Source organism: Agrobacterium sp. CCNWLW155, from assembly GCF_036888815.1.
Lineage (GTDB): Bacteria > Pseudomonadota > Alphaproteobacteria > Rhizobiales > Rhizobiaceae > Agrobacterium > Agrobacterium radiobacter.
The window spans coordinates 1624421-1681482 of record NZ_JBAKFW010000001.1 but is presented as its reverse complement, the minus strand read 5'-3'; the positions used below and the strand labels follow the sequence as shown (position 1 = coordinate 1681482).

The 57062-nt window shown below is 59.8% G+C and carries 53 protein-coding genes (2 of these 53 running past the window's edge); 29 read left to right on the top strand and 24 right to left on the bottom strand.

Annotated features, from left to right (window positions below):
• Together V6S97_RS08460 and V6S97_RS08455 are read left to right on the top strand one after the other, a co-directional pair.
• On the top strand, nucleotides 1-678 hold the 3' portion of the coding sequence (locus V6S97_RS08460; RefSeq protein ID WP_334426532.1) for a sensor histidine kinase. It extends 720 nt beyond the left edge of the window; 678 of the gene's 1398 nt are visible here — the last part of the coding sequence; its start codon lies off the left edge, out of view; the stop codon is at nucleotides 676-678.
• Nucleotides 679-967: 289 nt separating this feature from the next.
• Nucleotides 968-1597 carry an outer membrane protein gene (locus V6S97_RS08455; RefSeq protein WP_112356164.1) on the top strand — a complete coding sequence of 210 codons (630 nt, stop codon included), beginning with the start codon at nucleotides 968-970 and terminating at the stop codon, nucleotides 1595-1597.
• 124 nt (nucleotides 1598-1721) lie between these two features.
• Here the strand turns inward: V6S97_RS08455 and V6S97_RS08450 are convergent, their stop codons facing one another.
• A complete protein-coding gene (locus V6S97_RS08450) occupies nucleotides 1722-2111 on the bottom strand; it encodes a hypothetical protein (protein WP_111820733.1) in 390 nt (129 codons plus the stop codon).
• Between the two features lie 138 nt (nucleotides 2112-2249).
• Entirely contained in the window at nucleotides 2250-2681 is a 432-nt protein-coding gene (locus tag V6S97_RS08445) for a MarR family winged helix-turn-helix transcriptional regulator (RefSeq protein WP_003503954.1), read from the bottom strand.
• 205 nt (nucleotides 2682-2886) lie between these two features.
• Between V6S97_RS08445 and graD the strand changes: the two genes are divergently transcribed.
• The 7 genes from graD to V6S97_RS08410 all read left to right on the top strand — a co-directional run bounded on the left by graD (nucleotide 2887) and on the right by V6S97_RS08410 (nucleotide 9566).
• Nucleotides 2887-3426, top strand: coding sequence for an FADH(2)-dependent resorcinol hydroxylase reductase component (gene graD / locus V6S97_RS08440; protein WP_334426531.1), 540 nt, complete (start codon nucleotides 2887-2889; stop codon nucleotides 3424-3426).
• A 79-nt stretch (nucleotides 3427-3505) separates the two neighbouring features.
• A complete protein-coding gene (graA, locus tag V6S97_RS08435; protein WP_112278500.1) occupies nucleotides 3506-4735 on the top strand; it encodes an FADH(2)-dependent resorcinol hydroxylase oxygenase component in 1230 nt (409 codons plus the stop codon).
• A gap of 46 nt (nucleotides 4736-4781) precedes the next feature.
• A complete protein-coding gene (gene tsdA / locus V6S97_RS08430) occupies nucleotides 4782-5765 on the top strand; it encodes a gamma-resorcylate decarboxylase (RefSeq protein ID WP_020810403.1) in 984 nt (327 codons plus the stop codon).
• A gap of 3 nt (nucleotides 5766-5768) precedes the next feature.
• Nucleotides 5769-6824: a maleylacetate reductase gene (gene graC, locus V6S97_RS08425; RefSeq protein WP_334426527.1), complete on the top strand. Its 1056-nt coding sequence runs from the start codon at nucleotides 5769-5771 to the stop codon at nucleotides 6822-6824.
• Between the two features lie 12 nt (nucleotides 6825-6836).
• Nucleotides 6837-7724 carry a hydroxyquinol 1,2-dioxygenase gene (graB, locus tag V6S97_RS08420; RefSeq protein ID WP_003503963.1) on the top strand — a complete coding sequence of 296 codons (888 nt, stop codon included), beginning with the start codon at nucleotides 6837-6839 and terminating at the stop codon, nucleotides 7722-7724.
• A complete protein-coding gene (locus V6S97_RS08415) occupies nucleotides 7721-8059 on the top strand; it encodes a YciI family protein (protein WP_035212644.1) in 339 nt (112 codons plus the stop codon). The genes graB and V6S97_RS08415 overlap by 4 nt, the downstream gene beginning before the upstream one ends.
• Nucleotides 8060-8279: 220 nt before the next feature.
• Nucleotides 8280-9566: an MFS transporter gene (locus V6S97_RS08410; RefSeq protein WP_003503967.1), complete on the top strand. Its 1287-nt coding sequence runs from the start codon at nucleotides 8280-8282 to the stop codon at nucleotides 9564-9566.
• Between the two features lie 106 nt (nucleotides 9567-9672).
• On the opposite strand, the gene V6S97_RS08405 is transcribed toward V6S97_RS08410, so the two are convergent.
• From V6S97_RS08405 to mprF, 3 genes are all read right to left on the bottom strand, one after another.
• Nucleotides 9673-11001 (bottom strand): telomere resolvase, encoded by a 1329-nt coding sequence (locus tag V6S97_RS08405; protein WP_003503970.1) that lies wholly within the window; start codon nucleotides 10999-11001, stop codon nucleotides 9673-9675.
• Between the two features lie 297 nt (nucleotides 11002-11298).
• Nucleotides 11299-12669, bottom strand: coding sequence for a virulence factor (locus tag V6S97_RS08400; protein WP_334426524.1), 1371 nt, complete (start codon nucleotides 12667-12669; stop codon nucleotides 11299-11301).
• A complete protein-coding gene (gene mprF, locus V6S97_RS08395) occupies nucleotides 12666-15266 on the bottom strand; it encodes a bifunctional lysylphosphatidylglycerol flippase/synthetase MprF (protein WP_111794758.1) in 2601 nt (866 codons plus the stop codon). Before mprF ends, V6S97_RS08400 begins: the two co-directional genes overlap by 4 nt.
• A 275-nt stretch (nucleotides 15267-15541) precedes the next feature.
• Here mprF and V6S97_RS08390 point away from each other — a divergent pair, with 275 nt between their 5' ends.
• Nucleotides 15542-15835: a hypothetical protein gene (locus V6S97_RS08390; protein WP_003503976.1), complete on the top strand. Its 294-nt coding sequence runs from the start codon at nucleotides 15542-15544 to the stop codon at nucleotides 15833-15835.
• Nucleotides 15836-15893: 58 nt separating this feature from the next.
• Here V6S97_RS08390 and V6S97_RS08385 read toward each other — a convergent pair whose 3' ends face one another.
• Nucleotides 15894-16934: a dipeptidase gene (locus tag V6S97_RS08385; protein WP_111794769.1), complete on the bottom strand. Its 1041-nt coding sequence runs from the start codon at nucleotides 16932-16934 to the stop codon at nucleotides 15894-15896.
• A gap of 236 nt (nucleotides 16935-17170) precedes the next feature.
• Between V6S97_RS08385 and V6S97_RS08380 the strand changes: the two genes are divergently transcribed.
• The 7 genes from V6S97_RS08380 to V6S97_RS08350 all read left to right on the top strand — a co-directional run bounded on the left by V6S97_RS08380 (nucleotide 17171) and on the right by V6S97_RS08350 (nucleotide 24960).
• Complete coding sequence (locus V6S97_RS08380) at nucleotides 17171-18766, top strand: ABC transporter substrate-binding protein (RefSeq protein ID WP_003503980.1); 1596 nt, start codon at nucleotides 17171-17173, stop codon at nucleotides 18764-18766.
• Between the two features lie 2 nt (nucleotides 18767-18768).
• Nucleotides 18769-19782 (top strand): ABC transporter permease, encoded by a 1014-nt coding sequence (locus tag V6S97_RS08375; RefSeq protein WP_003503982.1) that lies wholly within the window; start codon nucleotides 18769-18771, stop codon nucleotides 19780-19782.
• Nucleotides 19779-20681, top strand: a complete 903-nt coding sequence (gene nikC, locus V6S97_RS08370) for a nickel transporter permease (RefSeq protein WP_020011704.1) — start codon at nucleotides 19779-19781, stop codon at nucleotides 20679-20681. Before V6S97_RS08375 ends, nikC begins: the two co-directional genes overlap by 4 nt.
• 3 nt (nucleotides 20682-20684) lie before the next feature.
• Nucleotides 20685-21515: an ABC transporter ATP-binding protein gene (locus tag V6S97_RS08365; protein WP_003503986.1), complete on the top strand. Its 831-nt coding sequence runs from the start codon at nucleotides 20685-20687 to the stop codon at nucleotides 21513-21515.
• Nucleotides 21512-22252, top strand: coding sequence for an ABC transporter ATP-binding protein (locus V6S97_RS08360; RefSeq protein ID WP_003503988.1), 741 nt, complete (start codon nucleotides 21512-21514; stop codon nucleotides 22250-22252). The genes V6S97_RS08365 and V6S97_RS08360 overlap by 4 nt, the downstream gene beginning before the upstream one ends.
• A 171-nt stretch (nucleotides 22253-22423) precedes the next feature.
• Nucleotides 22424-23935: a serine hydrolase domain-containing protein gene (locus V6S97_RS08355; RefSeq protein ID WP_003503990.1), complete on the top strand. Its 1512-nt coding sequence runs from the start codon at nucleotides 22424-22426 to the stop codon at nucleotides 23933-23935.
• Between the two features lie 128 nt (nucleotides 23936-24063).
• Nucleotides 24064-24960: a LysR substrate-binding domain-containing protein gene (locus V6S97_RS08350; RefSeq protein ID WP_003503993.1), complete on the top strand. Its 897-nt coding sequence runs from the start codon at nucleotides 24064-24066 to the stop codon at nucleotides 24958-24960.
• A gap of 64 nt (nucleotides 24961-25024) precedes the next feature.
• Here the strand turns inward: V6S97_RS08350 and V6S97_RS08345 are convergent, their stop codons facing one another.
• The 9 genes from V6S97_RS08345 to V6S97_RS08305 all read right to left on the bottom strand — a co-directional run bounded on the left by V6S97_RS08345 (nucleotide 25025) and on the right by V6S97_RS08305 (nucleotide 34014).
• Nucleotides 25025-25891: a D-amino-acid transaminase gene (locus V6S97_RS08345; RefSeq protein WP_003503995.1), complete on the bottom strand. Its 867-nt coding sequence runs from the start codon at nucleotides 25889-25891 to the stop codon at nucleotides 25025-25027.
• Between the two features lie 20 nt (nucleotides 25892-25911).
• The gene (locus tag V6S97_RS08340) at nucleotides 25912-26970 is read right to left on the bottom strand and encodes a P1 family peptidase (protein ID WP_111792384.1); all 1059 of its coding nucleotides are present in this window, start codon (nucleotides 26968-26970) and stop codon (nucleotides 25912-25914) included.
• A gap of 143 nt (nucleotides 26971-27113) precedes the next feature.
• Nucleotides 27114-28076, bottom strand: coding sequence for a sugar kinase (locus V6S97_RS08335; protein ID WP_334426520.1), 963 nt, complete (start codon nucleotides 28074-28076; stop codon nucleotides 27114-27116).
• A 75-nt stretch (nucleotides 28077-28151) separates the two neighbouring features.
• On the bottom strand, nucleotides 28152-29210 hold the full coding sequence (locus tag V6S97_RS08330) for an ABC transporter ATP-binding protein (protein ID WP_099085873.1): 1059 nt from the start codon (nucleotides 29208-29210) through the stop codon (nucleotides 28152-28154).
• A 32-nt stretch (nucleotides 29211-29242) separates the two neighbouring features.
• Nucleotides 29243-30079 carry a carbohydrate ABC transporter permease gene (locus V6S97_RS08325; protein WP_003504003.1) on the bottom strand — a complete coding sequence of 279 codons (837 nt, stop codon included), beginning with the start codon at nucleotides 30077-30079 and terminating at the stop codon, nucleotides 29243-29245.
• Nucleotides 30079-31017, bottom strand: coding sequence for a carbohydrate ABC transporter permease (locus V6S97_RS08320; protein ID WP_334426518.1), 939 nt, complete (start codon nucleotides 31015-31017; stop codon nucleotides 30079-30081). Before V6S97_RS08320 ends, V6S97_RS08325 begins: the two co-directional genes overlap by 1 nt.
• Nucleotides 31017-32348 (bottom strand): ABC transporter substrate-binding protein, encoded by a 1332-nt coding sequence (locus tag V6S97_RS08315; protein WP_020810418.1) that lies wholly within the window; start codon nucleotides 32346-32348, stop codon nucleotides 31017-31019. Before V6S97_RS08315 ends, V6S97_RS08320 begins: the two co-directional genes overlap by 1 nt.
• Before the next feature lie 103 nt (nucleotides 32349-32451).
• The gene (locus V6S97_RS08310; RefSeq protein ID WP_020810419.1) at nucleotides 32452-33108 is read right to left on the bottom strand and encodes a GntR family transcriptional regulator; all 657 of its coding nucleotides are present in this window, start codon (nucleotides 33106-33108) and stop codon (nucleotides 32452-32454) included.
• Between the two features lie 21 nt (nucleotides 33109-33129).
• Nucleotides 33130-34014: a dihydrodipicolinate synthase family protein gene (locus V6S97_RS08305; protein ID WP_334426516.1), complete on the bottom strand. Its 885-nt coding sequence runs from the start codon at nucleotides 34012-34014 to the stop codon at nucleotides 33130-33132.
• Between the two features lie 282 nt (nucleotides 34015-34296).
• On the opposite strand from V6S97_RS08305, the gene V6S97_RS08300 reads away from it, so the two are divergent.
• The 7 genes from V6S97_RS08300 to rutF all read left to right on the top strand — a co-directional run bounded on the left by V6S97_RS08300 (nucleotide 34297) and on the right by rutF (nucleotide 39522).
• The gene (locus tag V6S97_RS08300; protein WP_112954415.1) at nucleotides 34297-34908 is read left to right on the top strand and encodes a biliverdin-producing heme oxygenase; all 612 of its coding nucleotides are present in this window, start codon (nucleotides 34297-34299) and stop codon (nucleotides 34906-34908) included.
• A 407-nt stretch (nucleotides 34909-35315) separates the two neighbouring features.
• Nucleotides 35316-36407, top strand: coding sequence for a pyrimidine utilization protein A (gene rutA, locus V6S97_RS08295; RefSeq protein ID WP_107675969.1), 1092 nt, complete (start codon nucleotides 35316-35318; stop codon nucleotides 36405-36407).
• Nucleotides 36404-37144: a pyrimidine utilization protein B gene (gene rutB, locus V6S97_RS08290; RefSeq protein WP_004443492.1), complete on the top strand. Its 741-nt coding sequence runs from the start codon at nucleotides 36404-36406 to the stop codon at nucleotides 37142-37144. The genes rutA and rutB overlap by 4 nt, the downstream gene beginning before the upstream one ends.
• A gap of 26 nt (nucleotides 37145-37170) precedes the next feature.
• Nucleotides 37171-37557 carry a pyrimidine utilization protein C gene (rutC, locus tag V6S97_RS08285; RefSeq protein WP_020810423.1) on the top strand — a complete coding sequence of 129 codons (387 nt, stop codon included), beginning with the start codon at nucleotides 37171-37173 and terminating at the stop codon, nucleotides 37555-37557.
• 15 nt (nucleotides 37558-37572) lie between these two features.
• Entirely contained in the window at nucleotides 37573-38376 is an 804-nt protein-coding gene (gene rutD, locus V6S97_RS08280; RefSeq protein WP_334426514.1) for a pyrimidine utilization protein D, read from the top strand.
• Nucleotides 38377-38380: 4 nt separating this feature from the next.
• A complete protein-coding gene (locus tag V6S97_RS08275; protein ID WP_112295844.1) occupies nucleotides 38381-38971 on the top strand; it encodes a malonic semialdehyde reductase in 591 nt (196 codons plus the stop codon).
• A 26-nt stretch (nucleotides 38972-38997) separates the two neighbouring features.
• Complete coding sequence (gene rutF, locus V6S97_RS08270; protein ID WP_087744934.1) at nucleotides 38998-39522, top strand: NADH-dependent FMN reductase RutF; 525 nt, start codon at nucleotides 38998-39000, stop codon at nucleotides 39520-39522.
• 179 nt (nucleotides 39523-39701) lie between these two features.
• Here rutF and V6S97_RS08265 read toward each other — a convergent pair whose 3' ends face one another.
• The 3 genes from V6S97_RS08265 to V6S97_RS08255 all read right to left on the bottom strand — a co-directional run bounded on the left by V6S97_RS08265 (nucleotide 39702) and on the right by V6S97_RS08255 (nucleotide 44806).
• The gene (locus tag V6S97_RS08265) at nucleotides 39702-41135 is read right to left on the bottom strand and encodes an NAD(P)(+) transhydrogenase (Re/Si-specific) subunit beta (protein ID WP_112356149.1); all 1434 of its coding nucleotides are present in this window, start codon (nucleotides 41133-41135) and stop codon (nucleotides 39702-39704) included.
• 19 nt (nucleotides 41136-41154) lie between these two features.
• A complete protein-coding gene (locus tag V6S97_RS08260) occupies nucleotides 41155-42726 on the bottom strand; it encodes a Re/Si-specific NAD(P)(+) transhydrogenase subunit alpha (protein WP_087744930.1) in 1572 nt (523 codons plus the stop codon).
• 196 nt (nucleotides 42727-42922) lie between these two features.
• The gene (locus tag V6S97_RS08255) at nucleotides 42923-44806 is read right to left on the bottom strand and encodes an MFS transporter (RefSeq protein WP_020811747.1); all 1884 of its coding nucleotides are present in this window, start codon (nucleotides 44804-44806) and stop codon (nucleotides 42923-42925) included.
• Between the two features lie 167 nt (nucleotides 44807-44973).
• Here V6S97_RS08255 and V6S97_RS08250 point away from each other — a divergent pair, with 167 nt between their 5' ends.
• The 3 genes from V6S97_RS08250 to V6S97_RS08240 all read left to right on the top strand — a co-directional run bounded on the left by V6S97_RS08250 (nucleotide 44974) and on the right by V6S97_RS08240 (nucleotide 47386).
• Nucleotides 44974-45204, top strand: coding sequence for a hypothetical protein (locus V6S97_RS08250; RefSeq protein ID WP_003504036.1), 231 nt, complete (start codon nucleotides 44974-44976; stop codon nucleotides 45202-45204).
• Between the two features lie 110 nt (nucleotides 45205-45314).
• Nucleotides 45315-46349 carry an aspartate-semialdehyde dehydrogenase gene (locus V6S97_RS08245; protein ID WP_003504038.1) on the top strand — a complete coding sequence of 345 codons (1035 nt, stop codon included), beginning with the start codon at nucleotides 45315-45317 and terminating at the stop codon, nucleotides 46347-46349.
• A 221-nt stretch (nucleotides 46350-46570) separates the two neighbouring features.
• Nucleotides 46571-47386 carry a lytic murein transglycosylase gene (locus tag V6S97_RS08240; protein ID WP_334426510.1) on the top strand — a complete coding sequence of 272 codons (816 nt, stop codon included), beginning with the start codon at nucleotides 46571-46573 and terminating at the stop codon, nucleotides 47384-47386.
• A gap of 196 nt (nucleotides 47387-47582) precedes the next feature.
• On the opposite strand, the gene V6S97_RS08235 is transcribed toward V6S97_RS08240, so the two are convergent.
• Complete coding sequence (locus V6S97_RS08235; RefSeq protein WP_003504043.1) at nucleotides 47583-48224, bottom strand: carbonic anhydrase; 642 nt, start codon at nucleotides 48222-48224, stop codon at nucleotides 47583-47585.
• Nucleotides 48225-48398: 174 nt separating this feature from the next.
• Nucleotides 48399-49274: a pyridoxal kinase PdxY gene (pdxY, locus tag V6S97_RS08230; RefSeq protein WP_334426509.1), complete on the bottom strand. Its 876-nt coding sequence runs from the start codon at nucleotides 49272-49274 to the stop codon at nucleotides 48399-48401.
• 224 nt (nucleotides 49275-49498) lie between these two features.
• Here pdxY and V6S97_RS08225 point away from each other — a divergent pair, with 224 nt between their 5' ends.
• Complete coding sequence (locus V6S97_RS08225; protein ID WP_003504048.1) at nucleotides 49499-50959, top strand: phospholipase D-like domain-containing protein; 1461 nt, start codon at nucleotides 49499-49501, stop codon at nucleotides 50957-50959.
• Between the two features lie 49 nt (nucleotides 50960-51008).
• Nucleotides 51009-51854 (top strand): endonuclease/exonuclease/phosphatase family protein, encoded by an 846-nt coding sequence (locus tag V6S97_RS08220; RefSeq protein WP_111835092.1) that lies wholly within the window; start codon nucleotides 51009-51011, stop codon nucleotides 51852-51854.
• Nucleotides 51855-51904: 50 nt separating this feature from the next.
• Here V6S97_RS08220 and V6S97_RS08215 read toward each other — a convergent pair whose 3' ends face one another.
• The 4 genes from V6S97_RS08215 to V6S97_RS08200 form a co-directional block, all read right to left on the bottom strand.
• Nucleotides 51905-52108, bottom strand: a complete 204-nt coding sequence (locus V6S97_RS08215) for a hypothetical protein (protein ID WP_162692635.1) — start codon at nucleotides 52106-52108, stop codon at nucleotides 51905-51907.
• A gap of 292 nt (nucleotides 52109-52400) precedes the next feature.
• Entirely contained in the window at nucleotides 52401-55595 is a 3195-nt protein-coding gene (locus V6S97_RS08210; RefSeq protein WP_003504054.1) for an efflux RND transporter permease subunit, read from the bottom strand.
• A 137-nt stretch (nucleotides 55596-55732) separates the two neighbouring features.
• Nucleotides 55733-56923: an efflux RND transporter periplasmic adaptor subunit gene (locus V6S97_RS08205; protein ID WP_334426508.1), complete on the bottom strand. Its 1191-nt coding sequence runs from the start codon at nucleotides 56921-56923 to the stop codon at nucleotides 55733-55735.
• A gap of 55 nt (nucleotides 56924-56978) precedes the next feature.
• A protein-coding gene (locus V6S97_RS08200; RefSeq protein ID WP_020011674.1) for an alpha/beta hydrolase fold domain-containing protein crosses the window boundary here: on the bottom strand, nucleotides 56979-57062 show its 3' end. It continues 726 nt past the right edge of the window; only the last 84 of its 810 coding nucleotides appear in the window; its start codon lies beyond the right edge, outside the window; its stop codon occupies nucleotides 56979-56981.

The window sequence follows — 57062 nt, the reverse complement described above, 5'->3', positions numbered from 1 at the left end:
CTGTCGAGGCTTGATGACGGGTATAATCGCCGTAACCGCTTTCTCGCCGATGCGGCGCATGAGCTCAGGACGCCGATCGCAATCGTACGCACCAGAGCCGACCTCTTGCCCGATGACGCGCTGAGCCATCAGATCAGGGCTGATATCGATCGCCTCACCCGCGTTGCGCATCAGTTGCTGGAGATGCAGGCTGTGGGTGCGGTGGAACTGCCGGCGGAGCCGCGGGATCTCAATAGGCTTGTCGAACGCATCGCAACAGACCTTGCCCCGATTGCAATGGATGCCGGATATGAATTCGATTTCGAGCCAAGCGCGGATGCGGCCATCTTTACGGTGCAGGCGTCGATTATCGAGATGGCCGTCGTCAACCTCCTGCGCAATGCAATCGATCATGCGGGCGGCAGAGGCGCAATCACGATCCGGGTCGACCCGGCAGGTGCGATTGAGGTCCGTGATGAAGGGCCGGGCATCCCGGTTTCCGAACGCGAGCAGGTATTCGAGCCGTTTCATCGGATCAACACCAACTCGCCCGGAGCCGGCCTTGGGTTAAATCTGGTCCAGAAGGCAGCGGAGCTTCATTGCGGTCGTGTCTTGTTCCTCGATCTCGATCCCGGTTTTTGTGTTCGGCTCGAAATTCGCTCGATCTCCTCAAAAGGCATTGCGGCTGGCACCGTTTAGCTGATGAGATTCTCGAGTGCCCGAACGAGCTCCGATGACGAAATTACTTGCGATTTGGTTAAGGAAATTCCTCTAACTTGTTTAAATAAATAAATTATTTTGAATAAAATGCGCTCCATGCAATGCAAGCGCAATTCTCGCGGGGAAAATCCCCTTATCTGCTGACCGCATCCGCACGTCATGTCGGCCGGCGCAGCAGACAAACGGGAGCCGGATTTCCGGTTCTTCAACGCGAACTGAAACTTGGCTGCGCCGGAAGACGGCGCATCGGTTTCGTCTGGAGTCATTCATGTCGATCATCAAGAAATCGCTTGTCGCCGCGGCCGTCGCTGTTGCGGTTGCAGGCAATGCCTATTCCGCCGATCTTACGAACTATAATACGCAGCAGTCCTTCGATTATGGCAGTCAGCCGGCCTTCTCCTGGGGCGGGGCCTATGTCGGTGTGCATGGTGGCGTCGCTTCCCCGAAATTCAACCCATTGGCCAGCGGCCGCGGCCTGACGGGCGGTGTTCAGGCCGGTTATAACTTCCAGTTCGGCTCGGGCGTGGTCGGCGCGGAACTCGAAGGTTCCTATCTCGGAAATGAGGCGCGTGTGCCCAACGGCCGGTTGCGGGAGCGTTTCCGCGGCGCGGCCAAGATGAAGGCCGGTGTGGCGCTCGACCAGACGCTGATTTACGGCACTGCCGGCTTGACCACGACGAAGTTCAAGGACGGCAATGGCGTGACGGGTCCCGATGGCTGGAAACAGGGCTATCTGGTCGGGGCAGGCGTTGAACAGAGCTTCGGCGGCGGCCTGTCGGCAAAGTTTGAATATAATTATGTGAGCACAGGAAATGTGGCCACGACGACTTCAAGCGGCAGGTCGAAGACCGATGTCAGCGATCATGTCATCAAGGCCGGCCTGAACTATCGTTTCTGATCGGCCCGCCCCATGACAGGCCCAGGGAGAATTTTCAAAAGAAACCCGCCGCTTTCAGCGTGAAGGCGGCGGTAGAATAGCATGGACCGCAAAACATGCGGCGCCGGATGAAATCCGGAAATGATCATTCGCATTCAAGCGAAGGCTGCCGGAAGCTTGTTACGTACCACTCGTTGCCGGAACCGCGCGTATAGAACGTATAATAGCAATCGATGCGTTCGACATAACCTGGCGTTTCCGACACTTCATATCGCTCGCCGCGCCGGGTTGTCCGCACCTCGCCACTCGAAGACCCGGCAACGACCTGTGTCTTTTTCTTCCGCCATTGGAAGGCCTGCTGGCCGGGACCCAGGCTGTAAATATTGTCCGGCGGCCCATAGTCCAGCATCACGCTGGTAATCGGCGCGCCGATATAGCTTTTCATGACGGTCGAGGCGCAGGCCGTGAGCAGCATGGACGCGCCGGCGATAAGGATGATTGCTGTCGGGACTGTGAGTGATGCTCTGCTGGACATGGAAATTCCTTTCAGCTGCGGGGACATACCGCAGGGATAGGAACAGCTTGTTGCAAGTACATTGCACGGGAAGATCGTTGGGCGGGCCGTGACTGCCGATCCGTCTCAGCTGGAGAGCTAGTTCGCCGGCTATCTGTGTCAGAGGCCGGCGATGTTGCGGCCGATATGGCGCAGGATGCTTTTGAAAAGTTTTGCCTCAGTGGGATCGAGACCTTCGATGGCGGTTTTTTCGAACATGGCGGCGATAGGCATGAGTTCATCGGCCAGTTCCTCACCCTTCGGGGTGAGGGTGATGCGCACGATGCGTGCATTGTCGAGAGGCCGTTCGCGGCTGACGAGGTTGCGCCGGACCATCAGCCCCACGAGCCGGGACAGTGTGGAAATTTCCACAGACACCATGTCCGAAAGCTCGGTCAGCGTCTTGCTCTCCTGCTGCCGCAGCGTCGCCAGCACGCGGTACATCGGCAGGGTGATGTCATAGGAGGCCAGTCTCACGGAAAAGCGCTCGCCAAGCCGAACGCCCACCCAGTTGAGCAGGTAGGGTACCGAGTCGGTGAATTGATAAGACACGAGCAAATCCCCGTTTGAGAACCATTTGCGCAAATGCTGATGTGCGCCTATCGGCTGTACCGGCACAATCCATCCGTTTCAATAGCTTCGCCCCACAAGACGGAGAATGCGAGGTCCTCGCTCGCTCAATAAATGACGAAAAACATTTGCATTGACAAATGTTGCAAACGCAAATAAATAGAAATGCAGGATTTGGGAGGATCTCATGACATCAGCATTGTTTGGCCTGAGCGGCCTTGCACCCGAAGGCGTCGGCCAGAATTTTCGTTCGACGATGCGCCGTTTTCCAGCCACCGTCACCGTCATTACGGCCTGTGCTTCGGGTGATCAGCGCGACCACGGCATGACGGTTACGGCTGTCACTTCAGTCTCGATGGAGCCGCCGTCTCTGCTGGTTTGCCTGAACAATCGCACCCTGCTGCATGAATTGCTGCTGTGCCGGCCTGATTTCATCGTCAATGTGCTGACGCAGGACCAGATGGCCCTGTCGGATGCCTTTAGCGGCAAGGTGCCGCCGGAAGAGCGTTTCCACGACGGTCAATGGCAGCGCCATGACAATGGCGTTCTCTATCTGCCGACGGCCCATGCCGCAATCGCCTGCCGTCGGGTTGCTGCCATGCCCTATGGAACCCATACCGTCTTTATCGGGCAGGTGGTTTCGGCCGATGTCGGCGAGACGACGCGGCCGCTGCTTTACGAAAACGCCCAATATTGCGCCGCAAGCCCCGCGAGCCTGCCCGCCTGATCATTACCGCTCAGACAATTCCGGCGGGATAACCGCCGGCCAGCAACGTCCGGCCAGTAACGTCCGGAAGGAGACAATCATGAACGATATGAGCCATGCGCCACTGCCGGCGCAAACGACCCCGCGTGTCCGCCTCGCAAGCCGCGTCGCCGGCATAGCCGATCTTTTCCGGATGAGCGCCAGACAGACGGAGGAGGCCCGGCGTGTTCCCGCAAGCCATATCGAGGCGCTGCGCGGCATTGGATATTTCGATATCGTCAAGCCTCGCGCTTTCGGCGGCAAGGGTGGAGATTTCGCCGAACTGGTCGAGGCCAATATCGAGCTTTCGGCCGCCTGTGCGTCGACCGGTTGGGTCGCCGGCCTGCTATCGGCCCATCAATGGCTGCTGGCGATGTTTCCGGAAGAGGCGCAGGCCGATGTCTGGGGTGAAAATCCCGATGCGCTTCTGTGCGGTTCCTATGCGCCGGTGAAGATGGCGGAGCTCGCCGATGGCGGTTACCGCCTGAGTGGCAAATGGGCCTTCGCCTCCGGCTGCGAAAACGCGCAATGGTCCCTCTGTGCCGCCATCCTGCCGCCGCAGGGCGAAGGAAAACCGGTTCCGGCCTTCCTGCTCGTTCCTGCCGGGCAATATGTGGTTGAAGACACCTGGCATGTGGTGGGCCTGGCCGGCACGGGTTCCAAGACGCTCGTTCTCGATGATGTCTTTATTCCCGAACACCGGGTTCTGACCTTTCCCGACGCCACCAGCGGAAAGACGCCCGGCGGGCATTATTATGCGGAGGAAGGCCTGTTCAACATGCCGCTTCTGACCGGCATTCCCTCCTGTCTCGCGGCGGCTGGCGTCGGCGCGGCCAAGGGTGCGCTTGCCGCCTATGTCGATCACGTCGGCGGCCGGGTCACACGCGGCGCGGTGGCGGGTGGCAATAATCGCATGGCCGAATTCCCGACCATTCAGCTGCGCGTCGCGGAAGCTGCCGCGAGCGTTGATGCGGCGTGCGAAATCCTGCTGCGGGATGTTGCCCGGGCACAGGCACTGGCGCAGGCTCGTGTCGAAGGTCGGGCGGAATTTACGGTGGATGACCGGCTTCTCAGCCGTCGCGGCCAGTCCTTTGCGGTGTCTCTGGCACTGCGCGCCGTGCAGGCGCTCAACGATTCCACCGGCGGCGTCGGGCTCGATCTTTCCAACCCCGTGCAGCGGGCGTGGCGGGATGCGAATGCGGTCGGTCGCCACATCAGCATGAACTGGGATGCCGTGGGTACGATGATCGGCCAGAGCATGCTCGGGCTGGAACCCAAGGGTCAATATTGATCGCCTCTCGGGCGGCACATCACACAGTGAATTCGGAGGAAACTACATGCAAGGCAAGGTCGCTCTCGAGGAGCATTTCGCAATCCCGGAAACACTTCAGGATTCGGCCGGTTTCGTGCCCGGCGACTACTGGAAGGAATTGCAGCATCGCCTGCTCGACATTCAGGATACGCGCTTGAAGCTGATGGATGCGCACGGCATCGAAACCATGATCCTGTCGCTCAATGCGCCGGCGGTGCAGGCTATTCCTGACAGGAAGAAGGCAATCGAAATCGCGCGACGGGCGAATGACTTTCTCGCCGAAGAATGCGCCAAGCGGCCGGATCGCTTCCTTGCCTTCGCAGCATTGCCTTTGCAGGACCCCGATGCGGCAACCGAGGAATTACAGCGCTGCGTCAACGATCTCGGCTTCGTCGGCGCGCTCGTCAACGGCTTCAGCCAGGAGGGCGATGGCCAGACGCCGCTTTATTACGATCTGCCACAATATCGCCCGTTCTGGGGTGAAGTCGAAAAGCTCGACGTGCCTTTCTACCTGCATCCGCGCAATCCGCTGCCGCAGGATTCGCGCATCTATGACGGCCATCCCTGGCTGCTCGGCCCCACCTGGGCTTTCGCGCAGGAAACGGCGGTCCATGCGCTGCGTCTCATGGCCTCAGGCCTGTTTGACGAATATCCGCGCCTCAACATCATTCTCGGCCATATGGGCGAGGGCCTGCCTTACATGATGTGGCGCATCGACCATCGTAATGCCTGGGTGAAGCTGCCGCCGCGTTATCCGGCCAAGCGTCGTTTCGTGGATTATTTCAACGAGAATTTCCATATCACCACCTCGGGCAATTTCCGCACCCAGACGCTGATCGACGCCATTCTGGAAATCGGTGCGGATCGCATCCTGTTTTCCACCGACTGGCCCTTCGAGAATATCGACCACGCCTCCGACTGGTTTAATGCGACCACCATTGCCGAGGCCGACCGGGTGAAGATCGGCCGCACCAATGCGCGCCGCCTGTTCAAGCTCGACGGACACTGAACCATGCAGCCTTTCGTCTATACGGCCGCTCCCGCCCGCATCGTTTTCGGCGCGGGCAGCTCGGCGGGCGTGGCGGAGGAAATCCGCCGCCTTGGCCTGTCGCGGGCACTGGTGCTTTCCACGCCGCAGCAGAAGGGCGACGCGGAGGCGCTTGCCGCCCGGCTTGGCCGGCTTGCTGCCGGTGTCTTCGGTGATGCAACCATGCATACGCCGGTCGAGGTGACGAAAAACGCGGTCGAAGCCTATCGCACCGCCGGTGCGGATTGCGTCGTGGCGCTCGGTGGCGGTTCCACCACCGGTCTCGGCAAGGCCATTGCGCTGCGCACCGATGCGGCGCAGATCGTCATTCCGACCACCTATGCCGGTTCCGAGGTGACGCCCATTCTCGGCCAGACGGAAAACGGGGTGAAGACCACCATGCGCGGGCCGGAAATCCTGCCGGAGGTGGTGATTTACGATGCGGAACTGACGCTTGGGTTGCCTGTCGCCATCAGCATGACGAGCGGCCTCAACGCCATGGCCCATGCGGTGGAGGCGCTCTATGCGCGGGATCGCAATCCCATCGCCAGCCTGATGGCGGTCGAGGGGCTGCGGGCGATGATCGAGGCCCTTCCCGGCGTGAAGGCCGAGCCGCGGGATATCAAGGCGCGCGAAACCACGCTTTATGGTGCGTGGCTGTGCGGTTCGGTGCTTGGCGCCGTCGGCATGTCGCTGCATCACAAGCTTTGTCACACGCTGGGCGGCAGTCTCGACCTGCCGCATGCGGAAACCCATGCGGTGCTTCTGCCACACACCATCGCCTATGTGGAACAGGCGGTGCCGGATCTGCTCGCACCGCTCGCCGCTCTTGTCGGCGGCAGGGCAGGGGCCGGGCTTTATGATTTTGCCGCCCGGCTTGGCGCGCCGGCAAGCCTTGCGGCTCTTGGGGTCCGGTCGGACGATCTCGACCCCATGGCAGAGCTGGCGACGGCCAATCCTTACTGGTGCCCGCGGCCAATCGAAAAAACTGCGATCCGCGACCTTTTGCAACGCGCCTTCGAGGGCGCGCGGCCGGAGTAATGGGAGGAGACGATGGATATGAAGATGACCAGAGATGACGGCTACTTCGTCGAGGAGCGTTCGGCTGAAACCGTGATCGCGCGGATGCGCGATTGTGACGATCCGCGTCTGATGGAAATCATGGCGGTCGTGACGCGCAAGCTGCACGAGGCGGTGAAGGAAATCGAACCGACCGAGGAGGAGTGGATGAAGGCCATTCATTTCCTCACCGAGGTCGGCCAGATCTGCAATGAATGGCGGCAGGAATGGATCCTGTTTTCCGATATTCTCGGCGTCTCCATGCTGGTCGACGCCATCAACCATCGCAAGCCGAGCGGTGCGTCGGAATCGACCGTTCTCGGCCCCTTCCATGTGGCCGATGCGCCGGAAATGCCGATGGGTGCAAACATCTGCCTCGATGGCAAGGGCGAGGACATGGTGGTCACGGGCCGCATCCTCGATACCGGGGGAGCGCCGGTCGTCGGTGCGCGTATCGATGTCTGGCAGGCCAATGACGAAGGTTTTTATGACGTGCAGCAGAAGGGCATCCAGCCCGATTTCAACCTGCGCGGCGTTTTCATCACCGGCGAGGACGGGCGCTACTGGTTCCGGGCGGCGAAGCCGAAATATTATCCTATCCCAGATGATGGCCCGGTTGGGCAGCTGCTGCGGGCCATGGGACGGCATCCTTACCGGCCGGCGCATCTGCATTATATCGTTTCGGCCGAAGGCTTTACCACGCTCGTCACGCATATTTTCGATCCCGATGACCCCTATATCCGTTCGGATGCGGTCTTCGGCGTGAAGGAAAGTCTGCTCGCCGATTTCCAGCGGGTGGAGGATGTTAAGAAGGCGCGGGATCTGGGTTTCGTCAGCGACTGGTTCTGGTCGGTGAACCATGATTTCGTGCTCGCCCGATGAGCGGCGGGAGCAATCGACCCGGGCTTTACGTGCGTTTTGCCGAGAGCGATCCCGCTGCGGCGGTTGAGCGCGCGGCGCAGTTGAGCGCTCACAAGGCTCATCTGCGCAATGGCGAAGCCATGGCCGAAGGGTTTAGAATTCTTGCTTCCGGCCCGATGAATGCCGTCGCCGGCGGTCCTTCCGCTGCACTCATCATTGCCGAGGCGCTCTCGATCGAAGACGTCATCGCATTCAGCGATGCCGATCCATTCGTCATTCACGGTGTCTATAACCGCATTCATATTTTGAGCTGGACGCCGACACTGTCGATAATTTCCGGGCTGGAACCCGACTGAATTTCGTCGGCGCGATGTGCTTGGCATTTGTTAATATTTCATTTGCAATTTTTGCAAATGCAACATTTAATCGAAGGCGGGTGATGCCGGCGATATGTGGCTTGACAGGAGCGGGACACATATCAGGGTGGAGCACGCCGGGCACTCACGGAGGATATCGCAGGGACGGGAAGACGCTTATCCATTCCGGATGGCGCGTTCATGCGTGAAAGGGAGGAACATGTCCACGAATTATCTGAGCGCCGCTTCAGTGCGGACGAAGAACCCGGCCGGCGTTATCGCGACATGCGGCCTGATGATCATGTTTGACGGCTATGATCTCGTCGTTTATGGCGCTGTCGCACCGGCGCTCTTGAAAGAAAGCGCATGGGCGCTCAACCCCGCCATGGTCGGGCGCGCCGCGGCGCTGACGCTGGTGGGCATGCTGCTGGGCGCGCTTTTTGCCGGCACCATGGCCGATCGCATCGGCCGCCGGAAGGTGGTTCTTCTCAGCCTCGCCGGCTTTTCGGCGATGATGATCGCCTCGGCCATGACGCCGAATTTTCTCGCCTTCGAAATCACGCGTTTCTTTGCCGGTCTGGGGCTGGGCGCGTTGCTGCCGACGGTTACCGCGCTGGTGCTGGAATTTTCGCCGCCGCAGCGCAGGGCGCAGGCCAATTCTCTCTCCTTCCTCGGTTATCTTATCGGCGGCATTATCTCCGGCGTGATGGGCATCCTCCTTCTGGAGACCTATGGCTGGCGGCCCTTGATGCTGATCGGCGGTCTGCCGCTTGTTCTTCTGCCGATCTTCATGCGGTTTCTGCCGGAATCGCCGGAATGGCTGGCAAGCAAGGGCCGGCAGGCGGAAGCTGACGGCATTTGCGACAGCTACGGTCTGCAACGCATCGCGCCGCATGCGAAAATTCAAAAGGGCGGTGTCGGCGCGCTATTCTCGGAAGGCCGGCTGCTCTCGACGCTGAATGCCTGGGGCATCCACTTCTGCTCGCTGCTTCTCACCTTCGGCATGGTCAACTGGTTGCCCACCATCATGAACAGGATGGGTTATGACATCAGCTCGGCGCTCAGCTTTTCCGTCATGCTCAATGTCGGGGCTGCGATCGGCATTCTCATCGGCGGGCGGTTTGCGGATAAGGGCAACGTCAAGGTGGTCGTGGCGATCCTGTTTGCCATCGGCGCCGCCTCGATCTTTGCCCTGACGGTGAACAAGGGTCCGCTTCTTTATGCCTTCGTCGCCCTTGCGGGTGCGGGCACCATCGGAACCCAGATTCTCGCCAATGTTCTGGTGGGGCGGCTTTATCCCGTCCATATTCGCGGCACGGGTCTCGGCTTTTCGCTGGCGGTCGGGCGGCTCGGCGGCATTGCCGGCCCGATGATCGGCGGCCTCGTGCTGCAGCGGGGTCTGGCGCCCGAGTGGAATTTCTACATTTTCGGGTCGGTCGCACTCGTGGGGCTGATGCTGACTGTATTGACCCTGCTTTACCGCACCTCCGGTGACGCGCGGGTTTGATGAATGAAACGGTTGGCCGCGGAGGACTGAAATCCGCGGCCGGAGCATTTCCGGCAAAGCTGCGGAGCGGTTTTGCGCCCGGAGAATGCTAGAAAACTCTAACTCATCATGCCTTGCGGGAAACCGGCGCGATCGTCGCCATCTGCTGCAACGTCCGTTCGTTCGTGCGTTTGGCCCGTGCCAGCGCATCGTCGCGATCTTCCGGCAGCGTATAGGTCATATAGGAAAGCGACGTTTCGAGGTCGTTATTGTTGTGTCCGAGAATGGCGGCGAAATAGCTGTTCTTGGTCACATGCGGCGGCGCGAAATTGTGAAAGGCCACCTCGGCATAGAGATGCCGGAGGCCATACGGCTTGGGAAGTTCTTCCTTCGGCCAGAGATCCTCGAACAGGTTAAAAACCGTATCCCTGAGCAGCAGGCGGGTTTCCGACGAAAAATCATCGATCGACATGCCATGCCACAATTTTCCCTGCCCGCTTTCGCGCAGGCGCTTATAGGCAGCCAGAATGGTTTCCGAGCGGGCAAGCACCGGGATTTCATAGGTCACCCCGAATTTCGTTCCCTCACCCTGCTTCGTCTTGGCCTGACCGTTGAACAGGAGGCTCCATTTGGAAACGCCCTTGCCATAGGGGGCAGGTGAAAATTCCGCCTGGGTAAAGACCTCATAGGGGCGGCGTCCGGTCATGCCGATCAGGCCGATGCCGATCATCAGGGGATCGGCGGACAGGAGTTTATCGGCGCAGATCTTCAGAACCTGCCGATAATTCTCGAAGGTGATCAGTGCGCCGTGCTTTCTGGCGATCTTCTCCATCTTCACCCGGCGTGCATCGTCATACATCGCGGCATCGCCGGTGGCGATCTTCAACATCGGGTGATCGTCGCCGAAGGCCTCGCGGATGGCGTTACGATATTTGGTGATATAGGAGATGATCGTGGTCTGGGCTCTGCCCTTCATGGTGCTGATTTCAGCATTCCACAGGGTCTGCATCTCGTCTTTCGTTCCCATGCCATTCATCGCCGAAATGAAATCCGCGATGCGCAGAAGAACGGTCGGCTTGCGGCCGGCGGTATTGAATTCCGCCCGCTCGATTTTTTCGACAATCGATGTCGCGACGCCGTTTTTCGGATAGTCGGCCCGTTCGATATAGGTTTTCAGCCGCTCGCGCAGCTTCTTCATGTTGCAGATGGCAAGCGGGGTGCTCTTTGGGCCGAATTCAGCCTTCAGGGCATAGCGGTATTTCATGATGTAGAGTTCGAGCGTCTTTTCGGTGCGGCCATTGTCGAAATGATAGCGGACCTCGGCATCCCACAGATCACGGATTTTTCTGTTTCGCAGCGTCTCATCGCTTTTCATCGCCTCCCTGACCTTACCAACGAATTGATCGATGCGTTCGACGAGGACCGGTGTTTTTGTTTTTCGTTTTAAGGCGGGCATGCGGCGGCTCCCTGAACCGGTCGGGAAATATAAAATCCATCTTTGGCGATCAACAACAGCATGGTTGCGGGAATATGATGAACATTCGCCGCAGGCCGATTTCTTTTGAATAATAGTTTGACCGATTCCGCAAGCATGGCGGTGATTTAGGAAAATATGGGAAACGGTTTCCGAGCGGCGTCGCTCGCCCAGGAAGCTGGAAAATGCTGCCGGCTTCCATGGTTCATACCGGTAAAATCCAGCGGCATTATTCAGCCGGCTTCGGAATGTCTGCCAAGCCTGCCGCGATTGGCCGGCTTACTTCGGCAGTCGGGTCTTCAGCGCTGCCACGATCTTGTTGGCAAGCGCCTCGTAATCCTCGTCGAAATGATGGCCGCCTTCGATGCCGAGCGTTTCCACGCCCTTCGCCTTCAGGCCGGGGCAGGGGTCTTCATCCTCTTCCTCCGTACCATAGATGCACTGCACCAGTTTCGGATCGATCTTGGCGATATCATCCACGGTCTTGCCGCCCTTGCCCTCTCCGGCAACGCCGAGCCAGCCCTGAACGGAAATTTCGAAATCCACTTCCGTGGACAGGCCCATGAGAGTGAGCTGCACGACATGTGATTTCGCCCGTTCCGGCAGGAGGTTATAGGTGGCGGGAATGATGTCGGCGCCGAAGGAATAGCCGATCAGCACGACGTTGCGAACCTTCCATTCCTTGCGATAGGTGTCGATGATGCGTGCAAGGTCGCCCGCCACTTCCTGTGGCTGTTTTTCTTTCCAGAAATAACGCAGCGCATCGACGCCGATCACGGGAATACCCTGCTTCTGCAATGCGCCGCCCACTTCTTCATCAAGATCGCGCCAGCCGCCGTCGCCGGAATAGATCACCGCCATGGTGTCCATCACCGGGCTGGTTTCCAGAACCTTGATCGGCAGGCCGAGCGGGCTGTCGGTGTCGCCTGCGGCATCGACCTGATCGGACAGGGTCTGGGTCAGAACCTCGTCCGCCTTGTCATCCACATCCGTCACGTCGATATCGGGATGCAGCTTGACGAGCGCGTTGACGTGGTCGCGGCCCTTCTGGTCCGCAGCCGGCGTGAACAGCACGCTCACGGGGGCGGGCAGCGGGCCATCGGTCAGGCCATAGACCGTTTCGCCATCGGCTTTGTCCTTGGTGGCGGGGGTGCAGAGAATCTTTTCCAGCGGCAGGCCGGCCTTGGGGTCGACGGCTATGGTTTCCCTGATGGTCGAGACCGGGCTCTGCGCAATCATCGCCAGTGCCAGCGTTCCGCCCTTGCCGATGCCGGTGAGAATGGGCTGGCGATAGCTGCTGGTGCCGGCGGTGCGCTGGATCTGCTGCGACAGCGACTCGATGTCCGAGATCATATAGATGCATTCGTCTTCATCGGCCTCGAGCGCCTTCAGATATTCCCTGAAGTCGATGCCGACCACGGCGGCGCCTTTTTCCACCAGCGCCTTGGCGCGGGTCTCGTCGGTGCTCGTCCATCCGTCCGCGTCGGAAATCAGGAAGACGCTGGCGAGAATTTCGCCATCCGGCACCATGATGTGCTCGGCGGGGATCATGCCGGTCTCGTAAGCGGGCTTGTCCTCAGCAAAAACTGCGGTGGAGGCAAACAGGGCGGAGGCGGCAAGGACCGCTTTCAACATGCTGGATTTTCTCATTTTCCGATCACTCCTCTGACGCCGCCGCTAATCAGAACCGTCGCGTCCATCAGCGCCAGAGCGGCGTCTGCGCCGTTCTGCACGGCAAGGTAACGCGGTTCCCATTTCGGGTGGAACTTTGCCTTGAAGGCGCGAAGTCCCTTGAAGTTGTAGAAACGTTCGCCGTGTTCGAAAAGCGTGCTGCCGATGCGGTCCCAGACGGGTGCCGCATCGCGCTTCGACATGCCGGACATCGGAGCCATGCCGAGATTGAAGCTCTCATAGCCGGCCTCGCGCAGATATTGCATGATGCTGACGAAGAGAAAATCCATCGAGCCGCGTGGCGCATCCGGCGAAAAACGCATGAGATCGACGGTGGCTTCCTTTTTCGTGGCGGTCACCATCAGATTGGCGAAAGCGGTGATCTTTCCATCCTTGCGCAGCACGGCGACGGGTTGCGACAGGATGTAATCCGGCTCGAAAGCGCCGAGCGAGAAGCGCTTTTCCCGGGTATTGTGGTGGGCGAGCCAGCCGTCGGAGACCTGTTTCAGCTCATCCATAATATCCGCCACCTGCGCTTGCTCGATCACCTCGAAGGTCAGTCCGTCGCGCGCGCCGCGGCTCAGCGACTGGCGAAGATTGGCGAGCTTGCCGCCCTTCAGCTCGAATGCGGTGAGATCGACCAGCGCCAGTTCGCCCAGCTTGAAGGCGCGCAGGCCCGCATCGGCGCAATGGGAGAGGAGGAAAGGTGAAATCTGATAGAAGGCGGCGCGTGCACCGGCAGCGCGGGCGGCTTCCACAAATTGCCAGACCAGATCCGGGAAATCATCCTCATCGCCGACCGGATCGGCAAACGCGATCCAGGAGCGGCCCTGAATGCCGTACATGATGAAGGCGTTGCCGCTTTCGGAAAACATCACATGCTTGTCGCCCATGCGCACCAGATTGGCGTCGGCCGCATCCTGTGTCATGACGATGCCGGTTGCACTCGTGACGTCGTCGGCCTTGATGGCGTCCGGCCGGAAGGCCACCGGCCGCATCAGGCTGAAAATGGCGATGGTGGAGGAGGCAAGCACGAGGCCTAAAAGGGCGCGCAATCCGCGCGGCGCTTCTCCGGAGAATTCGAACTGCCACCATAATGTCTGGCTGTAATCCGTGTCGCGGTAAACGAAGAGCAGGATTGTCGCTGCGCCGGCAATGATGACGGCCATGGCGGCGAGCCAGCTTGGGCCCAGCGCCTGTTTCACCAGCGAGGCATGACGGTTGAAGCTGCGCATATTGACGGAAAGCGCCGCAATGAAGACGCCGAGAATGGCGGCTTCGAACACGGCAATGGCCTTGAGGAGGGAGAGAACCAGCGCCAGCGAGGCGGCGACCAGCGCAATCCACCAGGCGCCATCCAGCCGCTGCCCGAGGCCGCGCGAGGCGACGACAAGCACGAGGCCGAGAATGCTGGTCAGAAAATGCGCTGCCTCAACGATCGGCAGCGGCACGAAATTGGACAGGAAATCCAGATTGCTGTCGGGTGTCGGCGTCACGCTCGAGAAGATCAGCATGGTGCCGAGGATCATCGCGAAGGTTGATAACAGCGGCGGCGCGAGCCGCACGGCAAGCTGGCTGATATCGGAGACAACAGGCTTTGCCGCGAACTGCTTCATCTCCGAGACGAGCATGACCAGAATGGCCACCACCAGCGGCAGGACGTGATAGATCACGCGGTAGAGAACGAGGCTTCCGAGCAGCTGGTCGACGCTGATGGCATTGCCAAGCCCTGCGACCATCACGGTTTCGAAGACGCCAAGACCGGCCGGCACATGGCTGAGGACGCCGAGGCCGACCGCGGTGGCGTAGATTGCGAAGAATGTCGGCCAGCCGAGATGCGTGTCGGGCAGGAGGACATAAAGCACGGAGGCGGAGGCGGCGATATCGAAGGCGGAGACGAGGAACTGGCGCGACGATGTCCGGCTGTCCGGGAGGCGCAGCCGCCATTTGCCGAGCCGGATCGCGTGCCCGTTACGCCCGACATAGGCCGCCACCACGAGAACCGCGATGATGGCGAGCGCCGCACCTCTGAGGATGACGGCATCAACGCCGATAATGGCGGCGATGCGTGGTGCAACGATGAAGGTGGAGAGGGCGCTGACCGAAAGCAGGCCAAGCCCGAAGGACAGCGTGACGAAGGCGATGACGCGGGCGATTTCGCCGGGCGACAGGCCCAGCCGGGAATAGGCGCGAAAGCGGATGGCGCCACCGCTCAAAGGACCGAAACCGGCGGTATTGCCGATGGCATAGGCCGCAAAGGCTGTTGCCGCCATGGGCGGAAAGGGCAGCTTGCGGCCGATATATTCGATCGCATTGGCATCATAGAATATCAGCGCCAGAAAGCTGAGCGCGGTGAAAACGATGGCGAGCAGCACCGCCGAAGCCGAGGTCTGCGTCAGCGCATCGATGACGTCGTCATAACGGACTTCGGAGGTCAGGTGATAGATGGCGAAGGTCATCATCACGAAGACCAGCGTGATGGCAATCGCGGTCAGATAAGGACGGTTTCTGGCAAAAAAGCTTTCAACCGCGGATTCAGTAACATCGGTTTGTGTAATTTCGCTCTTGTCTGCCATTTACTTTGCCCAGCGCCCGTTCCTGTTGGCGAACCATAGGATTGTGTCGCTAATTCGTTTCTGTTGCGGAAATGTGATTAGCAGAAAAGCATGAAGTGTCGATGTGAAGTTTGTGTCCGATCATGCGCGAATTTCAACAAGTCTGGAGCGAGAAATACAACTGTGGAATGCATGGTTTACGGGATTGTTCCGAAAGGCGGCAAATTGACCGTTGTGGTTGCTTGGTGGTGCCGTTTGATGCGATTACACGCTCCTTTCGATTGAAGGAGATGCCAATGAACATGCCCACAAGAATAGTTGTTTCACTCGTCGTCGCCCTCGTGGCCGGTGGCGGATACATGGCGGTGGACAAGATGCGCGGTGCCGAATGGGTCGTTTCGCCGCAGCAGATTGCGGAGGCCAAGGCGAAAGGGCAGATGGGTTATGAATCCCGTCCGGGCACCGTGACCGTTTTGCCGATCCGCAGCGAGACGGCGGATGTGCTGCCGATGAAATGGGCGATGATCGGTGTTGTCGCCGGGCTTCTGGCTTTCCGGGCGAGCGGCAAGAAAAAAGCGGCAAAGGCTTAAGGGCCTGCCGCTTCCTGTCTCCGGCGCTCAGCGCCGGAGATGAATTGCAATTTACGCCTCACGCGCCCCAGGTTTTTTCGAGCACGCGGATCCAGTTGCCGTGGCAGATCTTGGCAAGCGCCTTGTCGTCGTAACCACCGTTTCGCAAGGCCTGGACCAGCAATTGCAGGTCGGCTGCATCCTTCATGGCGGCGGGAATGGTGGTGCCGTCGAAATCCGAGCCGAGTGCGACATGATCGATGCCGATACGGTTGACGATGTAGTCTACATGGCGCACCAGCTCGTTCAGATCGGTATTCGGGTTCTTCACGCCGTCCTGGCGCAGGAACAGAACACCGAAATTGATGCCGGCGAGACCGCCCGTGTCACGGATGGCGTCCAGCTGACGATCCGTCAGGTTACGGCTGTGATTGCAGAGCGCATAGGCGTTGGAATGGGATGCCACCAGCGGCGCATCCGATATCTTGGCGATATCCCAGAAACCCTGCTCGTTCATGTGCGACAGGTCGACCATGATCTTCAGTTCGTTGCAGGTCTTTACCAGCCGTTTTCCGGCATCGGTGAGGCCGGGGCCGATATCCGGTGTCGACGGAAAGCGGAAGGGAACGCCGTAGGCGAAGATGTTCGGGCGGCTCCAGACCGGGCCGAGCGTGCGAAGGCCAGCCTCGTGGAGAACATGCAGCGCATCCAGATCGGCGCCGATCGCTTCTGCGCCCTCGATATGGAAGACGGAGGCAAAGGCGCCCTCTGCCATCGCGCTGCGGATCTCGGCGGCCGTGCGGCAGACTTTCAGCGCACCGCCTGATTGTTTCTCGGCGCGGAACAGCAGGGCTGCCATGCCAAGCGTCGCCTTCAGCGCGTCCGCTTCAGCCGGTGTCGTGAAGTCGCCGTTCGCGTCCTTCTCCATGCTGGGCGAGGGGACGTAGATGGCGCAGAGGCCACCGGCCAACCCGCCCTTCCTGGCGCGCGGCAGGTCGATGTGGCCGACCGTATCACCCTCGATGAGAAGCGTTTCGGGAGAGGCATTGCCCGATCGCCATAACCGCAGAAGCACGTCGTTGTGGCCGTCGAAGACGGGTACGGGTTTTTGATCGGTCATGGTCATTCACCTTCGGATAGGGGGAGGGCGCGGGCGCGCACCTATTCAGCCTTTTGGGAATTGGTAGAGGAAAGGTCAAGGCGGGAGCAAATGCAATCCGTGCATAGGCTCTGCCAAATTTGGAATTGGTCGGGCCTCGTTTGCTCGTGGTAATCGCGGGAAAACATAAAAAAAATGACTGGATTGGGGCAAACCCACACCGTTTCCGAAAAATAAGGTCCGAAAGGGGATTTTCGATGATTTCAAGACGCAACCTGCTGATTGCCGGCGCTGCCGTTCCGTTCCTGTCCTATGCGCGCATTCCGGCCTTTGCCGCGACGCCCAAGGATATTCTGGTGGTCGCCCAGCAGCTGGACAATATGACGAGCCTTGATCCGCATGAAGGTTTCGAAGCCGTGGGCGGTGAAATCATCTCCAACATGTACCAGAAGCTGGTGCGTGCAAACCGCGAAGACTCCACCAAGGTCGATCCCGTCATCGCGAAATCCTGGGAAGCCGATGCGGACAGCAAGGTCTTCACCTTCGTGATCGGTGACGAGGCGACCTTCTCGAGCGGTGCGAAAGTCACGGCGGAAGACGTTGCCTTCTCGCTGCAGCGCGCCATCAAGATGAACAAGAGCCCGGCCTTCATCATCAGCCAGTTCGGTTTCACGCCTGAAAATGCCGAGACGACCATCGTTGCCGCCGACGACAAGACGGTGAAGCTGACAACGGCAAAGCCGACCGCCATCTCCTTCCTGCTTTATTGCCTCTCCGCCAATATCGGCGCGATCGTCGAAAAGAAGGCGGTTCTCGCCAATGCTTCGGGTGAAGACCTCGGCAATGGCTGGCTGCAGAAGAACAGCGCCGGTTCCGGCGATTTCGTGCTGCAGGCCTGGAAGCCGAGCGAAAGCGTAGCGCTGACCGTCAATCCCAACGGCCCTTACAAGGGTAACATCAAGCGCGTCATCCTGCGCCACGTCACCGATCCGTCTTCCCAGCTTCTCATGCTGCAGAAGGGCGATATCGACATTGCCCGCGACCTCACCTCGGAACAGCTGCGCAGCGCCCAGAACGACGCGAACATCGAGCTGGAGCGCAAGAGCATTGCCTCGCTGGTGCTGATCTCGCTCAATCAGGGCAATGAGAACCTTGCCAAGCCGCAGGTCTGGCAGGCGATCAAGTGGGCGCTGGACTACAAGGGCATGCAGGAAAACATCGTGCCGCTGTCCCACAAGGTTCACCAGAGCTTCGAGCCGGAAGGTTTCCCCGGCGCCGTCGACGATACGCCGTTCCAGCGCGATGTCGAAAAGGCCAAGGCGCTGATGGCGGAAGCCGGCCTTGCCGATGGTTTCGAGATCACCATGGATCATTACTCCGCCCAGCCTTACCCGGATCTGGCGCAGGCCATTCAGGCGAACCTTGCCGATATCGGCATCAAGGTGCGTCTGCAGTCTGCTGAGAACCGTCAGGTCCTGACCAAGATGCGCGCTCGCGAACACCAGATGGCGCTTTCCGCATGGGGCACGGATTATTTCGATCCGCATTCCAACGCCGATGTCTTCAACATCAACAAGGACAATGGCGACGACGCCAAGTCGAAGCCCTTCCTGTGGCGTTCGCGTTTCAAGAACGACGATTTCGCCGCCAAGGCGGAAGCCGCCCGTGACGAGAAGGACCCGGCAAAGCGCGTGGAGCTTTATGAAGCCCTGCAGCGCGAGCACATGGAAAACAGCCCCTTCGTGTTCATGTTCCAGACCACCAAGACAGCGGCCTTCCGCAAGGGCGTTTCCGGTTTCGAACTGGGCGTTCTCTCCGAGGGCAATTCCTACCACGATGCGAAGAAAGCGTGACATTGAACAAGCGCGTTAAAAGCATATCGTCGATACTGGGCAGCGTCATCCTGACGCTGTTCGGTTTGATGATCATCACCTTCATGATCGGGCGCGTGATGCCCGTCGATCCCGTCATTGCGGCGGTCGGCGACAATGCGCCCGAAGACGTCATCGTGCGGGTGCGGGCCGAAATGGGTCTCGACCAGCCGCTGGTCGTGCAGTTCTTCCATTATGTCTCGCAGGTTCTGCATGGCGATTTCGGCAATTCGATCCTGACCCGCAATCCGGTCTGGATCGACATCAAACGCGTCTTCCCCGCCACTTTCGAACTTGCCACCGCAGCCCTCATCCTTGCTGCGCTGATCGGCATTCCGCTCGGTGTCTGGGCGGCGGTTAAGCAAGGCAAGCTGACCGACCAGGTCATCCGCGTCGTCTGCCTTGCCGGTCACTCCGTGCCGGTCTTCATGCTGGCGCTGATTTCACTGCTCGTCTTTTACGCCACGCTCGGCGTCGCACCGGGACCGGGCCGGCAGGATATCATCTATGACGGCATGATCTCGCCGGTCACCGGCCTGATGACGGTCGACACGCTGCTTGCGGGTGACTGGGACGCCTTTTACGACGCCATCGCCCATATGGTGCAGCCCGTCTGCATTCTCGCCTATTTCAGCATGGCCTATATCACCCGCATGACGCGCGCCTTCATGATCGATGCGCTGAAGGGCGAATATGTCATCACCGCCCGCGCCAAGGGCTTGTCCGCCATGACCGTTATCTGGGGCCATGCCTTCCCCACGGTCGCCGTGCAGCTCATCACGGTTCTCGCGCTCACCTATGCCGGCCTTCTCGAAGGCGCCGTGGTGACGGAAACCGTGTTCAGCTGGCCGGGCCTTGGCCAATATCTCACCGTCTCGCTCATGAACGCGGACATGAACCCGGTCGTCGGAGCAACCCTGTTGATCGGCTTCATCTATGTCGCCCTCAACCTGCTCGCAGACGTGCTTTACAGAGTTATGGATCCTCGCGTTCGATGATGTTAGCTAATTTTAGAAACTGGGCTCTGGATGAGACGCCGCATTCCCGCAGCCAGGCTGCCTGGGGAAACCGGTACCGCATCTGGCTCAACCTCAAGTCCAACCCGCTGGCGGTGGTCGGTCTGACCATCATCGTCCTCTTCATCGCACTGTCGCTGCTGGCGCCATGGCTCGCGCCCTATGATCCGGCGACGCAGAACCTCGGCAACCGCCTCGCCTTTCCGAGTGCCGAGCACTGGTTCGGCACGGATGAGCTGGGTCGCGATATCCTTTCGCGTATCCTCTATGGTGGCCGCGTCACGCTTGGCATGGTCATTGCCGTCGTCGTTCTCGTTGCGCCGATCGGTCTCGCCATCGGCTGCATCGCCGGTTATTTCGGCGGTATCGTCGATACGGTGCTGATGCGGGTGACCGATGTGTTCCTGGCCTTCCCGCGCCTCATCCTGGCGCTTGCCTTCGTCGCGGCGCTGAAGCCTGGCGTCGAAAGCGCCATTCTCGCCATCGCGCTCACCGCCTGGCCGCCCTATGCGCGTCTCGCTCGCGCCGAAACAATGACGGTTCGCGGCAGCGATTTCGTCGCGGCCTATCGGCTGACGGGTGCTTCCGCCTGGCGCATCATTGCCCGCCATATCGCGCCGCTTTGCGTGCCGAGCCTTATCGTGCGCATCACGCTCGACATGAGCTCGATCATCATCACCGCCGCCAGCCTCGGTTTCCTCGGCATGGGCGCGCAGCCGCCTTCGCCGGAATGGGGTGCGATGATTGCGACGGCCAAGCGCTTCATCTTCGAACAATGGTGGGTCGCCACCATTCCGGGCATCGCCATTTTCCTCGTCTCGCTCGCCTTCAACTTCCTTGGCGATGGTCTGCGCGACGTGCTCGACCCGAAGGGACATTGAGCCATGCTGGTCGAAATCGAAAATCTGAAGATCGCGTTCCAGACCCGCACCAGCCGCTTCGAGGCGGTGCGCGGTGTTTCCATGAAGCTCGGAACAGAAAAGCTCGGCATCGTCGGTGAATCCGGTTCGGGCAAGAGCCTCACGGCGCGCGCGCTGATGAAGCTTCTGCCCTCCAATGCTGATATCAGGGCCGACAAGCTTTCCTTTGACGGTATCGACGTGCTTTCCGCCAGTGAAAAGCAGATGCGCCAGATCCGAGGAAAACGGGCAGGTTTCATCCTTCAGGATCCGAAATATTCGCTGAACCCGGTCAAGACCATGGGTGCACAGATCGCGGAAGCCTGGCGCGCCCACAAGGGCGGCAGCAAGCGTGCGGCCATGGAGGCGGCAATCGCTCTGCTCGATCAGGTGAAGATCCGCAATCCGCGCCAGGTCGCTTCGTCCTACGCTCACGAGGTTTCCGGCGGCATGGGCCAGCGTGTCATGATCGCCATGATGCTGGCGCCCGATCCCGAGCTTCTGATCGCCGACGAACCGACGAGTGCTCTCGATGCCACGGTGCAGGCGGAAATCCTGCGGCTGATCGAGGAGCTGGTATCGGAACGCGGCATGGGTCTCATCCTCATCAGCCACGACCTGCCGCTTGTCTCGCATTTCTGCGACCGCGTGGCTGTCATGTATTCCGGCCGGGTGATGGAGGAACTGAAGGCTTCCGAACTCCTGAAAGCCCAGCATCCTTACACGCAGGGTCTCTTGAACTGCATTCCCTCGCTGACGCATCCGCGCGAGCGTCTTCCCGTTCTCAACCGTGATGCAGCGTGGTCCAGCCTATGATCGACGTCGAAAATCTCCGTATCAAGTTCGGCGACCGTGAAGTGGTGAAGGGCGTGTCCTTTTCGGTCGAAAAGGGCGGCAGCTTCGGCATCGTTGGCGAAAGCGGCTCGGGCAAGTCCACCATCCTGCGCGCCATGGCGGGTCTCAACGAAAGCTGGGAAGGCCGCATCGCCTTTGCCGGCAAAGACGCACCGCTGAAGCGCACGCCGGAATTCTTCCGGCAGGTGCAGATGGTGTTTCAGGACCCCTATGGTTCGCTGCATCCGCGCCAGACCATCGACCGCATTCTCAGCGAATTGCCGCTGGTTCACGGCATGGACAATATCGAAAAACGCATCCAGCAGGCTCTATCGGATGTTGCCTTGCCGCAGGCGGTGCGCTTCCGGTTTCCACACCAGCTCTCGGGCGGCCAGCGCCAGCGTGTGGCGATTGCGCGTGCCCTGATCGCCGACCCTGAGGTTCTGCTGCTCGATGAGCCGACCTCGGCACTCGACGTTTCGGTGCAGGCGGAAATCCTGAACCTGTTGCAGGATTTGCGGGCGGCGCGCAACCTCACCTATATCCTCGTCAGCCACAATCTGGCTGTTATCGCGCATCTGTGCCCACAGGTGGGCGTGATGCTGAATGGCGACATGGTCGAGAAACTGAGCGCCGGTGATCTGCGCGAGGGCCGCATCAAACATCCGCATACGGAAGAGCTGCGCAGCCTGAGCATCCGGCTGGAAGAGCCGGCCTGAGATAGGTCTTTGGGGATGATGGAGAGGCAGCACAAGCTTTCCTCCGTCATCCTCGCCCCTGAGGCGAGGATCCATGCACCCGTGAGAGGTGGATCCTCGGGTCAAGCCCGAATATGCCGTGTCGGTTCCCACGTCCGTCCGGCTTTCAATGAAGACACAAGAGACCGAACAATGTCACAGCAATTCGACTGGAACGCCGCTTCAACGCTTGCCGAGAGCTTCGTCTCGCAATGGGCGGGCAACGAGCCGGGCGGGGCGGTTATCGGTTTCGATATCGGCGGCATCCGGTTTGCCCATGCTGGTGGCGTTGAGAGCCTTTCGACCTTTGCGCCCTTCACGCCGAAAAGCGTGGTGCGTTATGCCTCCGTCACTAAACATGCCTTCTGCGCCATGGTGCTTGCCCATTCCGATCTGATCGGTCTTGACGATCCACTCGGCAAACATCTGCCGGAGCTGCAATCGCCGCTCCGCGAGGTGACGGTCGGGCAGGCGCTGGATATGAGCGGCGGCCTGCCGGATACGCGGGAATGCCTCTCGCTGCTTGGCCTTTCCGTTTACACCGAAACGAAGGCCGGACCGCTTCTCGGCTATCTGTCCAGGCTGACCCGACTGAATTTCGATGCCGGCAGTGAGGTGTCCTATTCCAATACCGGTTATCGTCTGGTGGAAGCGGCGCTGGAGCGTCGCGGTTTCCGTTTTGACGATTTCGTGCAGGAGCAAATTGCCGGTCCGTTCGGCGTGTTCCTGAAGGCGCCGGATGTCTGGAACGATCCGGTCGACGGCCTTGTGCCGGGTTACTGGAAGTCGGAAGACAACTGGCAGCTTTCGGCGGCCGGTCTGCATATCTCCGCTTCCGGCAGTCTTGCCGGCAGTGCCGAAGCGCTGACCCGCTGGCTGCAGGGGCTGATGCGGCGCGAGGGCAGTTTTGCGGGTGTTCTTGACAGGCTTTCGGCTGAGCGGCCGCTTACCGACGGGCGGATGAGCGAATATGGCCTCGGCCTGCGCTGGTCGCATCTGGGGGATACGCGTTTCGTCGGTCATGGCGGTTCGCATCCCGGCTACAAGACTTACTTCCTGCTCGATCCTGAAAACGGCACGGGTTTCGTCGTGGTGTCCAATCGCGAGGATACCAACGGCTTCAAGATCGCGCTGGAAAGCATGGCGGCTTTGACCGGTCTGCCGCTGCCCAAGCCCGCCGCCAGCCTGCCTGATGGTCTTTACGTGACAGAAAGCGGGCCGTGGTGGCTGGAGATCAAGGGCAGCACCTCGACTTTCATCGATGGCGACGACACGCTTTATGAAGATGTCGATGGCTGGGTCTCTTCCCGCTCCGCATCCTCTCCGATGCGTCTCAGGCTTGAGGGCGATGCCATTGTCGGCGAGGTCGGTCACGCCGCCCGCTGCTTCCTGCCTGTCGCCGATCATGCCGTGCCGGATGATCTTTCGGGAACGTGGCGTTCGGATGAGGGGGCAGAATTTTCGATCAGCGGTTCGTCGCTGACGATGGGCATCGGTCCGACCCGCCGCAGTATGGCCCTGAAGGCGCTCGGTAACGGCCGTTTTCTCTTCACGCTCACAGATGGCCCCTGGACGAAGCGCGTCTGCCTCAACCGGCTGGGCGATGACCGGATCGAGCTGATCTCCAGCCGGGCGCGGATGATCGAATATTATCGAAGCCGCTAGGTCGTCAGGCCGATCCGGCGATTGGCCGCAGCCCCGCGCCTTACAAGAGGGTTTCATTCACGCCTCATTGCACCTAATAAAGACGCTTCTGAATAACCGGGAAGATATTTTTGTTGGGAGTGTGAGCCGTGGAAGTCAAATGGCTCGAGGATTTCCTGGCGCTGGCCGGAACGCTCAATTTCTCGAAAGCGGCGGAGGAGCGACATGTCACGCAATCCGCCTTTAGCCGGCGTATCAAGCAGCTTGAAGCCTGGGTAGGCGCGACGTTGGTCGATCGCGCCTCCTATCCGTCGCGGCTGACCGAGGCGGGCGTGAAGTTCGTGCCGGTGGCGCAGGAAACGCTGAAGCAGCTTTATCATGCGCGGCGCACCCTGCTGCAGGAAGAAGGGGCAGATGCCAGGACTGTTCGGCTGACGGCCCTGCATACCCTGTCCTTCACCTTCTTTCCCGACTGGCTGAAACGGGTCAACGAGACGGCCGGGCCGCTATTTTCAGTATTGCGCCCCGATTCCGGCAGCATGGAGGAAAACCTCAATTCGCTGGTGGACGGGCAAAGCGATTTTCTTCTGACCTATGCCCATCCCGAAGTGCCGATGCTGCTTGATGCGCAGACCTTCGAGTTCCGCGTGCTCGGCGCGGAAAACATCATTCCCGTTTCCGCGCCGGCGAAAGATGGTTCGCCGTTGCATGCGCTGGTGGAAAATGCGCGAAAACCCTTCGCCTATCTCGATTATGAAAAGGCCTCGTTCTTCGGGCCTTTGCTGCGCGATCTCCTGAGCGCGCGCCTGCCGCAGTTCGAGCGGGTGCATGAGGGCAGCATGTCGGTGGGGCTGAAAGCCATGGCGATGGCCGGCTGGGGTGTCGCCTGGGTGCCGGAAAGCCTGATGCGGCACGAGCTGGATAGCGGCACGCTGGTTCGCGCCGCCGATCCCACCTTCGATATTGCGGTCGATATCAGGCTCTATCGTTCGAAGGAGAACCGCCGGCCCGTGGTCGAGCGCATCTGGGCGGTTCTCGAGGGTTAGAGCATTTCCAGGAAAAGTGGACTCCGGTTTTCCGTCCGGAAATGCGACAAACAAACGCTTTCGATCAGATCGCCGTGCGGCGGGCGTTTTCGAGGTAGAGGGCGCGCAGGCGGCTCACCATCGGGCCGGGCTTGCCGTTACCCACCGGCTTGCCGTCGATCTTCGTGACTGAAACCACGAAGTTGGAGGCGCTGGTCAGGCAGGCCTCGTCAGCGTTCAGCGCTTCTTCCAGCGTGAAGGGCCGCTCTTCCAGCGTGAAGCCGGCTTCCTTGGCCAGTTGTAGGGCGGCGAGGCGGGTGCAGCCGGGCAGGGTCTTGTTGCTGTTGCCACGGGTGATGATCTTTTTATCGGCGGTGACGATGTAAGCGGTCGAGGACGCGCCTTCGGTCACGAAACCATCCTCGATCATCCACGCCTCGTCACAGCCTTCGGCCTTGGCGATGCGTTTTGCCATGACCTGCGGCAGAAGGCAGACGGTCTTGATGTCGCGGCGTTCCCAGCGCTGGTCGGGCACCGATTTGACGGCGATGCCGGCTTCCTCGACCGGGGTGCCGATCAGCTTTTTCGCCTGGGTGAACATGACAAGCGTTGGCTTCAGATCAGCGGAGAACAGGAAGTTGCGGTCTTCGGCGCCACGCGTCAGCTGCAGGTAGATCATGCCTTCAACGAGGTTGTTGTCGGCGATCAGGCGGCGTTCGGCCTCGACGATCTCTTTCGTGGTAACCGGCAGGGCCACGTCGATTTCGCGGGCGCTGCGTTCCAGCCGGGCCATGTGCAGGTCGCTGTCGATCAGCTTGCCTTCCAGAACCGAGGTGACTTCATAAATGCCGTCGCCGAACAGGAAACCGCGGTCGAAGATGGAAAGGCGGGCGTCCGCTTCGGGCAGGAATTCGCCGTTGACGTAAACAATGCGACCGGATGGGCTAGTCATGAAAACTCCGTCTGGAAAAGTCAGGCTGAAAGAAGGGTTTTAAGGGCGTCGATGGAAATGGCTTCGACCGTGGAGGCCTTGCCGGTGCCGGCATTGAAACCTGATGTCGTTGTGGCCGTGCAGAGCGAGTTGAGGATCGCCTCCTCGGTTGCCTCTATTGCCGCTTCGAAGAGCGGCGAGATGGCATCGTTGGAAAGCTCGGGATAGTCTGTGACAGCCTTGCGGCGTGCAGGCGTGCGGCGAAGGCGCTCGTTGGTGGAAAATGCCAGCGCGTAATCGCCAGATCCATTGCTCAGTGCTGCGCCCGTGCGGGCCAGCCCACCAAAGCTTCTGGCGGCCAGGCGCTTCAGATTGCGGGAAGAGAGCGGCGCATCGGTTGCGACGATGATGACGATGGAGCCATCCTTGTCTTTATGATCAGGGCTCACATAGGGCTTGCCACAAACCAAAAGATGGCCGCCGTAATTGGACTGCACGAGAACGCCGAGCGTATAGGCCTCCCCCGCGACGGTGACGATGCGGGATGCGGTTCCGATGCCGCCCTTCATGCCGAAAGCCACCGTGCCGGTTCCGGCTCCAACGCCGCCCTCGGCCACCGGGCCTGTGGCAGCGTTTTTCAGCGCGGTGGAGATTTCCTCGATGGTCGGGCGACCGGCGCGGATGTCGTTGAGCCGGGAGTCGTTGGTCTCTCCAACGACCGCATTGATGGATACCACTTTCTCATTGCCTGGCTGCGAAAGCGTATGGCGGTTGATCGCCTCGATTGCCCGGCCGGTTGCAAGCGTATTGGTGAGGATGACAGGCGTTTCGAGTTCGCCGAGTTCCTCGATCTGGGTCGAGCCTGCAAACTTGCCGAAACCGTTATAGACGGCGAAGGCGGCGGGCACCTTGTCCTGAAAAAGATTGCCGCCATGCGGCAGGATCGCGGTTGCGCCGGTGCGGATCGTGTCGCCTTCGATGACGGTCGAATGGCCGATCGTCACGCCTTCGACATCGGTGATGGCATTGAGCGGGCCGGTCTCGAAATGGCCGGGCGGCAAGCCGATATCGCGCAGTCTCGGGCGGGTCGTCTGATGCATCGGGCGATCACTTTTGCGGAATGCAGGCTCAAGGTGGAACAAGCGCGGCTTGCGAAAAGCTTTGCTCTGACTTGACGTTAGCCTAGTTCGCCGGGAAACGGCATCGCAAAAATGGAATAGTTTTATGCGGGCAATGGATGCGCTCAGAAGGCGCGTAGCGCCGGTCCCCGTTCACGCTCCAGCCATTGCCGCATCGCGTCTTCGGTCTCTTCGCGTGTGGGTGCGCCGATGCGGCCGCCGAAGACCGTGCATTTGAGCGCAGCGGCAACGGAGGAGAGCCGGATGGCGGCGCGGCTTTCCATGCCTTCGGCCATCGCCAGCGCAAAGGTGCCGTGGAAGATATCGCCTGCCGCCAGCGTATCCACCGCTTTGATCTGCATCGTTTCCTGAAAATGGACAATCGGGTCGCCTGCTTCCGTCCAGTAGCAGCCTGCCGGTCCGCCAGTGACGGCAATGAAGGTCTGCGGATAGCGGGCGTGCAGTACCGGCAGCATGTCCTTTACCGTCTCAAGTCCCGTCAACCGGGCGGCGGCTGGTTCGGAAAAGACAATATGGGTTGCGGCAGGCGCAAGCTTCTCAAGTGTTTCGACAGGCGCGACGTCTCCATCGAGAATGGCGGGTTTGCCGAGCGAGCGCGCCACATCCAGCACATCGAGCGCCAGTTCCGGCCAGCGCACATCCACCAGAACGGCGTCGAAAGGCGCGAGGTCTGCTGGCGTGCAGGAACGCTTCTTCTCGTGCAGCCGGTGATCGTAGAAAGGCACGATCAGCCGCTCGCCGCGATCATCGATGATGATTGTCGAGAGTGCGGAGCGTGCGCCGGCGGCGACCGTCATGCCTGTGGTGTCGATGCCGCTTTCGGCGAGATCGCGCAGGATACGGGTACCGGTCTCGTCGTCACCCACAGCGCCCCAGAGGCTCGCGCGGCCGCCCATGCGATGCACCGCATAGGCTGCGCTGGACGCCATGCCCTCGGCGATCTGCAGCATCTCATAGGGCAGGACCTTGCCTTCGCCCTTTGGCATCTCGTGCACGCGAAACAGGGTGTCGAGCACGGCAGCGCCCACGCACAGCACATGCCTGCGGCTCTCGTGTTGGCTATCCATGCCCGTCATCCTATTTCTTTGTTTTACGCATTTTCCGGACGTAAAACCGCTACGCACTTTTACTGGAAATGCATCTCAGATGCGCTTGCCGCTTGCCTTGTCGAAGAGATGCACCATTTCCGGGTCGATGGCGATATGGATCGTATCGCCAAACCGTACATCCAGCCGCTCGCGGAACAGGCAGGCGATCTCGTCGCCCTTGCAGTTTAGCTTGGCATAGATTTCCGAACCCGTGCCTTCGACCAGTTCGACCCGGCCTTCGATGCCGCCGCTTGCCGCGCGGATATGTTCCGGGCGCACGCCGTAGACGAGGTCGCGGCCACCCAGTGCAGCAATATCGGCGTTTGCGGGCAGGGGAAGGCTCAGGCCCTTCACGGTGCGGAACACGCCTTCTTCAACGCGTCCGCGAATGAAGTTCATGGCGGGCGAACCGATGAAACCGGCGACGAAAAGGTTGGCCGGGCGGTCGTAAAGCTCCAGCGGCGCGCCGATCTGCTCGATCACGCCGTCATGCAGCACCACGATCTTGTCGGCCATGGTCATGGCTTCCACCTGGTCGTGGGTGACGTAGATGGTGGTGGTGCCGATGCGCTGGTGCATGGCCTTGATCTCGCCGCGCATCTGCACGCGCAGCTTGGCATCGAGGTTGGAAAGCGGCTCATCGAACAGGAAGACCTGCGGATCGCGCACCAGCGCGCGTCCCATGGCCACACGCTGGCGCTGGCCGCCGGAAAGCTGGCGCGGATAACGGTCGAGCAGCTTGTCCAGCCCCAGAATGGCGGCGGCCTTGTCGACCTTGGCCTTGGTTTCGTCGGCGCTCACCTTCTTCAGCTTCAGCGCGAAGCCCATATTATCCTTCACCGTCATGTGCGGATAAAGGGCGTAGTTCTGGAAGACCATTGCGATATCGCGGTCGCGGGCGGGCAGGTTGCTGACCTCGCGTGTGCCGATGTGGATTTCGCCGTCGCTGACTTCCTCAAGCCCCGCAATCATGCGCAGCAGGGTGGATTTGCCGCAGCCGGAAGGGCCGACCAGCACGACGAATTCGCCATCCTTGATATCGATATCGATGCCGTGGATGATATTGACCGCGCCGAAGCGCTTCTGGACGTTTAGAATATTGACCGGTGCCATGTTTTTGGTTCCCGTATTTTTAATTGGTTGATTCAGCCGCCCTTGACGGCGCCGGCGGTCAGGCCCGCCACGATCTGTTTCTGCGCGAACATGGTGAGCAGCAGCACCGGCAGCGTCACGATCAGCGCGGCTGCGGCAAGCGGTCCCCAGCTCACCTGTTCGAAGGACAGCATGTTGTAGACCGCCACCGGCAGGGTGCGCGTTTCACGGCTGGCCAGCACGATGCCGAAGACGAAGTTATTCCACGAGAAGATGACCGCCAGAATGAAGGAGACGACGATGCCGGGCTTGGCGATCGGCAGCGCCACCAGCCGGAACACCTGCCAGGAGGATGCGCCATCGATGCTTGCCGCTTCTTCCAGTTCCTTCGGCGTGGTTTCGAAATAACCGATCATGATCCAGACCACGATCGGAACCGTCACCACGAGATGGATGATGATCTGCGGCCAGAGTGTGCCGAGCAGGTTCAGCCATTGGAACAGCAGGAACAGCGGAATGAGGAAGGAGAGGCCGGGCGTCATGCGGGCGATCATGATGACGACAGCCGACTTTTCCGCCTTCAGCCGGGCGATGCCGTAACCGGCAGGCACGCCGATCACCAGCGCCAGAATGGTGGCCGCACCGGTGACGAGCACCGAATTCCAGAAATAGAGGAAGAAATTATTCTCCTCGAACACCTTCACATAGTTCGACCACGCGAAACGTTCGGGGATGAGGATCGGCGGATAGGCACCGTTGTCGATTTCATATTTCAGCGACAGCGAGATCATCCAGATGAAGAACAGGATAACAGGCGAAATCATCACCAACGCCACGAAGAACAGGCCGATGCGGTCGAGGTTTTTACGTTTGAGCAATTGGCGAGCCATCAGCGATCCTCCATCTCGTTCCATTGCGCGCGCTGGCGCACCATCAAAAGCACAAAGGACAGGGCCACGATGATGATGAAGAAGACGACGGCCATGGCCGAGCCGTAACCGATGTCGTAGTAGGAAAACGCCGTGTTGTAGAGGTAGATGTTGATCGTTTCCGAGGCCGTTCCAGGGCCGCCCTGCGTCATCGCGTAGATGATGTCGAAGCTTTTGACGGCATCGATGGAGCGGATGATGACGGCGATCATCAAGAACGGCGCGATCATCGGCATGGTCAGGTAACGGAACTTCTGCCAGGCGTTGGCACCGTCGATTTCGGCGCTCTCATAGGGTTCGCGCGGCACTGCGGCGAGACCGCCGAGCACGATCAGCATGACCAGCGGCGTCCATTGCCAGGTTTCCACCAGCACCAGCGAGGGAATGACGGTGGACTGGTTGTAGATCCATTCCAGCGGGCCGATGCCGATGAAAGACAGGAGATAATTCAGAACGCCGAGCTGCGGGTGGAACATCATGGTCCAGACGAGCGCGATGGCGACCGGGGTTGCCATCATCGGCATCACGAAGACGCCGCGCAGAAAACCGCGCAACGGAAACTGCGCATCGAAAACCAGCGCCGCCAAGGTTCCAAGGAACAGCGGGGCGACGACCGACAGCACGGTATAGATGAGCGTGTGCCAAAGCGATTCCCAGAAGCGTCCGTCACTTGCGAGCCGGATGTAGTTCTCGAAACCGATAAAGCTCTGCTCCTGTCCGAGCGTCCAGCGATGCGCGCTCATCCATAGCGTAAAGACCCATGGAAAAACGATCACCGCCGAGATGACGACAAGTGCCGGTATGACGAAGGGCCAGTAGTTGGGGGCAAGCCTTGCCGGCCTGCTCCCTTCCTTGCGACTGACGCCTGTTTTGGTGTTTTCGATGCTCACGGAGGCCATTATCCCTCGCTACGCGCCAGAACGGGTGCGAACTGTTCCGTCGCCTTCTTCAATTCGGCTGCCGGGTCTGCGCCGCCGATCATGTTGGTGAGGCCGACGCCGTAGATGTCGCGGAATTCCGTCACCGGAATGATGACGGGCAGGGCAAGCTGTGAGACCTTGCCGGAACCGACGACCGCATCCAGCCAGGCGGCCGGCATCTTCACGCCTTCGCGCACCTTCTGGTCTTCAAGGATGGACTGGCGGAACGGAACGCCGGCACCCGCCTGCAAGAGACGCGCACCCATTTCGTGCGAGATCGCCCATTGGCAGAAGAGATAGGCGGCTTCCTTCTTGCTGCTGGCTTCGACAACACCCAGACCATCGCCGAAAGTACCGGCGGCCTGTGCTGCCGGACCCTTCGGCATGACGCCGTAACCGACCTTGCCGACCACGCGGGACTTTTCCGGGTTCTCGATCGGCGGTGCAAAACCGACGCCATCGAACCACATGCCGATCTTGCCCTGCAGGAAGGCCGATTGTGCTTCCGCCCAGTTGAAGCCGGAGACACCGGGAGGGGCGGCTTTGGTCATCAGGCGCTGATAGAGTTTTGCTGCCTCGACCGCTTCCTTCGATTCGGTATCGATCTTTCCGTCAGCGCTGATCGGCTTTGCGCCGTAACCCAGCATCAGCGAGGTCCAGACCGGGGTATTGGCGTTCTTCAGGCCACGGGCGACGAAACCGTAGGTGTTGGTTGCGGGATCGGTGATCTTTTCCGCCGCCGTCACCAGTTCTTCGAAGGTCTCGGGGTATTTCAGGCCCTTGGCTTCGAAGAGTTCCTTGTTCCAGTAGACGATCCAGTAATCCACCGAGAAGGGCAGCGAGCGCAGCACGCCGTCGCTATCCTTGGCAAACAGCATGCCGGCTTCGGCAAAGTCCTTTTCGACGAGCGAAGGATCGGTCAGCGATGGGTCCTTCAGGAAGCCGCTGATATCGGCCAGCCACTTGCCCTTTTCAAACTGACGCTTCTGAACGTGGTAGCTCAGATGCACAACGTCGAAGCTCGGCTTGCCGGAGGAAAGCTCGATCACGACCTTCTGGCGCTGCTGCTGTTCCGGCGTTGCTTCGGCATTGACCTTGATGCCGGTCAGCGCTTCGAATTCGCCGAGATATTTGATCAGCGTTTCGCTGCGCGGGCTTTTGACGAGGTTGACTTCAAGGGTGGTGCCGGCGTGTTTTTTCCAGTTCACCGCCGCCGATGCCGGGCGAATGCCGAGCGCCGCGCTGCCGCCAAGCGCCGCCGTGCCTGCCAGAAAGGCGCGACGCGTGGGGTTGAGCAATGAATGCTTCATGTCAGTTCTCCTCCAGTTAGCCGGAAATTCTCCTCACCCCGGCTTGTTGCTTATTTTCTTGCAATTCCGGCGCAGGATCCTCTGTGTCCCTGCCGAAATTGCCCTACACCGCCAGCGCCCTGTCCCTTGCGTTGCGGATATGGGCGGTGAGCCGCTCCACGGCGTCTTCGACGGATCGCTTCTCGATGGCTTCGAGAATGGCGAGATGTTCCTTCATCACTGATTTGACGTGACCGGCGATGCGAAAGCGCTCCTGATTGATGAGGCGCATCTTGATCGAATTGACGCGGTACGCATTCGAGATGATCGAATTGCCGAGCGCATCAATAAAGGCGTCGTGCATGCCCCAGTCCACCTGCTGCGCGTGCTGATCCAGTTCCGGCGATTCACCGCCTTTTTCAGCCGCTTCGGCAATATCGCGGTGCTGTTTCAACAGCTTGGCGATGGTCTCGTCGGAGGCCGAACGGGTAAAGAGCGCCACGGCCTCCTTTTCGAGAAAGATACGGAACTGGAATGCCTCGCGGATGAGGTTGATGTCGATATGGGCGACCTGCAATCCCCGCTGCGGCACGGTCTTGATCAGACCTTCCGCCTCCAGCCTCGGAATTGCTTCCCGGATCGCGCCCAGCGGCAGACCGGTCAATTCCACGAGGCGGCGTTGCGAGATGAATTGCCCAGGGCGAACGTCGCGCGAGAGAAGGTGATGCGTAAAGCTTTCATACGCCCGTTCCCGCAATGTCTGTTCGCCGGTATCGTCCATGCTCAACCTTTCAAGGTCTGTTCAGGCGGCCTGTTTGCGAAACAGCGCGTCGAAAGCGCCTTCGATCTGCCGCCGGTCCTCCGGTGAAATGGCAACGAGCGGCGCGCGCACGTCAGACCAGATATTTTCCCCTGTCGTGTGTGATACCAGCACCTTGACGGCGGGCGTAACCGGAAACTTCAGAAGTTCCACAACAAGATCGACGATGCGTGGGTCGTCCTTGCCGTCAACGGCCATGGCGCGCACTTCCTGCGTGAGGAAATTGGCGACGCCTGATATCGCGCCCTGACCGCCGAGGCGAACGCCCTTGGCGAGATCGCGCTCATCGCCGATCAGGATGGCGAGATCACCGTGCTCCTTCAGCAGACGCTCGGTATGTGCCCAATTGCCGGAGGAATCCTTCACACCGGTGACAATCCCCGGGAAGGCCTTCTTGAGACGACCCACCAGCTCGACCGACAGTGTCACCATGGTCACGGAAGGGATGTTATAGACGAGAATGTCGCGCGCGCCCTTGCCGATCTTTTCGAAAACCGCCGAGAACCAGGCAAACAAGCCGTCATCGCTGACATTCTTGAAATAGGAGGGCGGGGCGAGAAGAATATTGCGGGCACCTGCGTTCAGGGCCTCGGCGGATTGGTCGGCCGCATCTTCGATGGAATCCACGAGAACGCCGGTGACCAGACGGGAAGGCGCAATGCCTGCCTCAATGAAGCGGGAGAGAATGACCTGCCGTTCGCGGCTGCCGACGGAGCATCCCTCGCCGGTGGTGCCGAAGAGCGTCACGCTGTCGCAGCCATTTGCAAGGCAGCGGCGGGCATGCGCGATCATGGCTTCGAAATCGACGGTTCCGTCAGTTTTGAAAGGGGTCGTCAGGGCTGCCGAAAGGCCGAATTTCTGGGTCAATTAAGATGCTCCTCCAAGATGGCTGCAGATTGATGGCATACTGACATGTTAGTTGTAAAGCGGTAATTACAAGATGATTGTTCGGTAGGCTGGAATGGTGGGCGGATTGGTTCTGGAGGCTGCTTGACGGGGTATGTTGCATCCGGTGGGGCATGGTATGTTTGCGGCGGTTTTCGCAGATGCCATTTTTCCGCGGAACACCCAAAAATGCTAAAATAAAATTTGACTGTTTCAGTAAAGATTTTTATCAGGCAATCTGTTCGTGGGATAAAGGGAAGTATCATGACCGTTGTGGAGCCGTCAGCGCCTGTGGAAGAGATTGAGCAGAGCCGAGTGAAGCGCCTGAGGGCTGCAACGCGCGGCGCGCATGGCGGTCTCGATACCTTCATCATGGCAGCCAAGCCGTTCGAGAGCCGGGAGAACTTCGGCAAATTCGTGGAAACGCAATATCTTTTCCATCGCGACCTCGATGCCTTCTTCTCCAACGCAACGCTCGATAGCTTGCTGCCCGATCTCAAAGGCCGCCGCCGTCTCTCCATGATCGAGCAGGACCTTGCCGATCTCGGTCACGCTATTCCCGAAACGGAAGCCCCACGCTTTACTGACGAAACGCCGTTCGATCTGCCGGAGGCCATGGGCTGGCTTTACGTGGTCGAAGGTTCCAATCTCGGTGCGGCTTTCCTCCTGAAAGATGCGGCGAAGCTTGGCCTCAGCGAAGAATTCGGCGCGCGCCATCTGGCCGGCGCTCCGGAAGGGCGTGGCCTGCACTGGCGCACCTTCACCGCCGCGCTCGATGAAATTTCGCTGACGGTCGAAGAGGAAGAGCGTGTTGTCGCAGGCGCCGAGGCTGCCTTCCGCGCCGTGCATGCCTATGCGCAGCAGCGTCTCGTCTGAGGTTTTGGCATAGCTCCGTGATTGAAAATGGCGGCCGGTAGGTTAGCTAAAATTTGCCGACAGAACTCGCTCAGCATTCGACGTCATCCTCGGGCTTGACCCGAGGATCCATTGATTTCAGTGGGTTATGGATCCTCGGGTCAAGCCCGGGGATGACGGCGGAGAGGTTGGAGCTTTTTCGTCGCGTATATTGGGGACGGCTCGAGGCCCGTCCTTTTTCTATTTATAACTGCCGAATAAACAGGCAAATATTTTGACCAAATGATAAATTTTTTATCTTTTGGTCAAGGCTCAATGTGTCCCAAAATTTTATCCATTTGATAAAATTATTTTATTTGGTCTGGCACAGAACCTGCTACTCTTTTGTCAAGTCAGGAGACACCTGACGCTAAAAAGGGAACAGCAAAATGGAAGTTGGTGTTTTTATACCGATCGGAAACAATGGGTGGCTCCTCTCCGAAAACGCGCCGCAATACAAGCCGAGCTTCGACTTGAACAAGGCGATCACGCTGAAGGCGGAGAAATACGGTTTCGACTTTGCGCTTTCGATGATCAAGCTGCGCGGCTTCGGCGGCAAGACCGAATTCTGGGACTATAATCTGGAATCCTTCACGCTGATGGCGGGCCTCGCTGCCGTCACCTCCAAGATCAAGCTGTTCGGCACGGCCGCCACGTTGGTCATGCCGCCGGCCATCGTTGCCCGCATGGCGACAACGATCGACTCCATTTCCGGCGGCCGCTTCGGCATCAACCTGATTACCGGCTGGCAGCGTCCTGAATACAGCCAGATGGGACTTTGGCCGGGCGATGATTATTTCGGTGATCGCTACGAATATCTCGGCGAATACACCACCGTCCTGAAAGAGCTGTTGACGGACGGGCAATCGGACCACAAGGGCAAGTTCTTCCAGATGGAGGATTGCCGGATGAAGCCGGTGCCGCAGGGTGACGTGAAGCTCATCTGCGCCGGTTCGTCCAATTCCGGCATGGCGTTTTCGGCCAAATTCGCCGATTACAGCTTCTGCTTTGGCGTCGGCGTCAATACGCCGAAGGCCTTCGCGCCCACCAATGAGCGACTTCTGGCGGCAACCGAAAAGACCGGCCGCGACGTTAAATCCGTCGTGCTGACCATGATCCTTGCCGAGGAAAAATCCGAGGATGCCTGGGCGAAGTGGGAGCACTACAAGGCGGGCGCGGATGAGGAGGCGATCAAGTGGCTCGGCCTGCAGAGTTCTGTCGACACCAAATCCGGCTCGGATACGAATGTTCGGCACATGTCCAATCCCGTCTCGGCGGTCAACATCAACATGGGAACGCTGATAGGCTCCTATGAGGAAGTGGCGGCCATGCTGGATGAAATGAGCGAAGTGCCGGGAACGGGCGGCGTGATGCTGACCTTCGACGATTTCCTCGAAGGCGTCGAAAAATTCGGCAAATATGTGCAGCCGCTAATGAAGAGCCGCAAGCATGTTCTGGCCGAACTGGAGGCAGCGGAATGAGTGAAGCCGTCGTGGCGGGTTACAAGGGGCCGGAGAGCCGTTCGGAAAGCGTGACGCTTCCCGCAAGGCCCGAGCCAATTACCCTGAAGCCCAGCGAGACCGCCGTTGTCGTGGTCGACATGCAGAACGCCTATTCGACCGAAGGCGGTTATGTCGACCTTGCCGGGTTCGATATTTCCGGAGCCAAGGGCACTATCGCCAACATCAAGAAGACGCTGGATGCAGCGCGGGCGGCGGGCGTTCAGGTCATCTATTTCCAGAATGGCTGGGACAAGGACTATGTCGAGGCGGGCGGGCCGGGTTCGCCCAACTGGCACAAGTCCAACGCGCTGAAGACGATGCGCAAAAGGCCGGAACTGCAGGGCCAGTTGCTGGCCAAGGGAACGTGGGATTACGCCATTGTCGACGAGTTGCAGCCGCAGCCCGGCGATATCTTGGTGCCGAAGACGCGTTACAGCGGTTTCTTCAACACCAATATGGACAGCGTGTTGCGCGCCCGCGGCATCCGCAATCTGGTCTTCGTCGGCATCGCCACCAATGTCTGTGTCGAAAGCTCACTACGCGACGCTTTCCATCTCGAATATTTCGGGGTGATGCTGGAGGATGCCACGCATCATCTGGGTCCAGATTTTATCCAGCAGGCGACGGTCTACAATGTCGAGAAATTTTTCGGCTGGGTGGCGACCGTCAATGATTTCTGCGGTGTGATTTCGCAGGCCGCACCTGTCACCGATTGATTGAGAAACACAAAGAGGAGAACGAAATGCCGAAAAAGATCGTCGTGCCCGCTGGTACCAGCAAGCCTATCGCTCCCTTTTCGCCGGGAACCCTTGCCGATGGCGTGGTTTACGTTTCCGGCACGCTGCCCTTCGACAAGGACAATAATGTCGTGCATGTGGGCGATGCCAGCGCGCAGACCCGTCATGTTCTCGAAACCATCAAGTCAGTCATCGAAACCGCTGGCGGCACGATGGAGGACGTGACGATGAACCACATCTTCATCACCGACTGGGCGAACTACCAAGCGGTCAACATTGTCTACGCCGAATATTTCCCCGGCGACAAGCCGGCGCGTTATTGCATCCAGTGCGGCCTCGTAAAGCCTGACGCGCTGGTGGAAATCGCCACCGTCGCCCATATCGGCAAATAGGGGCGACACGGCAAGATGATGCATTTCGAGGTTCATGGCCGCGCCGAGCCTGAGGCGCCCACTATCCTGCTGTCATCGGGACTGGGCGGATCGGGTGCCTATTGGGCGCCGCAGATCGAAGCTCTTTCCGATCATTTCCGGATCGTCACCTATGACCATCGCGGAACCGGCAGGACGGGCGGCGAAGTGCCGGCGGATGGCGGCATATCGGCGATGGCGGATGATGTTCTGGAGATCGTCTCGGCTCTGAACCTCGAAAAATTTCACTTCATGGGTCATGCGCTCGGCGGTCTGATTGGCCTCGATATCGCGCTGCGCCAGCCCGGCCTCATCGACAGGCTTGTTCTTATCAATGCCTGGAGCAAGGCCGATCCGCATTCCGGACGTTGTTTCGATGTGCGGATCGAGCTTCTGGAAAAATCCGGCGTTGAGGCTTTCGTGAAGGCCCAGCCGCTGTTTCTTTATCCGGCGGCGTGGATGTCGGACCATCAGGAGAGGCTGGCGCGGGACGACGCGCATGGTGTCGCGCATTTTCAGGGCAAGGCAAATGTGCTTCGGCGCATCGCGGCGCTCAGGGCCTTCGATATCGATACCCGTCTTGGCGAGATCGACAATCCGGTGCTGGTGGTGGCGACCAAGGATGATCTTCTGGTGCCCTATACCCGCTCGCTGCGTCTTGCGGAGGGTTTGCCGCAAAGTGAGCTTTGCCTTCTCGATTTCGGGGCGCATGCGGTCAATATCACCGAGACTGACCTTTTCAACGCACGGCTTTTACGGTTTCTGCTGCCGGCAACACGGCCATTCGGACAGGATTTTTAAGACAATGACGACAGCACTCGACGACAAGGCACTTGCAGCACTTTTCACCGCGGCACGCACCCATAATGGCTGGGCTGACAAGCCGGTCGGCGACGAGACACTGAGAGCGCTTTACGATCTGACGAAGATGGGGCCGACCTCGGCCAATTGCTCGCCGGCGCGTTTCGTGTTCGTGCGCAGCCCGGAAGCCAAGGAAAGGCTGAGGCCCGCGCTTTCTTCGGGCAATCTCGAAAAGACCATGGCTGCACCGGTGACGGTGATCGCTGCTATCGACCGCGAATTTTACGAGAAACTGCCGGTGCTGTTTCCACATGCCGACGCGCGTTCGTGGTTTACCTCCAGCCCAGCTGTCGCCGAGGAAACGGCCTTCCGCAATGCCACTTTGCAAGCGGGTTATCTCATTATTGCGGCCCGCTCGTTGGGACTGGATACCGGGGCGATGTCCGGTTTCGACAAGGGCAAGGTTGACGCGGCGTTTTTCGCGGGCACGACGTGGAAATCCAATTTCCTGATCAATCTCGGTTACGGCGATCCGTCGAAACTGTTCGGTCGCCTGCCGCGCCTTGGCTTTGAAGAGGCCTGTGTCCTGGCTTGAGGGCCTGTTAAGGAAGGATGGTTTAGATGCGGATGATGTCTCTTGAAAAGGAAGCGGAAATGGAGACGAAGACTGCTGAGCAGCGCAGCCTCGAATACAGGAACGCTATGGCGCGGCTCGGTGCGGCGGTCAACATCGTCACCACGGACGGTGTGGCTGGACGTGCGGGTTTTGCAGCGACGGCCGTTTGCAGCGTTTCCGACAATCCGCCTACCTTGCTCGTCTGCCTCAATCGCAATGCTTCCGCCTACAAGGTGGTGAAGAGCAACGGCGTCATCTGCGTCAACACGCTTGCCTCAAAGCACGAGGCGCTGAGCACCCTGTTCGGCGGCAAGACGCCGGCGGACGAACGTTTCGCCGCCGGGCGCTGGGGTGTGCTCGAAACCGGCGCTCCGGTTCTGGAAGACGCGCTCGTTTCCTTCGATTGCCGCATCCGCGAGGCGCATGATGGCGGCACGCACGATATCCTGATCTGCGATGTCGTCGATATGAAGATTAATGAGGGCGAAGAAGCGCTGCTGTATTTCAACCGGCGTTACCGGGTGCTTTGAGGCGACCGTTTTGGCTGAGCACCAGCCCCAACCCCACCGTCGTATCCTCGGGCCTGACCCGAGGATCCACAACCCGACGCGCGATGGATCCTCGGGTCAAGCCCGAGGATGACGTCAAGGTGGAATGCGTTCTCAGAATTCGAAAGGGCGTTTCCGGTCTCCCGGAAACGCCCTTTCCGTTACTTGATCAGCGGCAGAAGATCGTTGATCGACTTCTTGGCGTCGCCGTAGAACATGCGGGTATTGTCCTTGTAGAACAGCGGGTTCTCGATGCCGGAATAACCCGTTCCCTGACCGCGCTTGGAGACGATGACCAGCTTGGATTTCCACACTTCCAGAACCGGCATGCCGGCGATGGGTGAGTTCGGATCGTCCTGTGCCGCCGGGTTGACGATGTCGTTGGAGCCGATGACGATGACGACGTCGGTATTGGGGAAGTCGTCGTTGATCTCGTCCATTTCCAGCACGATGTCGTAAGGCACCTTGGCTTCGGCCAGCAGCACGTTCATGTGGCCGGGAAGGCGGCCTGCCACCGGGTGGATGGCGAAACGCACGGTCTTGCCGTCAGCACGCAGCTTGCGGGTCAGTTCGGACACCGCGCTTTGTGCCTGTGCCACCGCCATGCCGTAACCGGGCACGATGATAACGCTGTCGGCATCGTTCAGCGCCGAAGCAACGCCTTCGGCGTCGATTGCTACCTGTTCGCCATCGATTTCCATCGCCGGACCCGTCGTGCCGCCGAAGCCGCCGAGGATGACCGAGATGAAGGAGCGGTTCATGGCCTTGCACATGATGTAGGACAGGATCGCACCCGAGGAACCGACCAGCGCGCCTGTCACGATCAGGAGATCGTTGCCGAGCGTGAAGCCGATGGCGGCGGCTGCCCAGCCGGAATAGCTGTTCAGCATCGAGACGACGACAGGCATGTCAGCGCCGCCGATGCCCATGATCAGGTGGTAGCCGATGAAGAAGGCGGCCAGCGTCATCAGCACCAGCGTCCATGCGCCGGCACCGTTGCAATACATGAGGAGCAGCACGAGCGACAGGATCGCAGCGCTTGCATTGAGGACATGTCCGCCCGGCAGCTTCTTCGCCTTGCCGTCCACCTTGCCGGCAAGCTTGCCGAAGGCAACGACCGAACCGGTGAAGGTGACGGCACCGATGAAGACGCCGAGGAAGACCTCGACCTTCATGATGGCCAGTTCTACCGGCGTCTTGTGGGCGAGGAGGGCGGAAAAGCCTGTTAGCAACGAACGCGCCGTCTCATCGAGCGAAGCGACATGCGCTTCCTCGATATGGGCGTTGAAGCCGATGAAGACGGCGGCAAGACCGACGAAGGAGTGAAGGGCTGCAACAAGCTGCGGCATCTCGGTCATCTGCACGCGGTTTGCGACGAAGTAGCCGAGAACGGAGCCACCCGCCAGCATCAGAAGCACGATGAACCAGTTGCCGACATCAGGTCCGAAGACCGTGGCGACAATGGCGAGACCCATGCCTGTTATGCCGTACCAGACGGCGCGTTTGGCGCTTTCCTGTCCGGAAAGGCCGCCGAGGGAAAGGATGAAAAGAACGGCTGCGGCAACATAGGCCGCGGAAACGATACCAATGGTCATAAAGTGTCCCCTACACGGCTCAGGACTTCTGGAACATGGCGAGCATGCGCCGTGTCACGAGGAAACCGCCGACGATGTTGATCGTCGCGATCAGGACGGAAAGCGAGGCAAGGAGCACCACCAGCCAGTTGCCGGAACCGATCTGCAGCAGCGCGCCGATAATGACGATGCCGGAAATCGCGTTCGTCACCGCCATCAGCGGCGTGTGCAGCGAATGGCTGACATTCCAGATGACAGAGAAGCCGATAAAGCAGGCGAGCACGAAGACGATGAAATGGCTCATGAAGCTTGCCGGCGCATAAAGGCCGACGAGAAGCAGAACCGCCGTGCCGATGACGAGCAGGCCGACCTGACTTTTCGTCTGCGCCTTGAACTCGGCCCGTTCCTTGGCGTGCTTTTCCTCAGGCGTAAGCTCTTTTGCTCTTTCCTTGGGTTTCTGCGCGGCAATGGCCTGGATCTTCGGTGGCGGCGGCGGGAAAGTGATCTCGCCCTGATACGTGACGGTCGCGCCGCGGATGACGTCGTCTTCCATGTTGTGAACCGGCTTGCCGTCCTTTGCGGGCGTCAGGTCGGTCATCATGTGACGGATGTTGGTGGAATAGAGCGTCGAGGCCTGTGTCGCCATGCGGCTCGGGAAATCCGTATAGCCGATGACGATGACGCCGTTGTCGGAGACGACGCGCTGATCGGGAACCGTGAGATCGCAATTGCCGCCTCGTTCTGCCGCGAGGTCGATGATAACAGAACCCGGCTTCATCATCGCTACCATATCGGCGAGCCACAGTTTCGGGGCGTCGCGGCCCGGAATGAGCGCGGTGGTGATGACGATATCGATCTGCGGAGCGAGTTCGCGGAACTTTTCGAGCTGCTTCTCGCGGAATTCCGGCGAGGAGGGGGCGGCATAACCGCCGGTGGCGGCACCATCCTGCTGTTCGGCGAAATCGAGATAGACGAATTCGGCGCCCATGGATTCGATCTGTTCGGCCACCTCAGGGCGAACGTCGAATGCATAGGTGATGGCGCCGAGCGAGGTGGCCGTCCCGATGGCGGCAAGACCGGCAACGCCAGCGCCGATGACCAGCACCTTGGCGGGCGGCACCTTGCCGGCGGCGGTCACCTGACCGGTGAAGAAGCGGCCGAAATTATTGCCGGCCTCGATGACCGCGCGATAACCGGCGATGTTGGCCATGGAGGACAGGGCGTCCATCTTCTGGGCGCGGGAAATGCGCGGCACCATGTCCATGGCGATGACATTTGCGCCCTTTTCCTTGGCCTGCTCCAGAAGGTCCTTGTTCTGGGCGGGATAGAAGAACGAGATCAGCGTCTTGTCCGAAGACAGGCGATCAATCTCCGACGTTTCCGGCGGACGAACCTTGGCGATGATGTCGGAACCGGCGTAAAGCGCATCGGCGCTGTCGACGATTGTCACACCGGCTGCGCGATAGGCGTCGTCGGAAAATCCCGCCGCCTTGCCTGCACCGGTTTCGAGGATGCAATCATATCCGAGTTTCTGCAATGCCTGGGCGCTGTCGGGCGTCATGCCGACGCGCGCTTCGCCCTCATATAATTCCTTAGGCGTCCCGATCTTCAAAATGGCTCTCCCTCTGCCTGAAAATACAGGGGGGTCATAACCCATTCAGGGGGGCTTTGTCTCCATATTGATTTTGTCTTGCCTGCGACGGAATGACAGCCCCTGCGACAGGCTCGTTCGATATGCTAGCCCGTGGCGCAATAAAAAAACCCGGCGCCTGCGCGCCGGGTTCCGAAAATGTCCGTGAGGATGTGGCTCAATCCATGGTGTGGATGTCGCGATCCTTGGTTTCCGGCAGGAACAGCAGGCCGACGACGAGCGTGATGCCTGCGAAAACGATCGGATACCAGAGGCCGTAATAGATGTCGCCTTTCGCCGCGCTCATCGCGAAGGCGGTGGCAGGCAGAAGGCCGCCAAACCAGCCGTTGCCGATGTGATAGGGCAGCGACATGCCGGAGTAGCGGATGCGGGTCGGGAACAGTTCGACCAGCAGGGCCGCGATCGGGCCATAGACCATCGTCACATAGATGACGAGCACGGTCAGGACCGCGATGATGACGACCCAGTTCACGGCGGCCGGATCGGCCACCATGGCGAAGGCGCCACCGCCGGCAATGGTGTAGACGGCCATCTCAGTCGCTCCGGCGGTCTCGGCCGGCGTCAGCAGCTTGTCCGCCACCAGCTTTTCGGTTGCAACCATCTTCTTGTCGGCGGCACGAACGGCTACCGCATTGAGGTTGAGCTCCGGGTTGGCTGCGATGAAGGCGTCCAGTTTTGCATCCGGCACCTGTGCCGCACCGCGCACCAGCGGGTAGCCGCCGTCGTGCAACGCGGTGTTGACCTGCTTCTGGAAGGCCTTGTCCTTTGCAGATGCATCCGCGCCGGCTGCGATGGCGTCGTAGCTGGCGATAGTGGCGTCGCCGATCTTGACGCTCGCCGGTTCGCCGGCCGCTCCCGCAACGACGTCATAGGGAACGGAGTTGCGCGTCAGGAACGAGGTGGCGATATCGCAGGATGTGGTGAATTTCGCCGTGCCTGTCGGGTTGAACTGGAACTTGCAGTCGCCCGGAGCTGCGGTCACGGTGGCGCGAACGCTGGCCTGCGCTTGCGCAAGTGCCGGGTTGCCCGCCCATGTGAGCGCCTTGAACAGCGGGAAGTAGGTCAGCATGGCGAGAACGAGACCGGCCATGATGATCGGCTTGCGGCCGATCTTGTCGGAAAGCCAGCCGAAGATCACGAAGAAGCTGGTGCCGAGGATAAGCGCTGCCGCGACCATGATGTTGGCCGATTGCCCGTCCACCTTCAGAATGCTTTGCAGGAAGAACAGTGCGTAGAACTGGCCGGTGTACCAGACGACGGCCTGACCGATGACGGCGCCGACGAGGGCAAGCAGGGCGATCTTGGCGTTTTTCCACTGGCCGAAGGCTTCGCTGAGCGGGGCCTTGGAGGTTTTGCCCTCTTCCTTCATCTTCTTGAAGGCGGGGGATTCGTTCATTTTCAGGCGGATCCAGACGGATACGCCGAGCAGCAGAACGGAAACGAGGAAGGGAATGCGCCAGCCCCAGGCGGCGAAGGCTTCCTTGCCGAGTGCGAATTGCACACCGAGGATGACCACCAGCGAGAGGAACAGGCCGAGCGTCGCCGTCGTCTGGATCCACGAGGTGTAATAGCCCCTGCGGCCGTTGGGCGCGTGTTCGGCCACGTAAGTTGCAGCACCGCCATATTCACCGCCGAGCGCCAGACCCTGCAGCATTCGCAGAACGATCAGGATGATCGGAGCGGCGATGCCGATCTGCGATGCGCTGGGCAGCACACCGACGAGGAAGGTCGAAACGCCCATGATCAGGATCGTGACGAGAAAGGTATATTTACGGCCGACAATGTCGCCCAAGCGGCCGAACACCAGTGCACCGAAGGGGCGCACGAGGAAGCCGGCGGCAAAGGCCAGAAGCGCAAAGATGTTGCGTGTCGTTTCCGGATATTGGCTGAAGAAGTTCGCACCGATATAGATCGCGAGCGAGCCGTATAGATAGAAGTCATACCATTCGAAGACCGTTCCGAGAGAAGAGGCGAAAATCACCTTCTTCTCTTCACCCGTCATCGGACGGGCTGCGCCGCTTACGGCTGCAACATTTGCCATTGTCTGTCCTCCACAGATGTCCCAATCGGCGCATTGCGGAGCCCATCTCTCTCCTCCGGGCAAACCTTACGGCTGCAATGCGCGTGATGTCAGAGTGACAGAAAATTAACCCCAATAAGAGCGATGCTTTCGGATTATGACTTTAGTCTAATGTATAATGTGCAAAAATGTCGCAGGGCGGTTTTGGCCTGCCCGCACCGGATGGCCTGAAACGCGCCTTTTTTCTTGACACAAACAAGAAACCTTCTAATAGCTTCTGGCGAAGAAGGAGCATCACCTTGCGCATGCATGTTGCAGACATGTTCGTCATGGAAGGACCGGCACAATCCGCCGGCGATGATCCGCGCCTTTCTTATTCTATCCGAATTACGGCCAAAACGACGATTAAAACCGTCTGACGTCTCTGGCCACCGCTCTCTCCCCGGTTTGGCCGGGGATCGTGGAAGCCGCGATCTAATGCGGGTTCCCACCTCACCAAAAAGAGGAGAGACAGAAAGAGAGCTTGATCATGGGTTTCAAAGTTGCAATTGCAGGCGCCACCGGCAACGTCGGTCGCGAAATGCTCAATATCCTGGCCGAACGCGGTTTTCCCGCCGATGAAGTCGTGCCGCTTGCTTCCGCCCGTTCGCAGGGCACGGAAGTCTCCTATGGCGATCGCACGCTGAAGGTCTCTAACCTCGAAAACTACGATTTTTCCGACACCGATATTTGCCTGATGTCTGCCGGCGGTGATGTGTCCAAGAAGTGGTCGCCGAAGATCGGCCAGCAGGGCTGCGTCGTCATCGATAACTCGTCCGCATGGCGCTACGATCAGGACGTTCCGCTGATCGTTCCCGAAGTCAACGCCGATGCGGTAGCGGGCTTCACCAAGAAGAACATCATTGCCAACCCGAATTGCTCCACGGCACAGCTCGTCGTCGCGCTGAAGCCGCTGCATGACTTCGCCAAGATCAAGCGCGTCGTCGTCTCCACCTACCAGTCCGTTTCCGGCGCCGGCAAGGAAGGCATGGACGAGCTTTTCCAGCAGACCCGCGCCGTCTTCGTGGCCGATCCGGTCGAAACCAAGAAGTTCACGAAGCGTATCGCCTTCAACGTCATTCCGCATATCGATGTCTTCATGGAAGACGGCTATACAAAGGAAGAGTGGAAGGTTCTGGCGGAAACCAAGAAGATGCTCGATCCGAAGATCAAGGTAACCTGCACGGCTGTGCGCGTTCCGGTCTTCATCGGTCATTCGGAATCTGTCAACATCGAGTTCGAAAACGAGATCACCGCCGATCAGGCGCGTGACATCCTGCGCGAAGCGCCGGGTTGCCTCGTCATCGACAAGCATGAAGATGGCGGCTACATCACCCCGGTCGAATCCGCCGGTGAGGACGCAACCTACATCTCGCGTATCCGCGAAGATGCGACGGTTGAAAACGGCCTCAACATCTGGGTTGTTTCGGACAATCTGCGCAAGGGCGCTGCCCTCAATGCCATCCAGATCGCCGAACTCCTGGTCAATCGTGGTCTCATCAAGCCCCGCAAGGCGGCTGCCTGATCTACGATACGATTTTTTAAGGTTCGTTAAGTATAACCCGTCTGTTCTGTGTGGGGCAGGCGGGTTTTATAATTGGCGAGATCACGGCCAGTTTATTTGCAGGCCTTGCTGTCGAAAGGCAATTTAGGCCGCCAAAAGACAGTTTTGGCACCTGAATCATACAGTATTGACGGTTTGGTTCTCGGGAAAAATTCCCCAAAGGATATCGAAGGCAGATTTTGATGCGGGCAATGAAGGTAATTCTGGCTGGTGTGGCCATGGTTTCGGTTCTGGCAGCGACGCCGATTATGGCTGCACAATGCAGCAACACCTCGGCGGGCTTTGATGCCTGGGTCGGCGCCTTCAAGCAGGAAGCCGCGGGCCGCGGCGTCAGCGCCTCGGTGCTTGACCGTGCCTTCTCCGGCGTCTCCTACAACCAGGCGACGATCCGCGCCGATCGCGGTCAGCACAGCTTCAAGCTGTCCTTCGAACAGTTCATGCAGAAGCGCGGTGGTCAGACGATCATTTCACGCGGCAAGACCATGAAGAAGAACAATGCAGCTCTGTTTGCGTCCATCGAACGCGCTTACGGCGTGCCGGCTGGTCCGCTGCTCGCCATCTGGGGCATGGAAACCGGTTTTGGCGGCTTCATGGGCAACCAGCATACGCTTTCCGCCGTTGCGACGCTTTCCTTCGACTGCCGTCGTTCGGATTATTTCACCGAGCAGCTTTATGCGGCGCTGAAGCTCGTTGGCAGCGGCTCGCTGAACGTCAACGCCAAGGGCGCTGCCCATGGTGAAATCGGCCAGACGCAGTTCCTGCCGCTGAACGTCGTGCGCTATGGCGTGGATTTCGACCGCGACGGCCGTATCGATCTCGTCGGCTCGCGCGCCGATGCGCTGGCTTCCACCGCGAACTTCCTCGTCGGCCATGGCTGGCAGCGTGGTGCGGGCTATCAGCAGGGTCAGGCGAACTATGCCGCCATTCAGGGCTGGAACGCTGCAAGCGTCTACCAGCAGGCCATTGCGTTCATCGGCAAGGCGATCGACGGCCAATAAGGCTGTTTCTGCGGACTAAAATTTCGCTTTCGTCATGCCGGACTTGATCCGGCATCCAGCGACGTAGCGTCCGACAGAGGCTTCCCGCATAACCGACGTGATCCTCGGGTCAAGCCCGAGGATGACGAAGGAGAGGTTTGATTGCCGGGCAGATTAATGGCCACCCAGGACGTCTCGCTCTCTCAATCCGCTTCAATCACAGGTCCGGGCGGCGAAAGTCGCCCGTTTTGCTGTCCATCACCCACAATTCTCCGGTCGAAATATCGAACCATGCGCCGTGCAGCTTCACCTTGCCGGCGGTTTCCTGCGCCTTGACGAAGGGGAAGCCGCGCAGATTGGCGATGGAGTTGCGGATGGAAACGCGCTCCAGCGCTGTCTGGCGCTCGGAGGCGGTCATGATGTCGTTGCTCTGGATCTGTTCGGCCGCCGATTTGACCATGTTCATCCATTTACCGATGAAATCGCCGGGTGACAGTGGCTCGAGATTGGGATCGAGTGCTGCCTGAATGCCGCCGCAGCGGCCGTGGCCCATGACGACGATGTCCTTCACCTTCAGAACCTGCACGGCATATTCGATGGCGGCGGAGGTGGCGTGGTACTGTCCATCCGGCTCATAGGGCGGCACCATGTTGGCGACGTTCCGCATGACGAAAAGCTCTCCCGGTCCGCAGTCGAAAATGGTTTCCGGCGCCGAACGGGAGTCACAACAGGCAATGAACAGGGTCTGCGGTTTCTGTCCGGTCTCGGCCAGAACGCGATATCTTTCGCGTTCGTCGACATAACGACCGCTCATGAAGTTCTTGTAGCCGTTGAGAAGGTTTTCCGGAAAATCTTTCATCTATCGCAGTACCGTTGTGCTTGGACCAAGATCAAGAGAAGAACTCGGTGCGTTGAAGACCAATCCTTTGGAGCATTTTCGCTTTTCTTCGAACCGCGAAGCCGCTCCAACTCCTTGTTTCCGCATTTCCAGCCGGAAAACCGGGGGCCACTTTTCCTGGAAATGCTCTAGTCGCTATTTGCGCTTGCTGCGCGAAGGATGCAAGAGATGACGCATCTGCACCATGGCCATGGGTGTGGAGAGACTTGAAGAGTCGGTCTCCAGCGTCAGTTCGTTCATGTCGCGTTTTTTGGTGCGGGCCAGAATTTCGAAGACGCTGGCGGTTGCCAGCTGCAGCGCCTTTTCATCATCGAGACCTTCCAGCAGGCGGGCGAGGAACAGCGCCGACATCAGGTCGCCGAGACCGTTCGGCGCATTTTCGATGGCGCGATGTTCGACAAGCAGTGCGTGGCGGCCGCTGAGGTAGAGGTTGCCGGTGCCGCCCGTCATCATCGGCACGGCTGAGGTGACCAGCATTTTCGGCGGGCCGAGGGAAAGTGCGGCATCCATGATGGCATTGTTGGTCTCAAGCTCGGCGCCGCTCATCCAGGCCAGTTCATAACGGTTTGGCGTGGCGACCGTGGCAAGCGGGATGAGGTGATCACGGATGGCTTCGGCAGTCTCAAGGGGAATGTAAAGCCCGCCCAGATCGCCCATGACCGGGTCACAGGCATAAATCAGCGACGGGTTCTTTTCCTTCAGATTGCGGATCAGCCTTGCGACGGAGCGCACCTGCGCCGCGCTGCCGAAATAACCGGTCAGGACAGCCTTGACCTCGCCGATCCATTTGGCGTTTTCGAGGTCGGTCATTGCCTTGTCGAAATCGTCGTCCTGAAAGCGCATGCGGGTGGACGGGCCGTGGCCGGGATGCCAGGGCATGACGATGGTGGGCACCGCCCAGACCGGATAACCCAGCGTCTCAAGCGCAAAGACCGCCGCGCGGTTGCCGACGGAGCCACGCATGACATGGCTGGAAATGACGATGACAGCGCCCTGTGTATTTTCCTGCATCACGGCCTTCTTGCTTTCAAACGAGGCAGAAAGCCCGCAAGTGCACCTCGCCCTGCCACTGCCAAAGATCAAGATGCGCTCTCATGACATATCGCAAGCCCGGTTTCCACCGTTAATCCCGCAAGGGTCTGTCCCGCAAAAGCATGGCGCGGTCAGGTTCTTTGTCTCTGCCAGCGTCACCTGCGTGTCATTGCGGGATTGCCGAAGTACTCTATAGTTGTACCATGCTTGATCTCGTCATTGCCTATTGGCCGCATATCCTTGCCGTTCTCTCGATTTTGATGGGAACCGTGGCGGCCGTGCATGCCACGATGACGAAGGAGGAGGTCCGCTCCGCGCTTGGCTGGGTCGGTGTTATCGTGCTGTCGCCCATCGTCGGCGCGGTCATCTATGCGATTGCCGGCATCAACCGCATCCGCCGGTCCAATATCACGCAGAAGCGGTCCTTCATGCTGGACGAGATCATGGATCGCGTGGCGCGTCTGGATGCGAGCGGGGACATGATCGCCGCGCGCTTCGGACGGCGTTTCGAGGCTATGAAGACGCTGGGCGACCGGGTGACGCGCCATGCGTTGACGACCGGCAACGGTATCGAGCCGCTTGTGACCGGAGACGCGGCCTATGCCGCCATGCTGGAGGCGATCGGGGAGGCGAAGCGGTCGATCATTCTCGAAACATATATTTTCGACAATGACCGGATCGGTGCCCGTTTTGTCGCGGCGCTCGAAAGAGCGAAGTTTCGCGGCGTGGAGGTGCGTGTGCTGGTGGATGCAGTGGGTGCCCGTTATTCCGTGCCGAGCATCCTGCCGACGCTCAGGGAAAAGGGCATCGTCTGCGATGTCTTCAACGGCAATGTCATCATGGGGCTGCGGCTGCCCTATGCCAATCTGCGCACCCACCGCAAAATCCTCGTGGTGGACGGGCGCATTGCATTTAGCGGCGGCATGAATATCCGCGAGGGGTTCACGCTGGAATTTGGCGGCGAAAGCCAGTCGCACGACACGCATTTCAAGATCACCGGACCGGTGGTATCGGATTTTTTCTCCATCGCGGCGGAGGACTGGCGCTTCACGACAAAGGAGCTTCTGGATGCGCCGGTCTGGGATATCGCCATTCCCGACGGCGTGCCGGGCTCGCAGATCGTCGCCCGCGTCTGCTCCTCGGGGCCGGACAGGAGCATCGAGACCAGTCACAAGATGCTGATGGGGGCATTTTCCGTCGCCCGTTCCTCCATTCTCATCATGTCGCCCTATTTTCTCCCCGATCGGGAGCTTATTTCGGCGCTCATTACCGCAGCAAGGCGCGGGGTCGTGGTGGATATCATCGTGCCGAAAAGCAACAATCTGGTGCTTGTGGACAGGGCGATGACGGCGCAATTCGACCAGATGCTGAAGAATTATTGCCGCATCTGGCGGGCGACGGGGGCTTTCAACCATTCCAAGCTTCTGGTGATCGACGGGCGCTGGAGCTACATCGGTTCTTCCAATCTCGATCCGCGTTCTTTGCGGTTGAACTTTGAGATCGATCTCGAAGTTATGGATGAGGAATTCGCAGCAACGATCGGGGAGCGCATCCGGGATGCACGTGCGACCGCCTTGCCCGTGCGGCTCAGCGAACTGAATGCGCGGCCATTCGTTGTCCGTTTTGTGGAGCGTGTCCTGTGGCTCGCTTCGCCTTATCTTTAGAATGCGGTGCGTCCGACGGGGCGCTGCGCGAGACCGGAGGCATAAACGCGTGAAAAAGAACGGTTTGCTGGAGGATGAAAAAACGGCTTTGACGAAAAACACCAGCCTGTCCGCCTTCGTCATGCAGTCGCTGCGCGACCGCCGTCAGCGGCAGAGTGCGGCACCGGCGACGAAAGATCACTCCTTTCCGGTGATCGCCTCCTACAATGTGCATAAATGCGTTGGCCGTGACCGCAAGTTCGATCCCGATCGCACCAGCCGCGTCATTCAGGAAATCGGTGCTGACATCATCGCGCTTCAGGAGGCGGATAGCCGTTTCGGCGAGCGCACCGGCCTGCTTGATCTCGCCCGGCTGGAGCGGGAAAGCGGCCTCATCCCAGTGCCGGTGCTGGCCGGTGTGAAGGCTCATGGCTGGCACGGCAATGTCGTCCTGTTCAAGGAAGGCGCCGTCAGGGATGTGCATACGCTGAAATTGCCGGGGCTGGAGCCGCGCGGCGCGCTCGTCGTGGAACTGGATCTGAAAAGCGGCGGCACGCTGCGGGTCATCGCCGCCCATTTCGGCCTTCTCAGGCATTCCCGCGCCCAGCAGGCGAAAGCGCTGATCGGCCTTCTGGAAGCGCGCAACGAATGTGCGACCATTCTCATGGGAGACCTGAATGAATGGCGTCTCGGCAACGGTTCGTCGCTCAATACGTTCCGGGATGCTTTCGGCGCCCTGCCGCCGGCGGTGCCGAGTTTTCCGTCCAACCTGCCGGTGCTGGCGCTCGACAGGATCATCGCCAATCGAAAAGGGCTGATCGAGCAGGTGGAGGCGCATGACAGCGCGCTGGCGCGTATCGCCTCGGACCATCTGCCGCTGAAGGCTGCGGTCCGGACCGATCTTCTTCCGATCTGATCTTGCCACGGCAAGCTATGCCGCAGGCAAAGTCCGGAGCCAGGCCGGCGTTAAATCCGCTGCACCGCCGTCAAGTGGCTACGCGAGCGCGCTTCCAGCAAGGATGTGCGAATGGCTTCCATCAACCGCTCGCGATTGTTTCTGGTCTTGCCTCTGTCGAGATTTTGCGCGGAAAGCGCGAGATCAAGACCCTCATGCATCACTATCGAATAGGCAACGGTCGTTGCCCAGCTTTCGTAGTCCTGCTCCATCATGTAGCCCCTGAACTAAATCATTTAGTCCGAATCACCCTGTTCTTGGAAATTACCACAAAATACAAAGCATAAAATAGCACTGTTTCTTGCAGTTCTCTTCGTGTGATGGCTCTATATTGATTTTCGACAGTTTTAAAGCGGGGCAATATAGCCGTATTTGCCACTTAAGCATTTGAATCTGATTCTATTTCAGGATGGTTGCATAGACGTTCCCGCCCATGAAAAACGCCGCGCATCCGGGGGGATGCGCGGCGGGCTTGCGTCGAAGGTGGCGGTGGATGGGAGTATGGTTTCAGCCGGCCTTTTCGAGCTTGTAGTCCGAATTGGCCGGTTCTTCCTGCTTGTGCTGGATGAGCGGGCGGTTGCCCGACAGCTTGCGCACCAGCACGTAGAAGACCGGTGTCATGAAGATGCCGAAGAACGTCACGCCGATCATGCCGGAGAAGACAGCGACACCCATGGCCGCGCGCATTTCCGCACCTGCACCGGTGGAGACGACCAGCGGCACCACGCCCATGATGAAGGCGAGCGAGGTCATCAGGATCGGGCGAAGACGAAGCCGGCTTGCCTCGACCGCCGCCTGAAGCGGCGTTCGTCCCTCGAATTCCAGCTCGCGGGCGAATTCCACGATCAGGATCGCGTTCTTCGCCGACAAGCCCACAAGGACGACAAGGCCGATCTGCGTAAAGATGTTGTTATCCCCTCCCGTCAGCCAGACGCCGGTCAGGGCCGCGAGCACACCGAGTGGCACGATCAGAATGATCGCGATCGGCAATGTGAGGCTTTCATATTGCGCAGCCAGGACGAGGTAAACCAAGAGCAGCGCCAGCGGGAAGACGACGATGCTGGAGTTGCCGGCAAGGATCTGCTGGTAGGTCAGGTCCGTCCATTCGTAGTCAATCCCGGCCGGCAGGTTTTCCGCGAGGATTTTTTCCATCGCTGCCTGCGCCTGTCCAGAGGAATAGCCCGGTGCCGGACCGCCGTTGATATCGGCTGCAAGGAAGCCGTTATAGCGGTTGGTGCGTTCCGGTCCCGTCGTCGCATCCACCTTCAGCAGCGTCGAAAGCGGGATCATCTGACCCGTTGCGGAGCGAACCTTCAGGCGGCCGATATCTTCCGCATGGGCGCGGAACTGCGCATCGGCCTGCACACGCACGCTATATGTCCGCCCGAAGGCGTTGAAGTCGTTGACATAGAGCGAACCCAGATAGATCTGCAGCGTCTGGAAGACGTCGCTGACCGAAACGCCCAGCTGCTCGGCCTTGGCACGGTCGAGATCGGCGAAGAGCTGCGGCACGTTGATCTGGAAGCTGGAGAAGATGCCCGCCAGCTCCGGCGTCTGGTATGCCTTGGCGATCACGGCTTTCGCCGCTTCGTCAAGCGTCTGGTAGCCGTAACCGGCGCGGTCCTCGATCTGCAGCTTGAAGCCGCCCGTCTGGCCGAGACCGTTGACCGGCGGCGGCGGGAACATGGCAATGAAGGCATCCTGAATGCCCGCATATTTCTGGTTCAGCTGCATGGCGATGGCGCCGCCGGACAGTTCCGGCGTCTTGCGCTTTTCGAAGTCATCGAGAATCGCGAAGACGATGCCGGAGTTGGAGCCGATGGTGAAGCCGTTGATCGACAGGCCCGGGAAGGCGATGGCGTGGCTGACGCCGGGCGTTTCCATGGCGATATCGCTCATCCGCTTGATGACGCTTTCCGTCCGGTCGAGTGTTGCGCCATCAGGAAGCTGGGCAAAGCCGATCAGGTACTGCTTGTCCTGCGCCGGCACGAAGCCGCTCGGAACGGTCGTGAACATGCCGTAGGTTGCAGCCACCAGCGCCATATAGACCAGCATCACCAGGCTCTTGCGCGTCACCAGCCCGCCCACGGTCTTGCCGTAGCCGTTTGAGGCGGCGCCGAAGGCGCGGTTGAAGCCGCGGAAGAACCAGCCGAAAATCCGGTCCATGAAGCGGGTCAGCCAGTCTTTCGGTGCACCGTGCTCTTTGAGCAGCAGTGCCGCGAGAGCGGGTGACAGCGTCAGCGAATTGATCGCCGAAATGACGGTGGAGATGGCGATGGTCAGTGCGAACTGCCGGTAGAACTGGCCTGAGAGGCCGGAGATAAAGGCAAGAGGCACGAAGACCGCAACCAGAACCAGCGCGATTGCGATGATTGGTCCGGACACTTCACGCATCGCCTTATAGGTGGCGTCACGCGGCGAGAGCCCGTTTTCGATGTTTCGTTCGACGTTTTCGACGACCACGATCGCGTCATCCACCACGATGCCGATGGCGAGCACCAGCCCGAACAGCGTTAGCGCGTTGATGGAAAACCCGAAAGCATACATGACGGCGAAGGTGCCGATGATCGAGACCGGAACGGCGATCAGCGGAATGATCGATGCGCGCCATGTCTGCAGGAAGAGGATGACGACCAGCACCACGAGGCCAACGGCCTCGAGGAGTGTATCAACGACCTTTTCGATGGAGGAGCGCACGAATTTCGTCGTGTCGTAGACGATCTCGTATTTCACGCCGTCAGGCATTGCCAGCTGCAGATTGTCCATCGTGGCGCGGACATTGTCGGCGATTTCGATGGCGTTGGAGCCGGGGGCCTGGAGAACTGCCACAGCCACGGCGGGTTCACCGTCGAGCAGCGAGCGCAGCGTGTAATCGGCAGCACCGAGTTCAATGCGGGCGACATCGCGCAGGCGGGTGATTTCGCCGTTGGCGCCGCTCTTGACGATGATGTTGCCGAATTCTTCCGGCGTCGTCAGACGGCCCTGGGCATTGACGTTGAGCTGCAGGTCGACGCCGTTGGGGCTCGGCGAAGCGCCGATGACACCGGCTGCCGCCTGTACGTTCTGCTGGCGGATGGCGTCGGAGACGTCGCTGGCAGCCAGATCGTGTTCGGCGACCTTCTGCGGATCGAGCCAGACGCGCATGGAATAGTCACCTGCGCCGAAGACCTGCACCTGGCCCACGCCTTCGATGCGGGCGAGGCGATCCTTGACGTTCAGCGTTGCGTAGTTACGCAGGTAGGTGATGTCATAGGCGTCGGTTTTCGACACCAGATTGACGACCATGATGAAGTCGGGCGAGCTCTTGACCGTCGTGATGCCGAGTGCGCGGACTTCCGCCGGCAGGCGCGGTTCGGCCTGCGAAACGCGGTTCTGCACCAGCTGCTGCGCCTTGTCGGGGTCGGTACCGAGCTTGAAGGTCACGGTCAACGTCAGCACGCCGTCGGATGTCGCCTGACTGCCCATATAGAGCATGCCTTCGACACCGTTGATCTGTTCTTCAAGCGGCGTGGCGACGGTTTCAGCGATAACGGCCGGGTTCGCACCCGGATAGGTGGCGCGGACGACGACGGATGGCGGAACGACTTCCGGATATTCGGAAATCGGCAGGGCGCGCATGCCAAGAAGGCCTGCCACCACAATCAGGATCGACAGAACGCCGGCGAATACCGGCCTGTCGACAAAAAATCTGGAAATATTCATATCCAGTCCCTCTCCGGGTATATTTTGGAATGCAAAGGCCGTTCCGGCGGCTTTTCTGCCGCCGGTGAAGGCCGGTTCTGTCTGAAGGGGCGTCTCGCGGGAGGGCGGGACGCTTATTGATCAAAAAGGCGGGTTACTTACTGCGAGGCAGCAACCTTGTCCTCCGCCTGTGGTGCGATGGTTGCACCGGGGCGAATGCGCTGCAGGCCGTTGACGACGATCGTATCACCGGCGGCAAGGCCGCTGTCGATGATGCGCTGGCCATCAGCCGGTGCACCCGGCTTGATCTGGCGGTAGCTCACCTTGTTTTCGGCATCGACCACGAAGACGAAACGCTTGTCCTGATCCGTGCCGATGGCGCGGTCGCTGATGACGATGCGGTTTTCCGGCTTCGGCTCGCCCATGCGCACCCGCACGAACTGGCCCGGAATGAGCCTGCCGTCCGGATTGTCGAAGACGGCGCGGACACCGATGGTGCCGCTTGCCGAATCCACCTGGTTGTCGATCAGGTGCAGCGTGCCCTTGATCGGCGTGCCCTCATCCGAAAGCGTGCCGATTTCGACAGGGATCTGTTCGAGAGCGGGCAGGGCGCCATCGGTTTTCGGCAGTTCGGCAAGCGCCTTCGCAACCGTGCCTTCGCTGGCGTTGAAGCTGGCATAGATCGGGTTGACCGATACCAGCGTCGTCAGTGCAGGCGAGGTCGAGCCGGCGGCGACGAGGTTGCCGGCGGTGATTTCGATGCGGCCGACCCTGCCGGAAACCGGTGCGATGATTTCGGTATAACCGAGATCAAGCTGGGCCGTGGTCAGTGCTGCGCGGGCGGCGCGAAGCTGGGCTTCGGCATCCGCAAACGAGCTCTGGCGCTGGTCGAGATCGCTCTGGGAGATGGTGCGGTTGTCGGAAAGCCTGCGGCCACGGTCGAGTTCCGTCTTCGCCAGGCTGACCTTGGCTTCGGCGGAAGCGACCTGTCCTTCAGCGCCTGCAACGGCAGCCTGATAGGGGGCCGGATCGATGGTGAAGAGGGGATCGCCTTCCTTCACCAGCGCGCCTTCGCGGAAATGCACGGCCTTGATCTGGCCGGCGACGCGGGAGCGGATCTGCACCCGGTCAACGGCTTCGAGACGGCCGGAAAATTCTTCCCAGCGCATCACGTCACGGCTTTCCACCTTGGCGACGGTAACCGGGATCGCCGGTGTTTCAGCCGGGGTGGAAGCGGCCGTTGCATCGCGGCCGGTGGGGAGGTCGAAAAACAATGCTGCGGCTGCAACGGACATAGCCAGCCCGATACCGGCACCCGTCAGGGCCCGGCGCTTGGTGTTCAGCGTCATGGGTTTCTCCTTGGCTCGGATCAGGAGCCGGTCAGTTTCTCAATAAATGCGGTATTCAGTGTTTCAACTGGTCAACGAAGGTCTTGAATTCCGAACAGACGGATGAGACCCATCCGCCGCCCTCTCCTTGATAGAGCCC

Bases quoted from the DNA above. Each gene is read 5' to 3' on its own strand.
- V6S97_RS08360 (WP_003503988.1), top strand. From the start codon at position 21,512: ATGATCGACGTCGAAAATCTCCGTATCAAGTTCGGCGACCGTGAAGTG.
- V6S97_RS08205 (WP_334426508.1), bottom strand. From the start codon at position 56,923: ATGACGCTGAACACCAAGCGCCGGGCCCTGACGGGTGCCGGTATCGGG.
- V6S97_RS08245 (WP_003504038.1), top strand. From the start codon at position 45,315: ATGGGTTTCAAAGTTGCAATTGCAGGCGCCACCGGCAACGTCGGTCGC.
- V6S97_RS08335 (WP_334426520.1), bottom strand. From the start codon at position 28,076: ATGGATAGCCAACACGAGAGCCGCAGGCATGTGCTGTGCGTGGGCGCT.
- V6S97_RS08340 (WP_111792384.1), bottom strand. From the start codon at position 26,970: ATGCATCAGACGACCCGCCCGAGACTGCGCGATATCGGCTTGCCGCCC.
- V6S97_RS08215 (WP_162692635.1), bottom strand. From the start codon at position 52,108: ATGATGGAGCAGGACTACGAAAGCTGGGCAACGACCGTTGCCTATTCG.
- graB (WP_003503963.1), top strand. From the start codon at position 6,837: ATGGATATGAAGATGACCAGAGATGACGGCTACTTCGTCGAGGAGCGT.
- V6S97_RS08450 (WP_111820733.1), bottom strand. From the start codon at position 2,111: ATGTCCAGCAGAGCATCACTCACAGTCCCGACAGCAATCATCCTTATC.
- nikC (WP_020011704.1), top strand. From the start codon at position 19,779: ATGATGTTAGCTAATTTTAGAAACTGGGCTCTGGATGAGACGCCGCAT.
- V6S97_RS08410 (WP_003503967.1), top strand. From the start codon at position 8,280: ATGTCCACGAATTATCTGAGCGCCGCTTCAGTGCGGACGAAGAACCCG.
- rutA (WP_107675969.1), top strand. From the start codon at position 35,316: ATGGAAGTTGGTGTTTTTATACCGATCGGAAACAATGGGTGGCTCCTC.
- V6S97_RS08455 (WP_112356164.1), top strand. From the start codon at position 968: ATGTCGATCATCAAGAAATCGCTTGTCGCCGCGGCCGTCGCTGTTGCG.
- graA (WP_112278500.1), top strand. From the start codon at position 3,506: ATGAACGATATGAGCCATGCGCCACTGCCGGCGCAAACGACCCCGCGT.
- mprF (WP_111794758.1), bottom strand. From the start codon at position 15,266: ATGGCAGACAAGAGCGAAATTACACAAACCGATGTTACTGAATCCGCG.
- V6S97_RS08330 (WP_099085873.1), bottom strand. From the start codon at position 29,210: ATGGCACCGGTCAATATTCTAAACGTCCAGAAGCGCTTCGGCGCGGTC.
- V6S97_RS08365 (WP_003503986.1), top strand. From the start codon at position 20,685: ATGCTGGTCGAAATCGAAAATCTGAAGATCGCGTTCCAGACCCGCACC.
- rutB (WP_004443492.1), top strand. From the start codon at position 36,404: ATGAGTGAAGCCGTCGTGGCGGGTTACAAGGGGCCGGAGAGCCGTTCG.
- V6S97_RS08325 (WP_003504003.1), bottom strand. From the start codon at position 30,079: ATGGCTCGCCAATTGCTCAAACGTAAAAACCTCGACCGCATCGGCCTG.
- V6S97_RS08380 (WP_003503980.1), top strand. From the start codon at position 17,171: ATGATTTCAAGACGCAACCTGCTGATTGCCGGCGCTGCCGTTCCGTTC.
- V6S97_RS08255 (WP_020811747.1), bottom strand. From the start codon at position 44,806: ATGGCAAATGTTGCAGCCGTAAGCGGCGCAGCCCGTCCGATGACGGGT.
- V6S97_RS08250 (WP_003504036.1), top strand. From the start codon at position 44,974: ATGTCGCAGGGCGGTTTTGGCCTGCCCGCACCGGATGGCCTGAAACGC.
- tsdA (WP_020810403.1), top strand. From the start codon at position 4,782: ATGCAAGGCAAGGTCGCTCTCGAGGAGCATTTCGCAATCCCGGAAACA.
- V6S97_RS08320 (WP_334426518.1), bottom strand. From the start codon at position 31,017: ATGGCCTCCGTGAGCATCGAAAACACCAAAACAGGCGTCAGTCGCAAG.
- rutF (WP_087744934.1), top strand. From the start codon at position 38,998: ATGCGGATGATGTCTCTTGAAAAGGAAGCGGAAATGGAGACGAAGACT.
- V6S97_RS08415 (WP_035212644.1), top strand. From the start codon at position 7,721: ATGAGCGGCGGGAGCAATCGACCCGGGCTTTACGTGCGTTTTGCCGAG.
- V6S97_RS08390 (WP_003503976.1), top strand. From the start codon at position 15,542: ATGAACATGCCCACAAGAATAGTTGTTTCACTCGTCGTCGCCCTCGTG.
- V6S97_RS08210 (WP_003504054.1), bottom strand. From the start codon at position 55,595: ATGAATATTTCCAGATTTTTTGTCGACAGGCCGGTATTCGCCGGCGTT.
- V6S97_RS08315 (WP_020810418.1), bottom strand. From the start codon at position 32,348: ATGAAGCATTCATTGCTCAACCCCACGCGTCGCGCCTTTCTGGCAGGC.
- V6S97_RS08400 (WP_334426524.1), bottom strand. From the start codon at position 12,669: ATGAGAAAATCCAGCATGTTGAAAGCGGTCCTTGCCGCCTCCGCCCTG.
- graD (WP_334426531.1), top strand. From the start codon at position 2,887: ATGACATCAGCATTGTTTGGCCTGAGCGGCCTTGCACCCGAAGGCGTC.
- V6S97_RS08275 (WP_112295844.1), top strand. From the start codon at position 38,381: ATGACGACAGCACTCGACGACAAGGCACTTGCAGCACTTTTCACCGCG.
- V6S97_RS08405 (WP_003503970.1), bottom strand. From the start codon at position 11,001: ATGCCCGCCTTAAAACGAAAAACAAAAACACCGGTCCTCGTCGAACGC.
- V6S97_RS08225 (WP_003504048.1), top strand. From the start codon at position 49,499: ATGCTTGATCTCGTCATTGCCTATTGGCCGCATATCCTTGCCGTTCTC.
- rutD (WP_334426514.1), top strand. From the start codon at position 37,573: ATGATGCATTTCGAGGTTCATGGCCGCGCCGAGCCTGAGGCGCCCACT.
- V6S97_RS08300 (WP_112954415.1), top strand. From the start codon at position 34,297: ATGACCGTTGTGGAGCCGTCAGCGCCTGTGGAAGAGATTGAGCAGAGC.
- pdxY (WP_334426509.1), bottom strand. From the start codon at position 49,274: ATGCAGGAAAATACACAGGGCGCTGTCATCGTCATTTCCAGCCATGTC.
- V6S97_RS08385 (WP_111794769.1), bottom strand. From the start codon at position 16,934: ATGACCGATCAAAAACCCGTACCCGTCTTCGACGGCCACAACGACGTG.
- V6S97_RS08240 (WP_334426510.1), top strand. From the start codon at position 46,571: ATGCGGGCAATGAAGGTAATTCTGGCTGGTGTGGCCATGGTTTCGGTT.
- V6S97_RS08265 (WP_112356149.1), bottom strand. From the start codon at position 41,135: ATGACCATTGGTATCGTTTCCGCGGCCTATGTTGCCGCAGCCGTTCTT.
- V6S97_RS08235 (WP_003504043.1), bottom strand. From the start codon at position 48,224: ATGAAAGATTTTCCGGAAAACCTTCTCAACGGCTACAAGAACTTCATG.
- graC (WP_334426527.1), top strand. From the start codon at position 5,769: ATGCAGCCTTTCGTCTATACGGCCGCTCCCGCCCGCATCGTTTTCGGC.
- rutC (WP_020810423.1), top strand. From the start codon at position 37,171: ATGCCGAAAAAGATCGTCGTGCCCGCTGGTACCAGCAAGCCTATCGCT.
- V6S97_RS08355 (WP_003503990.1), top strand. From the start codon at position 22,424: ATGTCACAGCAATTCGACTGGAACGCCGCTTCAACGCTTGCCGAGAGC.
- V6S97_RS08310 (WP_020810419.1), bottom strand. From the start codon at position 33,108: ATGGACGATACCGGCGAACAGACATTGCGGGAACGGGCGTATGAAAGC.
- V6S97_RS08345 (WP_003503995.1), bottom strand. From the start codon at position 25,891: ATGACTAGCCCATCCGGTCGCATTGTTTACGTCAACGGCGAATTCCTG.